63 protein-coding genes and 1 CRISPR repeat array (2 of these 64 running past the window's edge) are annotated in these 54,482 nt (G+C 53.1%); of the genes, 23 read left to right on the top strand and 40 right to left on the bottom strand.

Translation table 11 applies throughout. From position 1 onward, the window contains the following. Positions 1-400: the 5' portion of an AAA family ATPase gene (locus QLH52_RS06280; protein WP_064023816.1), read on the bottom strand. 542 nt of this gene lie to the left of the window's left edge; only the first 400 of its 942 coding nucleotides appear in the window; the start codon lies at positions 398-400; its stop codon lies beyond the left edge, outside the window. A 131-nt stretch (positions 401-531) separates the two neighbouring features. Between QLH52_RS06280 and QLH52_RS06275 the strand changes: the two genes are divergently transcribed. Further along, positions 532-741 (top strand): hypothetical protein, encoded by a 210-nt coding sequence (locus QLH52_RS06275; RefSeq protein WP_157198358.1) that lies wholly within the window; start codon positions 532-534, stop codon positions 739-741. On the opposite strand, the gene QLH52_RS06270 is transcribed toward QLH52_RS06275, so the two are convergent. Beyond that, positions 712-1,002 carry a hypothetical protein gene (locus QLH52_RS06270; protein ID WP_157198359.1) on the bottom strand — a complete coding sequence of 97 codons (291 nt, stop codon included), beginning with the start codon at positions 1,000-1,002 and terminating at the stop codon, positions 712-714. The genes QLH52_RS06275 and QLH52_RS06270 overlap by 30 nt on opposite strands. 110 nt (positions 1,003-1,112) lie before the next feature. On the opposite strand from QLH52_RS06270, the gene QLH52_RS06265 reads away from it, so the two are divergent. Further along, on the top strand, positions 1,113-1,349 hold the full coding sequence (locus QLH52_RS06265) for a hypothetical protein (RefSeq protein ID WP_054758403.1): 237 nt from the start codon (positions 1,113-1,115) through the stop codon (positions 1,347-1,349). A gap of 14 nt (positions 1,350-1,363) precedes the next feature. Here QLH52_RS06265 and QLH52_RS06260 read toward each other — a convergent pair whose 3' ends face one another. From QLH52_RS06260 to QLH52_RS06200, 13 genes are all read right to left on the bottom strand, one after another. Beyond that, positions 1,364-1,594: a hypothetical protein gene (locus QLH52_RS06260; RefSeq protein WP_054758400.1), complete on the bottom strand. Its 231-nt coding sequence runs from the start codon at positions 1,592-1,594 to the stop codon at positions 1,364-1,366. 308 nt (positions 1,595-1,902) lie between these two features. Beyond that, positions 1,903-2,901: a YqaJ viral recombinase family nuclease gene (locus tag QLH52_RS06255; protein WP_064023818.1), complete on the bottom strand. Its 999-nt coding sequence runs from the start codon at positions 2,899-2,901 to the stop codon at positions 1,903-1,905. After that, positions 2,898-3,245, bottom strand: coding sequence for a hypothetical protein (locus tag QLH52_RS06250; RefSeq protein ID WP_082881142.1), 348 nt, complete (start codon positions 3,243-3,245; stop codon positions 2,898-2,900). Before QLH52_RS06250 ends, QLH52_RS06255 begins: the two co-directional genes overlap by 4 nt. Positions 3,246-3,335: 90 nt before the next feature. Next, positions 3,336-4,355 carry a phage recombination protein Bet gene (gene bet, locus QLH52_RS06245; protein ID WP_064023819.1) on the bottom strand — a complete coding sequence of 340 codons (1,020 nt, stop codon included), beginning with the start codon at positions 4,353-4,355 and terminating at the stop codon, positions 3,336-3,338. 393 nt (positions 4,356-4,748) lie between these two features. Beyond that, positions 4,749-5,087 carry an endoribonuclease MazF gene (gene mazF / locus QLH52_RS06240; protein ID WP_064023820.1) on the bottom strand — a complete coding sequence of 113 codons (339 nt, stop codon included), beginning with the start codon at positions 5,085-5,087 and terminating at the stop codon, positions 4,749-4,751. Next, positions 5,087-5,335, bottom strand: coding sequence for an AbrB/MazE/SpoVT family DNA-binding domain-containing protein (locus QLH52_RS06235; protein WP_064023821.1), 249 nt, complete (start codon positions 5,333-5,335; stop codon positions 5,087-5,089). The genes mazF and QLH52_RS06235 overlap by 1 nt, the downstream gene beginning before the upstream one ends. Before the next feature lie 319 nt (positions 5,336-5,654). Beyond that, positions 5,655-5,882 carry a hypothetical protein gene (locus QLH52_RS06230; RefSeq protein ID WP_064023823.1) on the bottom strand — a complete coding sequence of 76 codons (228 nt, stop codon included), beginning with the start codon at positions 5,880-5,882 and terminating at the stop codon, positions 5,655-5,657. 401 nt (positions 5,883-6,283) lie between these two features. Next, on the bottom strand, positions 6,284-6,607 hold the full coding sequence (locus QLH52_RS06225; protein ID WP_319960948.1) for a hypothetical protein: 324 nt from the start codon (positions 6,605-6,607) through the stop codon (positions 6,284-6,286). An 82-nt stretch (positions 6,608-6,689) separates the two neighbouring features. Beyond that, positions 6,690-9,011 (bottom strand): heavy metal translocating P-type ATPase, encoded by a 2,322-nt coding sequence (locus QLH52_RS06220; RefSeq protein WP_319960947.1) that lies wholly within the window; start codon positions 9,009-9,011, stop codon positions 6,690-6,692. A 3-nt stretch (positions 9,012-9,014) separates the two neighbouring features. After that, the gene (locus tag QLH52_RS06215; RefSeq protein WP_319960946.1) at positions 9,015-12,197 is read right to left on the bottom strand and encodes a CusA/CzcA family heavy metal efflux RND transporter; all 3,183 of its coding nucleotides are present in this window, start codon (positions 12,195-12,197) and stop codon (positions 9,015-9,017) included. A gap of 18 nt (positions 12,198-12,215) precedes the next feature. Beyond that, complete coding sequence (locus QLH52_RS06210) at positions 12,216-13,763, bottom strand: efflux RND transporter periplasmic adaptor subunit (protein WP_319960945.1); 1,548 nt, start codon at positions 13,761-13,763, stop codon at positions 12,216-12,218. Beyond that, positions 13,760-15,121, bottom strand: a complete 1,362-nt coding sequence (locus QLH52_RS06205) for a TolC family protein (protein ID WP_319960944.1) — start codon at positions 15,119-15,121, stop codon at positions 13,760-13,762. Before QLH52_RS06205 ends, QLH52_RS06210 begins: the two co-directional genes overlap by 4 nt. Before the next feature lie 90 nt (positions 15,122-15,211). Continuing rightward, positions 15,212-15,667: a hypothetical protein gene (locus tag QLH52_RS06200; RefSeq protein ID WP_319960943.1), complete on the bottom strand. Its 456-nt coding sequence runs from the start codon at positions 15,665-15,667 to the stop codon at positions 15,212-15,214. A 297-nt stretch (positions 15,668-15,964) separates the two neighbouring features. Here QLH52_RS06200 and QLH52_RS06195 point away from each other — a divergent pair, with 297 nt between their 5' ends. Further along, on the top strand, positions 15,965-16,870 hold the full coding sequence (locus QLH52_RS06195) for a DNA-binding protein (protein WP_064023824.1): 906 nt from the start codon (positions 15,965-15,967) through the stop codon (positions 16,868-16,870). 161 nt (positions 16,871-17,031) lie between these two features. Here the strand turns inward: QLH52_RS06195 and QLH52_RS06190 are convergent, their stop codons facing one another. Further along, positions 17,032-17,907, bottom strand: a complete 876-nt coding sequence (locus QLH52_RS06190) for an AraC family transcriptional regulator (RefSeq protein WP_319960942.1) — start codon at positions 17,905-17,907, stop codon at positions 17,032-17,034. Between the two features lie 140 nt (positions 17,908-18,047). Between QLH52_RS06190 and QLH52_RS06185 the strand changes: the two genes are divergently transcribed. Continuing rightward, a complete protein-coding gene (locus QLH52_RS06185; RefSeq protein WP_319960941.1) occupies positions 18,048-18,629 on the top strand; it encodes a carboxymuconolactone decarboxylase family protein in 582 nt (193 codons plus the stop codon). Between the two features lie 110 nt (positions 18,630-18,739). Here the strand turns inward: QLH52_RS06185 and QLH52_RS06180 are convergent, their stop codons facing one another. From QLH52_RS06180 to QLH52_RS06165, 4 genes are read right to left on the bottom strand one after another with little or no spacing between them, the layout of a single operon-like run. Next, the gene (locus QLH52_RS06180; RefSeq protein WP_319960940.1) at positions 18,740-19,366 is read right to left on the bottom strand and encodes a TIGR04282 family arsenosugar biosynthesis glycosyltransferase; all 627 of its coding nucleotides are present in this window, start codon (positions 19,364-19,366) and stop codon (positions 18,740-18,742) included. A 3-nt stretch (positions 19,367-19,369) separates the two neighbouring features. Continuing rightward, positions 19,370-20,161, bottom strand: a complete 792-nt coding sequence (locus tag QLH52_RS06175; protein WP_319960939.1) for a sterol desaturase family protein — start codon at positions 20,159-20,161, stop codon at positions 19,370-19,372. Further along, positions 20,161-20,850: a TIGR04283 family arsenosugar biosynthesis glycosyltransferase gene (locus QLH52_RS06170; RefSeq protein ID WP_319960938.1), complete on the bottom strand. Its 690-nt coding sequence runs from the start codon at positions 20,848-20,850 to the stop codon at positions 20,161-20,163. Before QLH52_RS06170 ends, QLH52_RS06175 begins: the two co-directional genes overlap by 1 nt. A 12-nt stretch (positions 20,851-20,862) precedes the next feature. Further along, on the bottom strand, positions 20,863-23,013 hold the full coding sequence (locus tag QLH52_RS06165) for an FAD-dependent oxidoreductase (protein ID WP_319960937.1): 2,151 nt from the start codon (positions 23,011-23,013) through the stop codon (positions 20,863-20,865). A 281-nt stretch (positions 23,014-23,294) separates the two neighbouring features. Here QLH52_RS06165 and QLH52_RS06160 point away from each other — a divergent pair, with 281 nt between their 5' ends. Beyond that, positions 23,295-23,789 carry a MerR family transcriptional regulator gene (locus QLH52_RS06160; protein ID WP_319960936.1) on the top strand — a complete coding sequence of 165 codons (495 nt, stop codon included), beginning with the start codon at positions 23,295-23,297 and terminating at the stop codon, positions 23,787-23,789. Positions 23,790-23,816: 27 nt separating this feature from the next. On the opposite strand, the gene QLH52_RS06155 is transcribed toward QLH52_RS06160, so the two are convergent. Next, on the bottom strand, positions 23,817-24,725 hold the full coding sequence (locus QLH52_RS06155) for a methylenetetrahydrofolate reductase (protein ID WP_319960935.1): 909 nt from the start codon (positions 24,723-24,725) through the stop codon (positions 23,817-23,819). Between the two features lie 152 nt (positions 24,726-24,877). Between QLH52_RS06155 and QLH52_RS06150 the strand changes: the two genes are divergently transcribed. Next, a complete protein-coding gene (locus QLH52_RS06150; RefSeq protein ID WP_319960934.1) occupies positions 24,878-25,729 on the top strand; it encodes a 3-methyl-2-oxobutanoate hydroxymethyltransferase in 852 nt (283 codons plus the stop codon). A 101-nt stretch (positions 25,730-25,830) separates the two neighbouring features. Here the strand turns inward: QLH52_RS06150 and QLH52_RS06145 are convergent, their stop codons facing one another. The 7 genes from QLH52_RS06145 to QLH52_RS06115 all read right to left on the bottom strand — a co-directional run bounded on the left by QLH52_RS06145 (position 25,831) and on the right by QLH52_RS06115 (position 30,546). After that, positions 25,831-26,148, bottom strand: coding sequence for a hypothetical protein (locus QLH52_RS06145; RefSeq protein ID WP_319960933.1), 318 nt, complete (start codon positions 26,146-26,148; stop codon positions 25,831-25,833). A gap of 230 nt (positions 26,149-26,378) precedes the next feature. Further along, entirely contained in the window at positions 26,379-27,341 is a 963-nt protein-coding gene (gene arsS / locus QLH52_RS06140) for an arsenosugar biosynthesis radical SAM (seleno)protein ArsS (protein ID WP_319960932.1), read from the bottom strand. A gap of 6 nt (positions 27,342-27,347) precedes the next feature. Continuing rightward, on the bottom strand, positions 27,348-27,995 hold the full coding sequence (locus tag QLH52_RS06135) for a DUF3047 domain-containing protein (protein ID WP_425257140.1): 648 nt from the start codon (positions 27,993-27,995) through the stop codon (positions 27,348-27,350). A gap of 11 nt (positions 27,996-28,006) precedes the next feature. Beyond that, positions 28,007-28,564, bottom strand: coding sequence for an HvfX family Cu-binding RiPP maturation protein (locus QLH52_RS06130; RefSeq protein ID WP_319960930.1), 558 nt, complete (start codon positions 28,562-28,564; stop codon positions 28,007-28,009). Between the two features lie 17 nt (positions 28,565-28,581). Further along, positions 28,582-29,343, bottom strand: coding sequence for an HvfC family RiPP maturation protein (locus QLH52_RS06125; RefSeq protein WP_319960929.1), 762 nt, complete (start codon positions 29,341-29,343; stop codon positions 28,582-28,584). Beyond that, positions 29,340-30,218: an HvfB family MNIO-type RiPP peptide maturase gene (locus QLH52_RS06120; protein ID WP_319960928.1), complete on the bottom strand. Its 879-nt coding sequence runs from the start codon at positions 30,216-30,218 to the stop codon at positions 29,340-29,342. The genes QLH52_RS06125 and QLH52_RS06120 overlap by 4 nt, the downstream gene beginning before the upstream one ends. A gap of 19 nt (positions 30,219-30,237) precedes the next feature. Further along, on the bottom strand, positions 30,238-30,546 hold the full coding sequence (locus QLH52_RS06115) for an HvfA family oxazolone/thioamide-modified RiPP metallophore (RefSeq protein ID WP_319960927.1): 309 nt from the start codon (positions 30,544-30,546) through the stop codon (positions 30,238-30,240). Between the two features lie 228 nt (positions 30,547-30,774). On the opposite strand from QLH52_RS06115, the gene QLH52_RS06110 reads away from it, so the two are divergent. Further along, a complete protein-coding gene (locus QLH52_RS06110) occupies positions 30,775-31,686 on the top strand; it encodes an HD-GYP domain-containing protein (protein ID WP_319960926.1) in 912 nt (303 codons plus the stop codon). On the opposite strand, the gene QLH52_RS06105 is transcribed toward QLH52_RS06110, so the two are convergent. From QLH52_RS06105 to QLH52_RS06060, 10 genes are all read right to left on the bottom strand, one after another. Beyond that, positions 31,683-31,907 carry a GDCCVxC domain-containing (seleno)protein gene (locus tag QLH52_RS06105; RefSeq protein ID WP_319960925.1) on the bottom strand — a complete coding sequence of 75 codons (225 nt, stop codon included), beginning with the start codon at positions 31,905-31,907 and terminating at the stop codon, positions 31,683-31,685. The genes QLH52_RS06110 and QLH52_RS06105 overlap by 4 nt on opposite strands. Before the next feature lie 11 nt (positions 31,908-31,918). Then, complete coding sequence (locus QLH52_RS06100; protein ID WP_319960924.1) at positions 31,919-32,119, bottom strand: zf-HC2 domain-containing protein; 201 nt, start codon at positions 32,117-32,119, stop codon at positions 31,919-31,921. Further along, a complete protein-coding gene (locus tag QLH52_RS06095) occupies positions 32,112-32,735 on the bottom strand; it encodes a sigma-70 family RNA polymerase sigma factor (RefSeq protein WP_319960923.1) in 624 nt (207 codons plus the stop codon). Before QLH52_RS06095 ends, QLH52_RS06100 begins: the two co-directional genes overlap by 8 nt. Next, a complete protein-coding gene (locus QLH52_RS06090) occupies positions 32,726-33,769 on the bottom strand; it encodes a methyltransferase domain-containing protein (protein ID WP_319960922.1) in 1,044 nt (347 codons plus the stop codon). Before QLH52_RS06090 ends, QLH52_RS06095 begins: the two co-directional genes overlap by 10 nt. 23 nt (positions 33,770-33,792) lie before the next feature. Further along, on the bottom strand, positions 33,793-34,899 hold the full coding sequence (locus QLH52_RS06085) for an inorganic phosphate transporter (RefSeq protein WP_319960921.1): 1,107 nt from the start codon (positions 34,897-34,899) through the stop codon (positions 33,793-33,795). 323 nt (positions 34,900-35,222) lie between these two features. Continuing rightward, positions 35,223-35,696 carry a nuclear transport factor 2 family protein gene (locus QLH52_RS06080; RefSeq protein ID WP_319960920.1) on the bottom strand — a complete coding sequence of 158 codons (474 nt, stop codon included), beginning with the start codon at positions 35,694-35,696 and terminating at the stop codon, positions 35,223-35,225. A 29-nt stretch (positions 35,697-35,725) separates the two neighbouring features. Beyond that, positions 35,726-36,331 carry a glutathione S-transferase family protein gene (locus tag QLH52_RS06075; protein WP_256603337.1) on the bottom strand — a complete coding sequence of 202 codons (606 nt, stop codon included), beginning with the start codon at positions 36,329-36,331 and terminating at the stop codon, positions 35,726-35,728. 15 nt (positions 36,332-36,346) lie between these two features. Then, positions 36,347-37,009 (bottom strand): ferredoxin reductase, encoded by a 663-nt coding sequence (locus QLH52_RS06070; RefSeq protein ID WP_319960919.1) that lies wholly within the window; start codon positions 37,007-37,009, stop codon positions 36,347-36,349. Then, positions 37,006-37,635 (bottom strand): pyridoxamine 5'-phosphate oxidase family protein, encoded by a 630-nt coding sequence (locus QLH52_RS06065; protein WP_319960918.1) that lies wholly within the window; start codon positions 37,633-37,635, stop codon positions 37,006-37,008. The genes QLH52_RS06070 and QLH52_RS06065 overlap by 4 nt, the downstream gene beginning before the upstream one ends. Positions 37,636-37,781: 146 nt before the next feature. Continuing rightward, the gene (locus QLH52_RS06060; protein ID WP_319960917.1) at positions 37,782-38,327 is read right to left on the bottom strand and encodes a carboxymuconolactone decarboxylase family protein; all 546 of its coding nucleotides are present in this window, start codon (positions 38,325-38,327) and stop codon (positions 37,782-37,784) included. Positions 38,328-38,462: 135 nt separating this feature from the next. Between QLH52_RS06060 and QLH52_RS06055 the strand changes: the two genes are divergently transcribed. Next, positions 38,463-39,362 (top strand): LysR family transcriptional regulator, encoded by a 900-nt coding sequence (locus QLH52_RS06055; protein ID WP_319960916.1) that lies wholly within the window; start codon positions 38,463-38,465, stop codon positions 39,360-39,362. Positions 39,363-39,664: 302 nt separating this feature from the next. On the opposite strand, the gene QLH52_RS06050 is transcribed toward QLH52_RS06055, so the two are convergent. Beyond that, positions 39,665-41,371 (bottom strand): tyrosine-type recombinase/integrase, encoded by a 1,707-nt coding sequence (locus tag QLH52_RS06050; protein ID WP_082881144.1) that lies wholly within the window; start codon positions 41,369-41,371, stop codon positions 39,665-39,667. Next, positions 41,368-42,285 carry a DNA-binding protein gene (locus QLH52_RS06045; protein WP_064023832.1) on the bottom strand — a complete coding sequence of 306 codons (918 nt, stop codon included), beginning with the start codon at positions 42,283-42,285 and terminating at the stop codon, positions 41,368-41,370. The genes QLH52_RS06050 and QLH52_RS06045 overlap by 4 nt, the downstream gene beginning before the upstream one ends. A gap of 230 nt (positions 42,286-42,515) precedes the next feature. On the opposite strand from QLH52_RS06045, the gene QLH52_RS06040 reads away from it, so the two are divergent. From QLH52_RS06040 to QLH52_RS05970, 15 genes are all read left to right on the top strand, one after another. Then, complete coding sequence (locus QLH52_RS06040) at positions 42,516-43,205, top strand: hypothetical protein (protein WP_064023833.1); 690 nt, start codon at positions 42,516-42,518, stop codon at positions 43,203-43,205. Between the two features lie 233 nt (positions 43,206-43,438). Then, positions 43,439-43,747 carry a hypothetical protein gene (locus tag QLH52_RS06035; RefSeq protein ID WP_319960915.1) on the top strand — a complete coding sequence of 103 codons (309 nt, stop codon included), beginning with the start codon at positions 43,439-43,441 and terminating at the stop codon, positions 43,745-43,747. A gap of 276 nt (positions 43,748-44,023) precedes the next feature. Further along, positions 44,024-45,250: a DUF1173 domain-containing protein gene (locus QLH52_RS06030; protein WP_064023656.1), complete on the top strand. Its 1,227-nt coding sequence runs from the start codon at positions 44,024-44,026 to the stop codon at positions 45,248-45,250. Positions 45,251-45,293: 43 nt separating this feature from the next. Further along, positions 45,294-45,653 (top strand): DUF6876 family protein, encoded by a 360-nt coding sequence (locus QLH52_RS06025; RefSeq protein WP_064023657.1) that lies wholly within the window; start codon positions 45,294-45,296, stop codon positions 45,651-45,653. A 277-nt stretch (positions 45,654-45,930) separates the two neighbouring features. Continuing rightward, positions 45,931-47,868: a PRTRC system ParB family protein gene (locus QLH52_RS06020; protein ID WP_082881122.1), complete on the top strand. Its 1,938-nt coding sequence runs from the start codon at positions 45,931-45,933 to the stop codon at positions 47,866-47,868. A gap of 2 nt (positions 47,869-47,870) precedes the next feature. Next, complete coding sequence (locus QLH52_RS06015; protein WP_319960914.1) at positions 47,871-48,308, top strand: hypothetical protein; 438 nt, start codon at positions 47,871-47,873, stop codon at positions 48,306-48,308. Between the two features lie 11 nt (positions 48,309-48,319). Then, positions 48,320-48,535, top strand: a complete 216-nt coding sequence (locus QLH52_RS06010) for a PRTRC system protein C (protein WP_082881123.1) — start codon at positions 48,320-48,322, stop codon at positions 48,533-48,535. Positions 48,536-48,622: 87 nt separating this feature from the next. Further along, complete coding sequence (locus QLH52_RS06005; protein WP_319960913.1) at positions 48,623-49,843, top strand: hypothetical protein; 1,221 nt, start codon at positions 48,623-48,625, stop codon at positions 49,841-49,843. After that, positions 49,836-50,606: a PRTRC system protein B gene (locus QLH52_RS06000; protein WP_319960912.1), complete on the top strand. Its 771-nt coding sequence runs from the start codon at positions 49,836-49,838 to the stop codon at positions 50,604-50,606. The genes QLH52_RS06005 and QLH52_RS06000 overlap by 8 nt, the downstream gene beginning before the upstream one ends. 11 nt (positions 50,607-50,617) lie before the next feature. Next, positions 50,618-51,247 (top strand): PRTRC system protein A, encoded by a 630-nt coding sequence (locus QLH52_RS05995; RefSeq protein ID WP_096876838.1) that lies wholly within the window; start codon positions 50,618-50,620, stop codon positions 51,245-51,247. Positions 51,248-51,282: 35 nt separating this feature from the next. Further along, complete coding sequence (locus tag QLH52_RS05990) at positions 51,283-51,498, top strand: hypothetical protein (protein ID WP_157770366.1); 216 nt, start codon at positions 51,283-51,285, stop codon at positions 51,496-51,498. Between the two features lie 76 nt (positions 51,499-51,574). Further along, the gene (locus QLH52_RS05985; protein ID WP_157770367.1) at positions 51,575-52,300 is read left to right on the top strand and encodes a PRTRC system ThiF family protein; all 726 of its coding nucleotides are present in this window, start codon (positions 51,575-51,577) and stop codon (positions 52,298-52,300) included. Between the two features lie 18 nt (positions 52,301-52,318). Further along, entirely contained in the window at positions 52,319-52,621 is a 303-nt protein-coding gene (locus tag QLH52_RS05980; RefSeq protein WP_306305925.1) for a WGR domain-containing protein, read from the top strand. Positions 52,622-52,651: 30 nt separating this feature from the next. Then, positions 52,652-52,969: an H-NS histone family protein gene (locus tag QLH52_RS05975; protein WP_054758361.1), complete on the top strand. Its 318-nt coding sequence runs from the start codon at positions 52,652-52,654 to the stop codon at positions 52,967-52,969. A 100-nt stretch (positions 52,970-53,069) separates the two neighbouring features. Further along, positions 53,070-53,666 (top strand): hypothetical protein, encoded by a 597-nt coding sequence (locus QLH52_RS05970; RefSeq protein ID WP_319960911.1) that lies wholly within the window; start codon positions 53,070-53,072, stop codon positions 53,664-53,666. Positions 53,667-54,056: 390 nt separating this feature from the next. Next, positions 54,057-54,482: direct repeats of the CRISPR family, unit length 36 nt; unit sequence GTCTCATTAACCAACCCAATGAGCAGGGTTTGTAAC (it continues 185 nt past the right edge of the window).

Here is a 54,482-nt window from a genome sequence, read left to right as displayed (position 1 = left end):
CGATTTCGTTGAGCAAGAGCACGTGGCCGTGGCGCACGGCGCTGGTCAACGGGCCGTCGGTCCATTTCATCGTGCCGTTGCCGGTTAAGACGAATTGGCCCAACAAATCGTTGAACTCAAGCCGGCCATGACCAGCAACGGCATGCACACCCCAGTGTAAGCGCGCGGCTGCTTGCTCAACCAACGAGGTTTTACCGGAGCCCGTGGGACCGGTGATATACAGTCCATCGCCATTCGGATTCCGAAAGAACGCCAGGACGTCGCGCAATGGCTCGCGCCGAAACACATACGGTTTTTGGACCGGCACGAATGGATTATTTGCCGGGACAAAGCCTTCGACGGTCATCGAGGCCGGTGCGGATACGCCGAAGGTATCGGCGACGGAATACTGTTGGTACATACTGCCTCCTGATTTAAGTGTGACTCCCGAAATAGAAGGCGTGCGCCCCCGGTAGGGAAGCGAACCTCCCTTGCGGGGTTGATTAATGAGTCATAGCGGTTACGATGGTCTAAACCATTGAGGGCTCCGATATGATTCGACTAGGGGATAAACTACGTTTAAGCGACCGGGAACAGCACGCCTTTCGGGTGATGACCAATCGCGCCGCGCCGCCGAAGACGGTGTCGGAGTACAATGCGGCCTTGCAAGTCGCGGCCGATGCCGTGCGGGATAAGGACACGAGTGCCGAATCCCGCTTGCTGCAAGCCGTGTTACTCGGCGAATGCCTCCAACAGGAGTAATTCGGCCAGAAGGTGGGCTTTAGCTTCGCCGATCGCCTTGCTCGCCAGCAATTGGCGTAAGGTGTCGGCTTGGCCGCGGTCGACGAGCGATAGCACCAAGGTGGTGGCAATTGACTCGTTGAGATCCCGGAAGATATCGGGATGATTCAATAAGGCGCCTGCGACCGTGGCCGGTTTTAACGCGGCCAGTTCGAGGATCTTATCCGCCGTGGACATGGAGGGTTCGCGGCGTGGCAATTTCGAAACAGAATTGAGGTTCATGGTCGTATCTCCTATAAAAAAGGGAGACACGCCCCCATCGGGAGAGGTCTCCCTGGGTGGGGTGGGTAATCATCAAACGATATCAAACATCAACACCGATCGAGGTTTGCATGATCAAGCATGCGGGTAAAGTCCGATTGACCCGAGCGGAATTTCGCCGCTTACAACGCAACAACGCCAGGCGCGGTTACGCGGTCAATACGATTAAAACGACAGCGGAGTACGATGTCGCCTTGGTTCAGGCGTGCTCCCCGGTGTTCCTGGCCGATTTACTGCAGGCGTTGGAAACGGGTAGCAGTCCTTTAATGCGTGGCGAGGTCACTTTCGATCAGTTGACCGACAGTTAACCTACGGTTGACATTCAACCGACAGACACTGCACGTTCGGCGATCGCGGTCAGCGCAACTGCGTGCAGCTGCTTGAGCAAGTCGACTTCGGGATCGTCACGGTGTTGCCAATTGTCCGGCAACGACGCGATATACGTCGTGACCAGGGTGGGCTCGGTTTTAGCCATCTCGAACAGGCGACGGGTAGTATCCCGGCGGTGCTTAAGATCGGTTAAAAACAGCCAAACAGCTTCTGATTTTGTCATAGTGCACCTCCAACAATCAGGGGGGCACCGATGGCCCGATAGGGCGTGATGCCCCATTCGGGTTATTAAATAGGCCGTTGATAGCAACGGCCGGACGAAGCCGGGTTTGACGCACCCGGTACCACCAAGGATATGCCTTGATCGCCGCCTGAAGACGGAACGCCTGCTCTGCAGGATTTTCAGCGTATCGATGACGATAGCGCTAGAAAAGTCGGTTGAGGGCTTGGCTTACACCTTAAAACAAGCCCTGAATCGACTTAAAGAAACGAACACTACCGAGGTAGTGTTCGTTCGTTGCTAACGTGTTTTCAAAACCAACTGCTTTCCGTCACGGCCAAGGAATCCGGGTCAAACGCTACTTGCGCGTTTTTGCCATTGTCGTCTCGGCACGTCACGCGTACCCGCGAGGTCGGAGCCTTTCGGTACGGGGCCAGCTCCGCCTCAGTCAGTTGCGGGAGCAGGGCCGTTAAAGCCGCCTTGTAATCGATACCCCCCTGGCTGACGCTTCGACAGACACGCACGCCGGAATGTTCGGCGATGACGTAATCGGCCATTTGCTCTACCCATTGGGCTTCGGTCTTGGCTTGCAGTTCGGCCAGTTGGGTGGCTTCGGCTTTCAATGCCTCCAGTTTTTTCTGCCGGGCACGGTATTCGGCCGCCAGTCGATGCCATTGAATTTCGGCGTCGCCTTCAGGCAAATACAAGTCCCGCTTCAGGTCTTTCGGCGGTTCTTTTTTAGTGATGACCCAACCGTAAAACGTGATGGTCGCGTTGATTAAAGTCACCAAAAAGGCGTCATCGCGCGCGATGTCGAACACCTTGACATGCTGGTCGTCGAGATAGAAGCACAGATAGCCTCTTTTGGCATCGGCGACCAACAACTGCTGCTGCATTTGCACCCAATACAATTTATAGGCGGCCGACTGCTCGCCTTCCTGCACCACGTTTTCGTAGGTGCTGGGATGCGGGCATTTGATTTCGACGGGTTCGCCGTTAGCGGGAATGCCGTCGAACGAGGCGCGGATCAACGGGTATTGATCGCACTCGCCGCACAAGGGCAACAACAGTTCGTCACACGTGGCTTCGAACCATTGCGCCGCCTTCGTTTCCAGTTCGCGGCCGCGACGAACCAATGGATGGTTGTCGAGGTTGGCTTCCAGGACGATGCCGACCCGTTCCGCCCACAAGCGCCAAGGCGTTTTGTAAGGCGAGCGGTTCAGAATAATCGCCGCTTCGCTGGCGGTTACGCCTTGCGATCGCCACAGTCGCCACGCATCGCTGCGTTGGGCGATATCGACGATTTTCATTCGAACTCTCCGTCGATCCGGATGTGACAGCCGTGCAGCAAGCCTTCTAATTTGCGTTGTTTCAACACCGCGTGGCAACGCTGTGCGAGACGGACATCGTCGAATAGCAACAAGGTGCAACCCGGCGATAGAGTGCAGATGCCGCCGAAGGTATCGGCGATACTGACCAAGTCGGCGTAGGAATGCCGGCGATGAAATAGCCGGGTTTCCGTGTCCGGATCCAGCGCTTTATCAAGAAATCCCGGCCCATAGCGGCGCAGGACGGTCGGTGAGTCGTAACGGCTCCAGTCGGTAAAGCTGGGTATCCGGTTGAGGGATTGATCGAAGGTAGTGATTTCATTCATGACGGTTCTCCAAGAGAAGAGCGTCACGAATAGCCCACCGGGCGAATCATGACGCCCTGGATGGGTAAATGAGAAAAACCGAAAGTCGGTTTATCTGAGTGCTTGACGAGCCTTGTTAAGCTCGGCGTCTTTCGTAGATAGCGGCGGCATAGTCATGCCTTCGGTATGCGTTAACGCGGGTTTCGGTTTGGCTTTGTCCAATTCCGCACGGGCATAGATCAGGTCAACACCAGTAAATCGGTTGGTGATGAATTCTTCGGCCGCCGCCCATGCGTTTGCATCTTTTGTCCGCTTAATCAGGGTTCCAACTGCCTTAATCAAATTTGGATGGAGCTTAGATGCATCGATCACCTCCGGCTTGGCTTCAGCTTGAGGCTGTTGCTCGGGTGCCGCAGTAGTCAGTTCGGCCGGCGGATCGATATCGATAACATCGGAGCCGTCGATATCGATGATTTTGCCGTCCATTTCCTCGGCGGCATAACCGCATTCTTCCGGAAAGGCCGCGCGCAAAGACGCCGCTTTACCGCATTTGGCCAATTGCCCTTTGGGGCGCTTGATCCACATCGCGGTAGGCACTTGCGAGTTTTTGCCGCCGGCCGTGCTGTAGGCTTCAAGCCAATAGACTTCCTCGGTAAAGGCGCAACGTTGGCCGCCGACGATCCGGTACACGGTAACCGCCACCCATTCGGGAAACGTTACGCTGACATTGACGTCCTGCCATTGGTCGTTGTCGTCTTTGTAGCGCCCGGTAAAGGTCTTGGTGACATCCGGGCCCCACACGGGACGGTCCATTCCAGCCCAAACACCGGTTCGGGACGCGGTGGTCTGAATTTCCGTGATGGAGGGCCAGACGGTTTCGACATTGCGACCTAAAGCGGTACTCCACATCGGGACGATATGGACCGGTTTTTTGAAGATGTCGAGTTTTCGGGTTTTGCAATAATCCAGAGCCATCAAGATGGCTTCTGCGGTTTTGGCTGTGGGAAAGGTGACTTCCGTCAGCACTTTCCAGGATTGCTCCGTCAGGCCATAGGTTTGTTTCGCAGCATCCGGCATTGCCGGGCGAGTAGGCGTATCGGGTTTTTGTTTGCCGGGATTGCTTTGAGCCATAATCGTTCTCCTTAAAAAAAGGGAACGACGGACTCCCATTGGGGAATCGGATCGTTCCCCGTTGGGTGGTATAGGCGTCTTGAATGACGCATGGATTGAAAGCTGAGATTGACGCACTCAGTACGGGAACATCGATTCCCGCCGCCTAAAGACGGAGCGCCTGCTGTTGCAGGATCTTCAGCGTTGATTAACGCTAAATACTAGTGGCCTTTATAACAAAAGAAATTGCGAAGTGGAAGTGGATTTTAGCGGCGACTGGGTACCTGAGCATGTTGCTCGAAGAATCGGTAGAATGGTTAAACGCTTGGCGATATCCCTGAAGCCTTAACAGAAGCAAGCCACTATTGGACTTACCGAAGACAATGCAGGGTAATAGCTGGTCCACGGGCTGAATTATTGAATAAGAGCCTCGATTTTGGCCAAGACTTCGGCCAATACCGCCCCGTCCACCATAGATATCTTTTCGGCCTGACGCGCCGCCCAATCCAGACTCCGAATCTGATCCGCCAATATCACACCACTCACACGGTCGCCGTCCGGTAACGGTACCTCAAACGGATATCCTTTAACCCGACTTGTTACAGGGCAAATCAACGCCAACCCGGCTTTGACGTTATAAGTGCGCGGCGTAACGACCAGGCCGGGGCGGCGCCCCGCTTGTTCGTGGCCTGCTTGAGGATCGAACGCAATCCACACCAAATCCCCGCGCTCAGGTACGTACGATACAGCCATTAATTGTTACCTTCTCGGCCAACATCCGGCCCCCAGTCAATGCAATCATGCCGATTATCGGAAGTCATGCCAGCCAGCAACTCGTCCAACTTGAAAACAGGCTTAGCCGTGGACGGCACAATACGAAACCCGCCATCATCAGCCGTCAGTTCGACCGGCGAACCGATTTCCAGCTTTAGCTGTGCAAGCATCGCCGCCGGCAATCGAACCACGGCGCTATTACCCCATTTTTTAATTTCGGTGTGCATCTAATTGTCACTCACAAATAGCGTATTTACAGATGTTATACCGGTTAATCGCGTTCGGTCCTTACTTGCCATCGAAGTGAAGGCAATGCGTTGATCGCCGTGGCAAAAATACGGCATAACCTCCACTTCTTGGTCATCGCAGGCAACGCAGCTCTTATCATTTTCGATTATCGTGTCCCACGCAGAGAACGCTTCACTGTCCGATATATACAATCTCCGCCTCGCGGTGTCTGTTGTACCGTCAAACACAAAGTACCGAAGCTCGCCGTCACCGAATCTCACCGCGCCTGTGTATCTAGCCATGCATTAATTCCTCCAATCAAACACGCCTAATGCGAATTTTGATGGCCGAGATAGTGCCGCCAATGATGACTAACCCAAGAGCCGCCAAGATCGGCATCATAGCCGGAACCGACATACCGAAAGCATTAACTCCACGCCCAAGGCCGTGACCACTTGTTTCAGCGAAGAACAATGTCCGTACGAAGATAGCTAAGCCCGCGCCTGCCATTAAATTACCAAGAACCGCGTGTACCCGAAATTTCATTATCGCCTCCGAAGCAATTTCAAAACAGTAGCCACATTGTGGCAACGTTCGAGCGATGTTGCAACATGGTAGCTACAATTGTTGCAACTTTGACAAGCTATTCAACCGAAATCGAAGGCAAGCATAAGCAAGTCACTGGTGGCCTGGTTCTTTCATTATTTGTGTCATTCGTTTTTCACTAATTTGACACTCTTTCCACTTTTTGTGGCAACCGACAAATCATGTCGAGCGACATAAAAAGTGAAAAATGGATCATTGATTATTAAGCGATATTTCATTATTTGTGTCACATGTTTGTTGGAGTTTTGGCACAAATAGTGAAAATTTCCGGATTTTGTGCCACTAATATTGAAATATTTCCCGTCTAAAAAATCTGGAAATAGTGGTTAGATTTCGGACGACTAATGATCCGCTTCCCGCAACATTTCTGCCATGTCCCGGTTTGTAGTAACGGCCTGCTGGTAAAGATCAATTACTTCTTGGCTGTGTGCTTTAAGATCGTTCGCATGTCTACCATAAACGTAACGCTGCGACTCAAATTGGCTGAGATATTCTTTATGTTCCTCAATCTTGGTCTGTAATTCGTTGGCCTCGTCTTCGAAGTGTTTGGCTAAGGCCTCATGCTGTATAGCCAGGTCAGTATCCATGGCGTGAGGCTCCATGAAGCTACAAGCAGATAATAAGGATTCAGCTAAAACTAAAACAATCAGTGATTTTAATGTCATGGTTATCTCCAAAGGTATCTTGAAATGGTAATGTCTAGGTGCTTTGACGATGTTAAAGCACCCTTTAATAAATTCAGGCCACTTAAAAGGCCGTATTTTTGGGATGAAGTAGTCTCAATCCGTTAGCTACAACCAATAACGAAGCACCCATGTCGGCCGCTATGGCTTCCCATAAGGTCGCCACTCCGGCAAAGGCTAAAGCGGCAAACGCAGCCTTGATCGCCAATGCAAACGTAATATTTTGTCGAATAATCGCCAGTGTTCTTTTGGAATGCCCAATCAGCCAAGGCAGTTTGGAAAGGTCATCGCCCATCAGGGCAATATCGGCTATTTCGATGGCTGCATCCGATCCTAACACCCCCATGGCAATTCCCAGGTTGGCCCGTCCCAGTGCCGGTGCGTCGTTGACACCATCGCCGATCATCGCTACCTGTCCGTATTTCTCGACCATTTGACTAACGATTTCCACTTTATCGGCCGGCAATAATTCGGCGTGTACCTCATCGATGCCAATTTGGGCCGCGATGTTATTGGCCGTCACCCGATTGTCACCGGTCAACATGACCAGATGTTTGATGCCAGTCTGTCTCAGCGCTTGCAAAATCGATTTGATTTCAGTGCGAGGCTGGTCGGCAACGGCAATGAGGCCGCAAATATGCCGATCATTGCCGATGGCAATCACGGTCTGTCCTGTTTGTTCAAGGGCAATCGCTTTTTCACTGATTTCCGGGATTTCTTGACTACGTTCCAATAAATAACGACGTGATCCCAGCCAGAAATCCGTGCCCTTAAATAGTCCGGTGACACCTTTACCCGGCAGAACCGTTACATTCTCTGCGCTAGCCACGTTGATACCGCGTTGTTCCGTATAGCGTAAAATGGCTTTGGCCAATGGATGATTACTTCGTGCTTCCAGTGCTGCGGCACGGCTTAGAAGTTCTTCTTCGTTGTGACTATTGAATGGATAAACACCGTTGACGATGGGCTCACCAGAGGTCAATGTGCCGGTTTTATCAAAGGCAATCGCAGTAAGATGGGCGGGTGTTTCGATATAGATGCCACCTTTGATCAGAATGCCTTGTCGGGCCGCACATGCCAGTGCCGCGACAATGCTTACCGGTGTCGAAATGACTAATGCACAGGGGCAGGCGATAACTAGCAACACCAAGGCGTGATAAAACCATTCGCTCCAGGCCCCGTCGAAAAATAACGGTGGAATGACGCACATGGCTAACGCTACTAACATCACTGCCGGGGTATAAATTCGTGCAAACTTCTCCACCCATTGCTCGACCTCGGCTCGCTTACCGTGGGCTTCGCCGACCAGCCGGGTAATCTGCGCCAAAGTGGTATCCGAAACCAACTTGGTCGAACGAATTTCCAATGTGCCTTCAACATTAATGCTTCCGGCAAACACCTCGTCACCCACTTGCTTGGCAACCGGTATGCTTTCACCTGTGATCGGCGCCTGATTGACGGAACTGAAACCGGCAATCACGTTGCCATCCAGGGGGATTTTAGCCCCAGGCGCTAATATGAAATGGGTACCTATACTGACTTCTGCCGCTGGTACCACGCATTCCTGGCCGGCTTCATCCTTGATCGTCACCGTCGAGGGGGCTAAATCCAACAAGGCTTCAACGGCATGACGGGCACGGCCAATACTCCAGCTCTCAATCGCCAGAGACAGCGCGAACAGAAAACTGACCGTTGCCGCCTCAAACCATTCATCAATAAACATCGCACCGATAACCGCAATCGTCATCAGCAAGTTCATATCCGCCCGTAAGCGTTTCAAGGCATAAAACGCTTTCACAATCACATGCCGAGCACCGCAAGCCACCGCTAAACCAAAGGCTATTTTTTCAGGCAAGGGCATCGCCTGCTGAGCATGAGCATTTAGTAAGCTATACAGATAGCGAGTGACCACGTCCCATTGCAGGGTTCCGCTTTTTGCCGAACTGAAAACGGGTTGAATATCCACAAAGCCGCCGGCTATGGCGATATGAATCAGCATACCCGCCAGGATAAATACACCGCTAAGTACGGTATAAACGGTCTTCGAACGATGAAGTTGTTTGGCATCGGCATCGACTTGACCGGACTGCCAACGAGCCGCCTGCATGCCCGTTGCAGCTACCGCTTTAATGATGACTTTTTCGGCCACTGGTTGGGCATCAGGCAACAACGTCATGCGACCGTTTAAAACATCAAATGCCAGCTTGTCACTACCGCCCACGAGCGGCCCTATCGCGCTTTTCAAGGTAGCGACCTCTTCGGCACAGTCCAACCCTTCGATCTTGAACGTTATGCCACTCGACAAGTTTGATGGCGTTGTCTGGTGGTTATCCGGTTTCTCGCCAGGACAACAACAGGCTTTTTCTGATGACTTGCAGGTACTCATCGTTTAACCCTCATGGGAATCAATCTGCGGTATTCCCGGTATCATGGGATTTATTGGTTGGTCTTGGCGATGCGCGAACCAGTAGAGAATGGGTAATACCAACAATGTCAGCATCGTTGACGAGAGAATGCCGCCGATCACCACGGTGGCTAGCGGGCGCTGCACCTCTGCGCCGGTTCCGGTGGCAATGGCCATAGGCACAAAACCGAACGAGGCCACCAATGCGGTCATCAGCACTGGCCTGAGACGTGTCAGAGCACCCTCCACAATCGCCTTGTCCAGCGACTTGCCTTCGTCGCGCAAACCACGGATAAAGGCAATCATCACCAGCCCGTTCAGTACCGCCACACCCGATAAAGCGATGAACCCGACTGCCGCCGAAATCGACATCGGAATATCGCGCAACCAAAGTGCGACCAAGCCTCCGGTCAACGCAAAGGGGATGCCGCTGAAGACCAGCAAACCGTCTTTGGCGTTGCCAAACATCATGAACAGGAGTGTGAAAACCAGGATTAACGCCACAGGTACCACAATCTGTAAGCGATGGGCCGCCGATTGCAACTGTTCGAACTGTCCGCCCCAACTTGTCCAATAACCGGATGGAATTTTGACTTTTTGTTGCAATTTTTGTTCGGCCTCAGCCACAAAAGAGCCAATGTCGCGGCCTCGCACGTTGGCACTAATGACGATTCGGCGCTTGCCGTTCTCGCGGCTGATTTGATTCGGGCCGGGAGCCATTTCCAAGCTCGCTACTTCGGCCAGTGGAATATAACTGGTTCGTCCATCTCGGTTTTGCCCGTGCGGCAATGAGATCGGCAAGCGGTTGATGGCGTCCAGATTACTGCGCAGGTTCTCCGGCAGTCGCACGATAATGTCAAAACGGCGGTCGCCCTCGAACAAGGTGCCGGCTTCGGTGCCGCCAATCGCAGTGGCTACCGCATCCTGCACATCGCCCACGTTTAAGCCGTAGCGCGAGGTTTTATCCCGGTCTATATTGACTGTCAGCATCGGCAAACCGGTGGTTTGCTCGACTTTCATTTCGGATGCGCCGGGAATTGCCTCCATGACCGCTGAAATTTCAGTCGCCGTATCATTCAATACATCCATATCATCGCCAAACACTTTGACCGCAACATCGCTACGCACACCTGAAATCAGTTCATTGAAGCGTAACTGGATAGGCTGGGAAAACTCGTAGAGGTTGCCGGGTAGTTTGTTGGCCGCCGCTTGTATTGATGCCAGCAGTTCGTCGCGTGATTTATCAGGATCAGGCCATTGCTCGCGTGGTTTCAGCATGATGTAACCATCCGAGATATTCGGCGGCATCGGGTCGGATGCGATTTCGGCGGTACCGGTTCGTGCAAATATTCGCTCGATTTCGGGAAATTGCTGCTTGAGAGCTTGTTCAATCTGCTGCTGCATGGCAACCGATTGCGACAAACTGGTACCCGGAATACGCATTGCCTGAATGGCGAAATCACCTTCATTCAAGCTCGGCACAAATTCGCTGCCCATCCGCGTCGCCAACAAGCCCGACAGAATCACCGCAACTACCGCAAGCGTGAGTATCACCGGCTTATTGCTCATGACGCTATCCAGTACCGGCGCATAGATACGCTTGGCACTCAGCATCACTACATTTTCTTTTTCGGCGACTTTATCGCCGATAAACAGTGCCACAGCCGCCGGAATAAAGGTCACAGACAATATCATGGCCCCCACCAGAGCAATCACCACCGTGAACGCCATTGGATGAAACATTTTGCCTTCCACCCCGGTCAGCGCGAAGATGGGCAAATACACGACCATGATAATCAGCTGGCCAAATAATAGTGCTCGCCGCGCTTCTTTCGAGGCCGTAAACACTTCTTGAAAACGTTCACTACGTGTTAGCGAACGTCCCTGATGCTCCTGAGCATGGGCCAGCCTCCGCACACAGTTTTCTACAATCACCACCGCACCGTCGATAATCACACCAAAGTCGAGTGCCCCCAGACTCATCAAGTTGGCACTGACCTGGTACGTCACCATGCCGGTGAAGGTGAACAGCATCGACAACGGTATGACCATTGCTGTAATGATGGCTGCACGAATATTGCCCAGGAACAGGAATAGAATCACAATGACTAGAATCGCCCCTTCGGTTAAGTTCTTCTTGACCGTATTGATGGCTTTATCGACCAATACCGTTCGGTCATAGACCGTTACGGCCTGCACTCCTTCGGGTAGCGTGCGGTTGATTTCCGCCATCTTTTTGTCGACCGCTTGCGAGACAGCGCGACTATTCTGGCCGATCAGCATGAAGACCGTACCCAACACCATTTCTCGGCCATTTTCGGTGGCGGCACCGGTGCGTAATTCCCGACCGATTTCGACCTCGCCGACATCGCGAATACGAATGGGCACGCCCTGTACATTACCGAGAATAATGTTGCGAATATCATCTATCGAATGCACTTGGCCCGGCGCACGAATCAGATATTGTTCGCCACGCTTTTCGATGTAACCGGCACCGACATTATTGTTGTTACGATCCAGCGCGGTGACGATGTCTTGCAAGGTCAAGCCATAGGAGGCGAGTTTTTCCGGAATCGGTGCCACCTGATATTGTTTGGCGTAGCCGCCAATAGAATTGATTTCGGTGACCCCCGGCACGTTGCGCAGTTGCGGTTTGATAATCCAGTCCTGGATTTCACGCAGATCGGTCGCGGTGTAAGGCGAACCGTCCGGCTTTTTGGCACCTTCTTTGGCTTCGACTATCCAGAGATAGATTTCCCCGAGACCGGTGGAAATGGGGCCCATCGCCGGCGTAATACCGGCAGGCAGTTTATCCTTGGCTTCTTGAATACGTTGATTCACCAATTGCCGAGCAAAATAAACATCGGTACCATCCTGGAAAATCACCGTGACCTGCGATAAGCCGTAACGCGAAAGCGACCGGGTTTGTTCCAGATGCGGCAAGCCGGCCATAACGGTTTCGATGGGATAAGTAATCCGCTGTTCGGTTTCTAAAGGCGAATAACCCGGTGCCGTGGTATTGATTTGTACCTGAACGTTAGTGATGTCCGGCACGGCGTCAATGGGCAGAATCGAGTAATTAAAGATTCCGAGCCCAGCCATACCGAGGACGGCCAGGATAACCAGCCAGCGATGCTCGATCGCTAAACGAATGAGTCGTTCAAACATGATGCGAACTCCTGGAGATCAATGGGAATGCTCGGCACTACTTTTGCCTTGCTCGGATTTAAGGACGAAGCTGCCATTGGCAGCGTATTCGGTACCGGGCATGAGTCCTGTCACGATCTCGGTGACTTTGCCATCCGTTAGTCCGGTGGTCACCGGTTGAGCAATAAAGCCGCCGGATACACGTATAAATATTGCTGGCTTGTTTTTGATCATCTGGATGGCATCGGCTGCAACCGCGACCGGCACTTCACTTTCCTTGGTAGGCAATTCGACCGTGATAAACAATCCAGGTCGCCAGGCCATTTGCGGATTGTCCAGGGTCACGCGAGCCGTAGCGGTGCGGGTTTGTTCGCCCATCAATGCGCCCACATAAGACAGCGTACCGGTTGCCGAAGAATCGAAAGCCGTGGCCTTGATGTTGACCTGTTTGCCGACCTGCACGACATTGAGATCCTTCGCCGAGACGATAATTTCGGCCCATACGGAGGATAAGTCAGTAATAGTGAAGATACTGGCATCTTCCTTGACCGCTTCTCCCTTGGCGATGTGTTTCTCGACCACCATGCCGTCGAACGGTGCGCGAATTTCGTAGCGGTTAAGTACGCCGCCGCTGGCCGATACAGTAGAGCTTGTGCCAAGTGCAATTAATTTTTGTTGGGCATTATGAACGGCAATTTCCATTTCCTGCATCGCCTGCCGGGCTTGTTGGTAGTCTTGCTCCGCCGAGATTTTGTCTTCCCATAAGTGCTTTTCCCTCGCAAAGGTAGAGCGGGCTAACTCCAGTCGCCTTTGTGCCGACAACAATTCACTACGCTGCTCGGACAACGCCGTACTGGCGATTACGGCGATGACCTGACCTTGCTTGACTTGCTGGCCCAAGTTGGCGGAAATGCTCTCCACCACACCGGCCAAACGCGGTACCACATGAGAAGTCTTGTCTTCATTGAAGCGAATTTCACCCGGCAGGGTGACAGAGCTTGTGATGTGCGCTGCGCGCGCGGTCTGAATCGAGATACCTGTTTCGGCGATTTGCTGATCGGTCAAGGCTACTTTGCCTTCTTGTTTACTGAAAGCAAACTGAAACATTTGACCATCATGCCTTGCCGTCACGTTCGCTTCAAAGACATGGGGCTCGTCGATAGCCTGGATACTCTGCCAATACGCTTTTTCAGGCTCGAACTCGATGCGCTGTTGCTCGCCGCTCGGACGCTTTAGTTGCACGGACAGTTGATCGGCAACTGGCTGAAGCGGTTTATCCTGATTGAACGGATAAACGCGAAAGCGCGGCTCACCACCTTCCTCGCTGAGCAGTATTTCCAGCTTAAAGTCACCGTCGCTGTAAACATCGCCGCCGTGCGGGCCTTGAGCCTGCTTGGCTTCATCGGCATGTTCATGGTCATCCTCGCCTTCGGCGCTATCGACTTTAGCCGCTGCATGGCTTTCTTCGCCGTGTTCCTCACCTTCCGGCATCGATTTGTCGATGCTCAGAATAAATAGGCCGAGCAATAGGCCGACCACAATAATCGCGGCGATAGCGGTCCATTGTTTTTTGTTAATCGTGTTCATGGTGATACCTCGGGTTGGCTGTCCGCCACTGTCTCGTTCATATTGCTGCCGACCAAACGTTCCACGTTGGCCACGGACTTGTGATATTCGGCCAAGGCCAGTAAATACTGATTTTTGGCGCTAAACAGCGTGCGCTGTGCATCCAGTACGTCGAGAAAACCGAACTTGCCCAAACGATAACCTTCACAGGCGGCGTCATAAGCACTTTGGGCGCCCGGCAAAATGTCTTGCTGCAAGGTGATGATTTCGGAGTGAGCGGTATCCAAGGCCTGATAGGCGGTGTTCAATGCCGTGGCGATGCGTACCTCGGTGCTGCGCAATTCGTCTTCCGCCTTGGTCAATCTGTGTTCGGCCTCCTGAATACGCCCTTGATTGCGGTCAAATACCGGCAATGGCACCGAAAAACCAACGACTAAGGCGTAATCATTGGGCATCAGATATTTACTGGCACCCACGGTCGCGGTGACATCCGGGACGGATTTGGATTTTTCCATCGTGATGAGCGCCTGACGTTGGGTGATTTCGGTGGCCCAACGAGCTAAATCCGGATTTTTAGAGAGGCGTTGCGCCAATGAGTCCAGGGAAGCCGGTGCTTGTATGCTTTCTAAATTTCCGCTCACCGTCTCAAAGCGCGGTGTCGTGCTGCCCCAACCAGCGGCTAAACGCTTGCGGGCGGCTTCCAGTTCTTTCTGGGCTCGCATCAGCTCGATTTGTACCGAAGCGCGAGCAACTTTTGCCTTGGTTTCTTCAACGGGCGATACCTTGCCTGCCTGCACTCGCGCAGAGGTCGTAACCGCCGTCTGATTAGCTAATTCATGAATTTGCTGTGCTAGTGTCAAGCGCTGTTGGGCTGCTAGCACGTCAATGAAAGCCTGGGTAACTTGAGTGAGCACATCGGCTCGTTTGGTTTCGTAATCCCAATCGGCTAATTGCTTGGTCAGCGATGCGGCTTCCATGCGGGCGGAGCGCTTACCGCCCAATTCGATTAATTGGCTAAGCTCCAAGGTGACGACATCACCATCGAAGCCCTTGATGACCTGATTGCCAAAGTTTGCCGCATCGGCATTGAAAGTGGGATTGGGAAACAAGCCCGCTTGCAGGGTAGCCGCTTCCTGAGCACGGCTCTCCCAGGAAAAGGCCGATAATTCAGGGTTCTGGGTTAACGCTAAGGCTAGGGCTTGAGACAAAGACAAGGAACCGGTCGGTTCCTCAGTGATTTGCCGACTGGAACCGTTTGCACCCTGATCGCCTGATTGAGTCGGCAATAAAGTGTTGTCTGCCGGACTGGCATCGACCGAGCCGGTAGTTATCAATAAACACAGTGCAACGCCAAGTGGTCGCACATAATTTGAGAGCATGGAAAATTTCTCCGTAGCATAGAAGTAACGTCAGCATAGACACAGGCGAATCTGCGCCTTCGGCTGGTGAGTTGCGGCTAGGAGCGGTGGCTAAATCAGTAAAACGGTGCTGCGTAGGGCGAGCAGTCGGGAATCGGTAAACGGCGGATCGAAAAATGCCGGCTGCCGAATAACGACTTTGGCATAAAGGGCTAGAAGTGAGATCAGGAGAAATACTGGTAAAAGCCCAATATCAATCGCTATTTTTGAAAAATCCGTCAATTGTAGGGGTATGTGATCATCACCATCGATAGGGATGTCAGTGCAAGGCGACGAGCAGGGATCAGTGTCATCGCTGGTAAAAGCATTGGTCTCGTCGTTGAAACGAGTCACAGCATTGACACTTGCAAATAGGTCTTTTCCAGTCTTCTCTACAGCGACATGGCCGTCAGCCCCAAAACACAGCACAAAGGCCGATACATCTCGATGGCCCAAGCCAAAATGACCGAGCACAGCGAGTATCAGCACAATAGAAAGCCAAGTTTTAAAGCGGAGTAGGGTGACCATTCCTTATAAAGGATACTCGCCATCCAAAATAATTCAAGCATTTAGGAACAAACACCAGCGAGCATGACCCTGAAAGGCTGCTTGATTGTTTTAGCCGGACAGTTCTGTCGGGTTATTTCATTATTTATGGCATTAGTTTTTCACTAATTTGGCACACTTTTCATTTTTTATGTCACCCGACAAATCAGGATGGTGTGAGATGTGAAGCGTGGGAATTAACTTTCTTTCTTACTTTCTTTATTTCTTTTAATATGTCAAACTCCTGCCGTCGCAGTTGATTCCGAATGGGAGTTCGCCATGCAAGCAGAAGACTTTGAATCCAGTTTGGGTCGCCCCGCCGATATTACCGACGACCAAATTATCGAAGCCGGCAAGGCGTTGACGAAGGCGAATCGGAATGTCACCGGATTTGCGTTACGCAAGCTAACCGGCGGCGGCGATCCGAAGCGGCTCAAAGAGGTTTGGGACAGGCACAATGCCACTCAAGCGGTGACAAATTCGGAGCCCGTCGTCGAGTTGCCGCTGGAAGTGGCCGAAAGCTTGGCGGTGTTGACCAAGGGGTTGGTCGACAAAATTAACGTGTTAGCGCTGGAACTGAATGACAGAGCGGTCAAAACCCAAGAGCGGCGGGTAGCTGATGTGTTGCGAGCGGCGCGCGAACAGCAAGTCCAATCAGAGCGCGAGCTGGCTGATGCCTCGCAGGCGGTCGATGAATTGGAGACCATGCTGACGGATGAGAAGGCCAGGGTGGGGGAGTTGACCAAACGCTTGACCGACGCGCAGGCCGCGAACCAGTTACAGGCGGTTGAGCTAGCTACCTTGCGCGAACGATTGGAGGCGGTCGAGAAGAACGCGCAGGCAGCAACCGAACAGCATGAAGCAGAGCAAGCCAGGCTGCGGCAACAGGTGACGGCTCAGAAACAAGCCGCCGAATCTATCGCAGCCGAGCGAGACCAATTGAAAACGGAGTTGACCAAACTGCAGACCAAAGTGGAAACCGCGGAGGAACAGCGAAAGGAGGAACGACAAAGAGCCGCTGCGGAACTTCAACGTATGGGCGAAAAGCTGATTAAGCTCGAAGCTGAAACAGATCGCGCTAAAACAGAGGCTGGCAACGCGCGAGAACAGGTTGCGCTTCTAACAGGCCAATTAACGGCCACGAAAACACAGGTCGAACAGTTAATGAAAGCTATTGGTAATTAGTTAATTGCGCTGAACCGGGGGCCTGAAAAGTCGCCGTTGACGATCTCAACCAACCGGCCAAAACCAGACATCCAGAATAATGAAGAATCAATCTGTTGAATGGCCGCTTGTGATCTAAGTTCGGACTTTCAAGAATTTACCCTCCCATATCAGACAAATTTCTAAACGCGTCTAAAGGCACCAGGTGCTACGCCAATATGGCGTTTGAAGGCTTTGCTGAACGCAGGCACCGACTCGTAGCCGCTCCTTTCCGCTACGCGCTCTACGGTCATGTTCGGCTCCATTAACCAATGCGCAGCGATTTGCAAGCGCCATATCGTTAGATATTCGATGGGCGAATGGCCAATCAAGGCGGCAAATTTCTCCGACAACACTGATTTGGAAACACCAGCCTGGGTGCATAATGTGTTGAGCGTCCATGCTTGCCAAGGCTGCTCGTGAATCAAGCTCAGCGCTTTGGCTAGGCGCTTGTCCTGCATGGCGGCAAACACACCCTCGCGCACCCAGTCTTGCTCGATACAATGCCGAATTGCCAAGACGAACAAACTATCACATAAGCGCTCCACGACCGAATCGCTGCCAAACCGCGGTGTTGACGCTTCAGCTATTACTAGTTCGAGCAATCGCGTCAGGATCGCTCCAGCTTGGCTTTGCCGTATGACTATTTCGGCCGGCAGCGCCTGCCACAACAGGGATTTTGGCGCGGCCAGTTGAATTTCGCCGCAGACGAAACCCACCTCTCCCTCTGCCCAAGGCGTCATGCGGGTGTCGCATTCGTCATCCGGTAAATCCTCGGCGCTATACGACAAAAAATGCCGGGCCGCATGCGGCAAAAACAGAATCAAATCGCCGGCTTCCAGCTCCAAAGGTGTAGTCCAACGTGGCGAATGGACAAAGCCGCGTCCCTTGCTGACCAAGTGAAACCAGACCGAGGTTTCCGAGTTGTGGTCCATCAACCAACGCCCGCAGACACCGCCCGAGTAGACCAATTTGGCGTGCAGATTCAAACCATTGATCAACGGGGTCAAGGCATCCATCGGTTACTCCCGGAATATCGGACAAGGTCGCCGGAAGCGCGCACATGGGATGAGGAATCCACTTTTCTTAAGCTATGTCCGTCGAAACGATTTCGCATCGGCATTACACCTCATATTTTCACTATTAAAGGAGAGACCGCATGTCCCAATTTACTATTCATTCCATCCAGAGCGCCGACGCGGCAGTGAAACCCGTATTGGAAGGCTCGCTAAAAAAATACGGCTTCGTGCCCAATTTGCATGGCGGTCTGGCCGAAGCGCCGACGGCTCTCAAAGCCTACATCGAATTGACTTCCTTGTTCGATCAAACGTCATTTAGCCCCACCGAACGGCAAGTCATCCTTTTGGTTATCAGCGTCGAAAATCATTGCACCTACTGCGTCGCCGCGCATTCGATGATCGCCAAACAGATGGCCAAGGCCGATCCGGCGATTGTCGATGCCCTGCGCAACGGTAAACCACTGCCTGACAGTGAATTGGATGCCTTGGCCAGCTTTGCCCGTGCGGTGGTGAAAAATCGCGGCGTAGTCTGCGGCCAAACCTTGGACAAATTCATCACGGCGGGCTACAGCCGGGCGCAGGTATTGGAAGTCGTGTTGGGGGTGGCATTCAAAACCTTAAGCAACTATACCAACCATATTATCGATACCCCGCTGGACACCGCATTCCAGGCCGAAGCCTGGGACGCACCGGCGCAATGCAGCAGCCAGAAATGCGCTTGAGGGTTTGATTGTTTTCACCGTAGCCCATGCGCCTATTCCTTGTAATGGGCGCATCTGGGCTTTTTTTGTATGCATAAACAGTTAAAGAAACCTTTGGGCTTCCTTTTCCCTCAGCCATTTGCCAACGCTAAATAACGCCGCCAGTCCTGATAGTTATCTACGTCCCATTGACTATCCAGTTCGTAAATCTTCAAGCCTAAGTCCTTGGCCCGGCGGCGGGTGGCGGCCATCACTTGGTCGTGGCCCCAGCTCATGTCGCTAAACAGGCTTGGTTGTGCCTGGTTCAGGCCGATCATGACGTAACCGCCATCGTCGGCAGGTGCGATGACTGCATCGTGCCCCTCATGTAAATTCATCCATGCTTGTTGCAAATCGTCGATGGTAAGACTGGGGCAGTCACAACCCATCAGCACGGCATGCCGGTATCGGCTCAAGGCATCGGCGAAGGCGTGCTGCATGCGTTCGCCCAAATCGGCGCCGCGCTGCGTCTTGAGTGTCAGCGGATAGCGGCGTATACAATCCTGAAAGAAATCATCGTGGCTATCCGGCGCGCAGTGAAGCTCGACCGGGCACAACGCTTGCTGAAAAGCCCGTTGCAAGGTCATGTGGGTCAATCGCCGGTGGGCCTCAGCGGCCTGTTCGGCGTTCAAAGTCGGTTGCAGCCGGGTTTTGACCTGGCCGGGAATTGGTGCTTTGCAAAATATCAGCAGTACGCTATCGGGAAAGGTATAAGCCATGGATCAACGCTTGCGTAACGCTCGAAACGGCATGGCCAATAACGGCAAGAAACCCAGCGCTTGCGGCTCGCGAAACCCGTGCAAACCAATCGTCATTTCGGTTTGCGCTTGCTGTGATCGATGACAATAAGTCTTGAACAGACGGTCCCAGCACGACAGCGAAAAGCCATAATTGCTGTCGGTTTCCTGTTGCCGGGCGGAATGATGAATCCGGTGCATGTCCGGTGTGACCAATAGATAACGGAGTATCTGCTCGGCCGGCGGCGGCAGGCTGACATTGCCGTGATTGAACAGCGCGCAGCCATTCAGGATGATTTCGAAGGTGATGACCGCCAGCGGCTCGGCGCCCAGCGTAATCACCAGCAGCACTTTGTAAGCCATGGACAGCATGATCTCCAAGGGATGAAAGCGCACGGCGGTGGTGGCGTCGAAATCCAGGTCGCTGTGATGCACTTGATGCAGACGCCAGAACCATTGCCAACGATGGGCCGCGACGTGTTGCGCGTAAATCGCCAGATCCAGCAATAGCAGGCTTAGCAAGATGTTGAGCCAAACCGGTACGGGCAAGTTGTTGAACAGCCCAAGCTGTTGTTCGATAGCCCAGTTCGCCGCCAGCCAGGCCGCCGCGCCGATGCTGAGACGCATCACACCAGCATTCAACGCCGCCAAACCGAGATTGATGCTCCAGCGCTGGCGGCGTGGGCTGCTCAAATGCCGGGCAGGACTTAGCGCTTCCCAAATCGCCATCAACGACAACATGCCGATAAACACGCCGAAGCGCAGCAGGGCTTCCATCAGCTTCTCCCATAATACTGTTTGGCCAGATCGTCGGGATCGGCACCGCAAAAGTACGCCCAGCGTAGCCGCCACATCAATAGAATGGTTTTGAAAACGCCGTGTTGTTGCCAGCGCCGCGCCGAGGTGACGACTTTACAGGGCAAGCAAGCCGGTTTGCCGACGGCTTTTAAACGCTTGCTGATGGCGATGTCTTCCATCAAGGCGATTTCCGGAAAGCCGCCGCTGGCTAAAAAAACCTCGCGAGTGACGAACAGCGCCTGATCGCCGGTCATGATGCCGGTCAGCCGTGAACGATGGTTCATCATGAAAGCAATCAGTTTGAAAATGGGTTTGGCCGAATCGAACGCGACGTCAAAACGCCCCCAGACATGGCCTTGGGCGACGGCGTTTTCAATCGCGTCGAGCGCATCGGCAGGCAAGCGGGTATCGGCATGCAAAAACAACAGCACCGGCGCCACGGCCTGCGCGGCACCGACATTCATTTGCCGGGCCCGGCCGCGCGGACTGGTCAACACCTGATCCACCCAAGCCGCTGCGACGGCGGCGCTGTCATCGCTACTGCCACCGTCCACCAACAGCAATTGGCAGCGCTGGCGCAAGGGCTGCAAGGCTTGTAGCCTGTCCGCTAGTTGCCCGGCTTCGTTAAGCACCGGGATGATGATGCTGAGGTCGACATTCATGCTCATCGTTTTATCGTATCAATTTCCCAGCCGCCAGGCATGATAACGGCAGACCCATTCCAGCAGCGTCTTGGGCGTGTGGTTGCGCTTCCACACCCCGGCGGCGTATTTGTTGGCTTCGGCCAGGGTGGGATAGGTGTGAATGGTGCCGAGGATTTTGTTTAAGCCCAGGCCGTGTTTCATCGCCAGCACGAATTCCGCCAGCAAGTCGCCGGCATGTTCGCCGACGATGGTGACGCCGAGGATTTTGTCCTTGCCGGGTACGGTCAATACCTTGACGAAGCCGTGCGCCTCGCCGTCGGCGATGGCGCGGTCCAGGTCGTCTATACCGTAGGTCGAAACTTCGTACGCGATGCCCTGGGCTTGCGCGTCCTGTTCGTTGAGGCCGACGCGGGCCACTTCCGGATCGACGAAGGTCGACCAGGGGATCACCGAATAATCGGTACGGAATTTTTTGAACTGGCCGAACAAGGCGTTGACCGCCGCGTACCAGGCCTGATGCGCGGCGGTGTGGGTGAACTGATAGGGCCCCGCCACATCGCCGACCGCGTAGATGTTGGGATAATTGGTTTGCTGAAATGGGTTGGTGTCGAGGGTTTTGCGCGGCGATAGTGCGATGCCCAGTTCTTCCACGCCATACCCCTGCACGTTGGCGGCGCGGCCTATCGCCACCAGCACCTGGTCGAAGGCAATTTTGACCGTCTGGCCGTCGTGTTCGGCCAGCAGTATTTTTTCGCCGTTTTCGATGACAAACTGTTTGGCGGTGTGATTGACTTTGACATCCACGCCTTCCTGAATAAACCGCGCTTGTACCAACTCGGATACCTCAACATCTTCCCGCGCCATGATGCGCGGCGCCATTTCCACTTGGGTAACCTGCCAACCCAGACGGTTGAAGGTTTGCGTCAGTTCGCAGCCGATTGGGCCGCCGCCCAGCACCAGCAAGCGCGCCGGTTTTTCCCGCTGATTCCAGACTGTGTCGGAGGTCAGATAGTCGATGTCGGCCAGCCCCGGAATCGGCGGCACGAACGGACGGGCGCCAGCGGCAATGACGATGGCCCGGCTGGTTAGGGTTTTCAGGCCGTCAGCCGTGGTCACTTCCACCGCCCAGGGTGAAACGATTTTGGCCGTGCCTTGAATCACCTCGACGCCCAGCTCGGTATAGCGTTCCACCGAGTCGTGCGGTTCGACGGCCTTGATCACGCTTTGCACCCGTTCCATCACCTCGGCAAAGTCAAATTCGGCTTTGGCCTTGGCGATGCCGAACTCCTTGGCGCGGCGGATATGCGACAACAGTTTGGCCGAGCGGATCAGCGCCTTGGACGGCACGCACCCGGTATTCAAACAGTCGCCGCCCATTTTATGCTTTTCGATCAAAGTGACCTTGGCCTTGACGGCGGCGGCTATGTAGGCCGACACCAAGCCACCAGCGCCCGCGCCAATTACGATCAGGTTATTGTCGAAACGTTTGGGCTTGTGCCAGCCAGCATAGATTTTGCGGGCTTGCCAAGCCGCCAGGATTTTCTTGGTCAACAGCGGAAACAGTCCCAACAAGGCAAACGACGCCAGCAGGGCCGGTGACAGAATGCCGGACAACGAATCGATTTTCGCCAACTGGGTACCGGCGTTGACGTACACCACGGTACCCGCCAGCATGCCGATTTGGCTGACCCAGTAAAAGGTCCAGGCCCGCATTGGCGTTAGCCCCATGGCCAGATTAATCAGAAAAAACGGAAACACCGGCACCAGCCGCAGGGTGAATAAATAATAAGCGCCGTCCTTTTCCAGCCCGACCTCGATGGTTTTGAGGCGCGCGCCGAATTTGGCCCGTACCCAGTCGCGTAGCAAAAAGCGCGCGGCCAAAAATGCCAATGTCGCGCCGATACTGGAGGCGAACGACACCAGCAGCGTACTCCAGAACAAACCGAAAATCGCTCCGCCCGCCAGGGTCAATATCGTCGCCCCCGGTAACGACAACGCAGTGACCGCGATATACAACGCGGCATACAATGCCGTCGCCAGCAATGGGTGAACCTGGCGGTAATAAGCGATGCCGGTCTGCTGCACTTTTAAATTTTCCAGTGTCAGATAATGCTGCAAATCCAGGGCAAAAAACGTTGCCACCAATGCGGCAATACCCAGCAATAACAAGATTCTGGACGTTTTCATGCCGACCTACCGATTCCGAGTGGGCAAGGCTGCAATGGGTGTTTGCATGTTGTCTGGCTAAACATCTGCGTTCCTTAAAAAACTATTGGGTTTGCCTGTTAGTCGTGTTTGCCGGTCATTCCTGACAACAATCTCAGAAAATCTAATTTCTCAGGCTGAATAAACATCGTCGCCCGTTAGAAGATAAGGTATCGGCTAGGTAGCGTTGGAAGGCAGAATTTGTATTCGGTTATTGCAATACCTACACTATGTGACGTCTAACTTATATTTTGTAACTCATTATGCGCCTTCCGCCTAAACACCAGCGCGATGTTCTTAAAATCGGTGAATTGGCCGACGAACTCGGCACTACGCCGAGAACCATTCGCCTGTACGAGGAACTCGGACTGATCGCCCCCGACCGTACCGAGGGCGGCACGCGTCTTTATGCCCGGAAAGACTTGAAACGCATGGCTATCGCTTTGCAGCTTGGCCGTGTCGGCATCGAATTGGAATCGGTGCAAAAACTCGCCCAAACGCGGCAGCAATGTGCTTCCGGCAGCGAAGCATCAACCGCGGTGCAGCCGCTCCTGCAAGATTTGCGCACCAGGATACGGGGATTGCTGGAGGATTTGGAGGAGCTGGATCGTGACCTGGAGCGGGCGGATATGTTGATTCGCCAATGCGGCAATTGTCAAAATCGCCCCAATCGCAAGGATTGCCCGGATTGTCCAATTAACAAGAATGTGGATTTGACCAATATTGTTCGTCTGGTTTGGGATCCAAGTTGTCCCTGACCTCGTTACCGGGCTTCTTCAAATCTTTTAGCAAAGTGCTATATCGCCGCCCACTATCGCGGACACCCATTCGGCCGTCTTCTCAAAGTTGCCTAATGGGAAAAAATGGCAGCCAGCGAAAAGTGTTTTTTCGGATGCTAGAGAGTGTTTTGCCAAGGAATGGATTAGCCGCTCTGGACTACGTGACGAAGCGGTTCTAAGCATTTTTGAAGGTTGTTTTACCAAAACTTCGATAGAAGCCCCGACGCCACAATAGCGCGCTTGTCGAATTAGACTCGATAGGCTGGCAATACCATGAAATCCAACACGAATTGGCATGTGGACGCCGGATCGTATCAATAGCCTCTCCCATTCGCACACGGCGGCAAAATCGAAGAAGAACTGTGTGACCAGGGAAGTGGTAAACCGTTTTTGTGCGCAGTAGCTTTGTTTCTCCAACAAAACATTCATGAGCCGAGGATTATCAACTACCGGATGCCCTTCAGGATGACCGGCAAAACGTAAATCTGCGATCCCATTGCCTTCCAAAACACCGCTCTTAACAAGATCCATGGACGAAGCCAAGGAACCCACCGGATTGTCGTAATTTCCGCCGGCAATGATTAACGCAGCAGTGACATTGGCCTCCAAACTTAATCTCCGCAGCCACCGATCCAGTATTTCAATGCTGGGAATTGCGCGTGCGGCGACGTGAGGAACCGGAATCATTTCTTCGTCACGTAAGCGCTTGGCGAGATCAACGACATCATTAGGTTTGGTGCTTGGGGTCGCGACGATGTAGACCTCCGTGCCAATAGGCAAAAAGTCGCCAAAGTTGTCGATCCTCGTGGCTTCCTTGGTGGTGATCTCGATACTGAATCCGGATAGCAGCGCTTGAAGTTGTGTCTTTTCATCGATTTTATGGATATCAGCGGCGGTATGAATAGTGTCGGACATCGTCATTTCCCAGTGCTTGTGCATGTTGTATCGATTAGAAGCAGCAAGGAAGAGGTGTGGTCATTACTTGCATAAACTAACGTCAACGTAATATTATTATTGCCGCGTTCAGAACGCAATAACAACAATTACAACTTGCAGAGGATTCCGCTATGAAGGCACAACGAAAAAAAGTCACTATCAAGACACTGGGCGAAAAAATTGCCAGAGGTGAAAAAATCATTGGCATGGAATGCCATGACACGCCGAGCGCGATGATGGGAGAGGAATTAGGCATGGATTTGTTGTGCGTCGGGAGCCCAGGACCGATGGCCTTATTCGGACATAAAAGCATGAATACCGTGAAATTCCAGGAACAGCTCTATTTTCTGGAAGCTGTGCTTCGTGGTGCCAGTACCCCGTTCATTTGCTGCAACATGCCCAACACCACGGCCTGTGTTTCCAAAGCCGATGCAGTCCGCAATGCCTCGGAAATCCAGCGTCGCGGTGCAGATGGTGTGCATATTGAGCCTCACCATAAAACCGTAAAAATGGTTGAAGCGATTGTCGCCGCCGGAATTCCTGTCGTTGGGCACTTTGGGGTTCAAGGCGAACGCTGGTCGCAAGTGGGCAGCTATCTACCCAGAGGACGGACGGCAAAAGACGCCGCCGATATTGTCAAACTTATCAAGAGTTGCATCGATGCCGGCATCAGCACGGTTTTACTCGAACACGCGTCGGAAGAGTTGACGAAGTGGTGTTATGAAAACCTGTCGGTTCCGGTCGCCAGTTTAGGCTCCGGGCCTCATGCGCATGGGATTTTCCATGTCTCGTCTGACATCATCGGCTGCTCGGTTTTTCCCACGCCGCCGAAACGCATTCCATTCGGTAACGTTTGGCAAAACATGATGGATGCCTACACCGCTTATTACCGAGCCGCGCAATCCGGAGCATATCCGCGTGCAGAAGAATCTCATCATATGCACGATGGGGAGTTTGAGAAGTTTCTGGATTTGGTTGGCTAGACTTAAGCCGGGCTTGCTTTCAGTCATCTTCGATTCAGAGACTGGCTGGAAGCTGGCTTTCTCAATCGCAACACAATGCTGGCCTTTCGTAAAGGCTAAGGTCAAGGGAATGGCTGGCCTTGTGAGTCCGTCTGATTATGAACAACCGCGGTTAAAGCGCCGTAAGAAGCCACCAGAAAAGGCACGCTATAGGTTAATAGTGCCTTGACGACATCAAGTCTCTGTATTGCCGGGTAATCCAAAGACAGCAAGCCGAGCACTGCTTGTGGTTGATTGATCAAATTCAACAGGCTGCCGACGACTAAGGCAGTCTTGCCGGAGCGGCTGTATATGCCAAGTCGGATGGCGGTGCAATGCAGATCAAGTACTTTTGCAAAGCAATTACCAGTGGCGGCTTTGAAGCCAATCGATTTACACATCCAGGATAACCTCTAACAAAAATACAGATTTGGAGCGCGCTGTATGGCAAAAATAAATGTAGATAAATCCATGTAATTAAGCGCTACGTTAAAAAGGATAAGTCACGCTCTTTGTTCAAAATATATCATTAAGGTTATATTTAGTAAAATTCGCACGTTTCATTCAATGCATGAAACCCTCCAAGCAAGTGCTTTCACATTGCTTGCTTAAGCGCGGATAAGGGACAAAGTTAGGTCAAAGCGCCGCCGCAACTGCTGCCTTGGCCGGCTGTGCAACCGTAACAATGGGCGGCGGTGGCAATCGGTGCGTCTTGCAGTTGTTCCAGGAGCAGCTCGCTGATATGGTGTTTGGGCTTGGCTACGGCGCCCAATGGCAAATCCAGCATCTGATTGAAATCGCAGTCGTAGACATAGCCTTGCCAGTCGATGCTCAGCGTGTTCAGGCACATCAGGTTGTCCAGGTTACTGGCGCGAAAACTGTGTTTCAGCAGGTTCAGATATTCATCGAAGCGGCTCTGGCTGACCAGGGTGCTGCCGAAGCGTTGAATGGGCATATTGGCAATGGCAAACAGCCGGTTGAAGACGATGCCGTAATGTTGCTGCAAGTGCTGTTTGTAAGCCAGTTCCAGTTGCTGTTGATTGGGCGGTAACACCGCGTCTTGCGGGTTGAACACCAAATTCAACTCCAGTCCGCTGTCCGGTTGACCATAACCCAAGCGGTTCAGTCGCTGCAAGGCCGACAAGCTGTCTTTGAACACGCCTTTGCCGCGTTGTTTGTCGACATTTTCTTCCAGATAACACGGCAGGGAGGCGACGATGTTGACCTGCTGCGCGGCCAGAAACTCCGCAAGATCGGCGTATTCCCGTTCTTCCAAGATAGTCAGATTGCAACGGTCGATCACTTCGATACCACGATCGCGTGCGGCTCGTACCAGATAACGAAAATCGGCATGCATTTCCGGCGCGCCGCCGGTTAAGTCCAGCGTATTAATGTTCGCGGCGTCGGCCAACGCCAGTACCTGAGCGATAGTCTCGCGGCTCATCATCTCGGTGCGTTTGGGGCCGGCGTTGACATGGCAATGCACACAACTCAAGTTGCACAGATAGCCTAAGTTGATTTGCAAAATCTCTAATGGCTTGCGAAATATCGCCGGAAAATCGCTGTCGATCAGCAGAGGTTTGGTGTCGCGCATGTTTGATTAATCCTTGGAAAACCAGATGTCGCCATAAGCGGCAGCGGCATTGCCGCCACTATTATCGGTATCGGTCATGATGGCGACGGCGTCTATAGCGGTAATGTTTTCACCGAAGAGTGTCTTGAAATCGGCCCTGATATTACGCTTTTCGGTTTGCCAAACATTTAGCGACGCTTCCGGCCCGCGCAAGGCCATCATCATCGCACGATCGCCGGCAAATGCATTCGGCCAGACACTGTCCTTTTTGGTGTTACTGGCCCAGACATAATTGATGGCCTTGGTTTGCCAGAACGCCAAACCGCCTTTTACCACCACGTAAACCCGCGCCGCGTAATCGTCTCCTGCCTTGCTTTGTTCGTTCAAGCCGGTCAAGCGGTTGCCGATGCGCCACGACCAGTTCAGAAACGGGGTTTGTTCCAAATCGATGCGCTGTTCCTTAAATAGGCCGGAACCGGCGGCATGGCTATCGGCCGTCAACACCGTCATGCCATCAATTGGTTGCAGACGGTATTGGGTTTCGCCTTTGAAGCTTTTATGTTCCCAGCCCTCCAGGCGATTTTGGCTGAACTCGCCAATGGCCAGTTTAGTATCGGCGACTGCTACGTGACACAGGGGGAATATCGTTAGTAGAACCGACCAGAAAGTTTTCATCATTCACCCGTTTAGACTGAGGACATGCGTGGTTTTAGCCAGGCATCAATGGCCAAGCGTCCACTACCACTCAATAGCAAAGAACCGAGCATGAACAAATAAACCAACGGCAGCTTGTAATTACCATAACCTTGATCGGTAATGGCATAGCCTTTCCATAATTCGGCCAGTGTGTGCCATTCGGCTGGCCAATGTACGGCGGCGACCGCCACCACAGTTAAAATCATCAACGCCGCACTAAAAAAGCGGGTCATGAACCCCAATATCAACGCAATCGGGGCGATGATTTCCAATCCGGTTGCCAGTGCCCAACTCAAGTCGGCGGGTAATAAGCTGAACGGAAACGGAAAACTCAAGTCGGCAAACCAGTTGTCACCGTGGAGTTTTTCCAGACCGGCTTCGCCGAACTCGTAAGCCAGCAACAGACGTAAAAAAATGGGCGCCAACCCATGCAGGTTATGGTCGAACCAGCGAGAAAGCTGGCTGGGCATCGTACATAGCCGCTCGATGCAGGATGGAATCAGGCAGACTGTACAAGCGTTTTGGGTGGATTTAGCAAGGTTGTTCATCAGTGAAGCTCCGAAGTTCATGCCGGGCGAATGTCGATAATCGCGCCCTGGCTATGTAGATCGGCCAGAATGTGCTGGCCGAATTGGGTGAATTCTAAAAATTGCGCGTCCGTGAGATTGGCGCTTCTCATCGCCTGCAAGGCCTGTTGTCCGGTCAGGCCATTATTTAACAGCAGGATCAGCTTTGCCGTGGCAGGGTTCAGGGATATGAATTGCACCTGATCGTCACTATCGCGAAAACCCAGGATATGAGTTGCGACGGCCTGTGGTTCGCCAGGCAAAAAATTTGGACCGATGTCCTGCACCGGCCAGTGGTAATGCAGCAATTGGATGACCGGTGCAAACACAGGCACATGGTTGAGTAATTCGGCATCGGACAACGGCTTTCGCGTCACCGGTCCGGACTCGGCAATCGACAATTGCAATTCAATCCATTCGAAATGCGCCAGTTCGGCCAGAAACGGCCAATCGCCGGGATGCTGGCGTTCCTGTCGCAGATACTGCACAAACTCATCGGGAATCTGCCGGTAATAAGGGGTCAGGCAGCGATGTTTTGCGATGAAGTCCAGCAACAATGTTCGCCAGTCATCTTTGGATAATAGGCCGTGGATCACCGGAAAGCAGGCCGTCAGGCTTTCGTCGAATTTGTTGTAGAGCAGATCGACGTAGACTGCCAGTCGTTCAGGCGCGAATCCCTCGGGTAATGGGTCCGCTTGCGGTTGACGCAGGTAATTCAGAAACTGCCGTTGCTGTTGTTGAAAAGCCGGTGTCGGGTTCATGCCGCCACCTCGCTGATGCCATGTGTGCTTCGGCAGACCGGATAACGTTTTTGCACAGTACGAATTCGCTCCACTTCGGCGATTAACTCCGATAACGGGGGAATGTTGCTGTCGCGTTCCACCAGGGTGGGGAACACGCCAAAACTTCGATAGGCCTCGGCCAGCAAGTCCCAAACCGGTTCGATAGTATTCTGGCCGTGGGTGTCGATGATCAAGCCGGAAGGTTCCAGGTCGTGACCGGCCACATGCCCATAAACGATGCGCTCGCCGGGCAAGCCGCGCAAAAACGCCACTGGGTCGTAGCCGTGATTGACGCTGTTGACGTAGATATTGTTGACGTCCAGATGCAGGTAGCAATCGGCTTCTGTGAGCACCGCGTTGATGAAACTCAGTTCGTCCATCTCGCCGCCCGGCGGCGTCACATAATACGAGGCGTTTTCGATGGCGATGCGCTGTTCCAGTATGTCTTCGGTTTGGCGAATGCGGGCCGCAACATGTTTGACTGCCGCTTCGGTGAACAGCAGCGGGTACAAATCGTACAGATGGCCTTCGTCGCCGCAAAAACTCAGGTGTTCGGTGTACAGCGCGAAATCGTGGTGATCGAGAAACTGTTTCAGTTCCAATAAAAAGGCAGTTTCCAGCACAGCCGGGCCGCCCAACGACAAGGCCAAACCGTGCGCCACGAAACGGTGGCGCTCGGTCAGACTGCGAAACTGCTTGCCGAGATGACCGCCGACGCCGACCCAGTTTTCCGGTGACACTTCGAAAAAGTCTATGCTGTCCGCTACGCCGGTTTGCAACGCGGGCAACAGAGCACGCCGCAAACCAAGTCCTGCACCGGAAAGTCCGAAAATATTAGAATTGGATAGGTACATCGGCGGTAGTCCCAAGCTTTTATTTGCCGGCGGGCGCGTCTTTAGCGCCATCGGTTTTGTTAGCGCCGCAACTACCTTCTTTGGCTTTATCCGCGCCGCATTTGCCTTCAGCCGCCTTATCGCCTGAAGCGGCCTTAGCCTTATCGGCCCCACATTTGCCTTCACCGCATTTACCTTCCTTGGCTTTATCATCTGCAGCCGCCAGCTGAACAGGAGTGATGCTGGACATCGCAAACGGATTCTCGCCGGCTTGAATCGCGGGAGCTGCACTCAGTAAGGTCGAAGCCAATGCGCTGCTTAAAGTCAAAGATAAGGTTTTTTTGTTCATGGTGTTCTCTCCAGTGTTTTGATGAATGATCAGGACAAGCAACAGTGCCTTCCTGCCTCATCAGTCGGAGTCCGTTTGAATTCCTTACAATTTTTTTTCGATCCGTCGACACATGAAGTCCGCGTAAAAAAACCTCAAAGCGTACTGTAAGGAAAGGCGGTTAAGTTGCGACTTAAGCAGTGGTCAAGTCCCATCCATTCACATTGATTCATCCAACCAGGGCAAGCTATGAAAAATACCCATACTCAGGATTTACTGCATACGCTCTACAGCATGGCCTTTCTGGTCGAGGCACGCGATCCTTATACCGGCGGCCACTTGTGGCGGGTATCGCAATATGCCACGCGCCTAGCATTGGCCAGCGGGCTATCCAAACAGAACGCGGTGGTTGCGGGGTTGGGCGGATTTTTGCACGACTTGGGCAAAGTCGGCGTACCGGACAGCATTTTGAACCACACCGGCAAACTCAGCGATGAGCAATATGCGGTGATGAAGACGCACCCGGCTTTGGGCGCGCAGGTGTTGCAAGGCCACCCGATGGCCCCACTGGCCGTGGATGCGGTGTTGGGCCATCACGAACGTATCGATGGCAGGGGTTACCCGAACGGCTTGTCCGGTAGAAAAATCCCTGAAGCCGCGCGTATCGTCGGCATTGCCGATGCCTTTGACGCGATGACCAGTTCCCGGCCTTATCGCCAGGGTATGCCGGTGGTCGCGGCCATCGAACAGATTGAGGTGAATCTGGAAAAGCAATTCGATCTGCAATTCGGTCGCCGTTTCATCGAGTTGGCACAATCCAGTGAGCTGGATGGCATCATCGGACATAGTGATACCGGTATTCCGATGCACGAATGCCCGATGTGCGGCCCGGTCGTCGTCGTGCATAGACACCAGAAAGTCGGCGACAAAGTGTTTTGCCGGGTATGTGGTAACGGCTTTGCTCTGGAAAAGCAGCAAGGCAAACTGGCATTAAAGCCAACCATGCAAAAAGGTAACGCTACCGATTTACAAGCACTGATCGATCACGACTTGCTGGCAAGATTGCTGGAGGAATCGCTACCGTATTTGCCGGCGGATAGTGGCGGCGGCAAAAGTTGGCTGCGACGGCTGCGCGATGGGTTGTGGACTAGGCTGGATTAGCCGCAACACCCTGCCTGTTTGCCGTGCAACTGTATCGGTGGACAAGGGACGCTGCCGTAGGAACAGAACACGCAACAATCGCCGGGCTTGGGTTTTAACAGGGTATGGCAGTTTTGACATTCGTAAAACCACTGACAGGCATCGGTGAGCATGCCCTCGGTTTTGCGGTGTCCGCATTCCGGGCAGGTTAATGTGGACTCAAAAATGACCTCGTTGAGCATCGTTACTTGACCTAAGATTTTTTATCTAAACGATCCTGCAATTGCTCTGTATAGCGGTGCGCAGCTTTTCGAATGAATTGGGTCTGGCTCTGGAAGTTACGGCAACGCGAGCACATCATCACATGCAGTTTGATCGATAGGCGTTCGCCGATGCCCAGAGGCGTGTCCAGGCCTTTGGACACCAGTTCGGTAATTTCACGGCAATTACGCATGATGCGACTCCTTGTTGAATTGGGATGAATTGAACCAACGGATTTCCAGACATTCGCGCAGCCGCAGGCGGGCACGGTGCATGGTGACCCAGTAATTGGCGTCGCTGATGCCGGTTTCCCGGCAGACTTCCTCGGCCTCCAGGCCGACCAGTTCCCGCAGCATGAACACCTGGGCCATTTTGGCGGGTAGATTGTTTTGGCAGGTTTCGTAAATGGCCCAGAACTCCTGTTGTTTCAAGGCGGCTTCCGGGTCTTGCCAGGTGTTGGGGCCGCCGTTCCAATGGCCGTTGCCGAGGAAAAAATCGTCATCCTCGTTTTCCAGCGTATCGATTTCGCCCAGTTCGAAGGTATCGGTCACGACTTCTCGCTCCATGCGCCGCCAATGATCGGCAATTTTGTGTTTCAAAATCCCGATCAACCAGGTTCGAAGACCGGCCTTGCCTTGAAATGCGGCGGCCGACTGCCAGGCGGCCAGCAGGGTTTCCTGCACCGCGTCGTCGGCCCATTCGGCATTACGCAGTTTGATCAAGGCATAACGAAACAGCACCGGCCGCTGTTCGGCCAGCACGGCCTCGTTCAGTGTGGGCGCCATATCGGCAGCGCTTTTCAACAACATGCGCCGTCCGCCTTGGTGACCGTGGTTTGCGGGCCCGCTATGCAATCGAACAAACCGAAATGGCGGGTTTTATCGCCCAGTACCTGAAAATGCTGGCCGAAGCGGCTGCTGGCTAGCATGTCGGCGGTGTTGCCGCAAACCCTAAGTGGGCGGCCGGTTTCGAAATGATGATGATCGTCCAGTTCGAAACTGTGTGGGTGCTGGTCGATAGTACCCAGATAAACGGCGATTTGGCCAAAGTCTTCGCAGCGGTCTTCCAGCGGCATTTTGAAGGCGCGCACCGTCACCGAGTCGAACCTGACCATGCCGATTTTGGCGAACACCTCGGGGTCGTCGATGCTGATCGGGTTTTGCTTGACCTTGCGCACGTCCGGGCAACCCAGATCATGCAAGATGCGCCGAAAATCTTCCCAGTACAAAGCACCGCCCAGGCATTCACCCAGCAGCACCGGGTCCTGGCGCAATTCGGCGGGAATGCGGCGATCGGCGAATACGTCGGAAAAATACAGCTCGCCGCCCGGCTTCAACACCCGGAAGATTTCCGCCAGCACCTTGGGTTTTTCCGGCGACAGGTTGATCACGCAGTTGGACACCACCACGTCGATGCTGTTATCCGCGATACCGACTGTGTGCAGATTTTCGATATGGCCGTGCAGAAACTCAACGTTGGCGAAGCCGAAACGCTCGGCGTGCCAATCGCGATGGCGAACGGCAACTTCCAGTTGCTCAGGCGTCATGTCCACCCCGATCACCCGGCCATGAGGGCCAACCAGTTTCGATAGCAGATAACAATCGCGACCCGTGCCGCAGCCCAAATCCAGTACCGTCATGCCTGCCAACGCCGGCGGCAACGGCGAGCCGCAGCCGTAGAAGCGTTCCAATACTTCCGGATGCAGCCCGGCCAGTAAAGCCTTCAAATAGCTGGGCATGGCGTCGATGCTGCAACAGGCGCTGGTTTTCAGATCCTGGCTGGATTGCAGCACTTGGCCGTAGTAATGCTGAACCGATTCGGTGATCTCAAGGGTGGTGGTCATGGACTGTCCTGAATAGCGATTGATCAAAGGTTGATGGCTGTTTCATAAATTAAGGCCGCGCAAATCGCCGCGCAAGGCAGCGTCAATAGCCACGATAACGCAATCGAGGCAATGACGTCGCTATGAGCTTTACCGCCGACCCAGCCGATGCCGAATAACGAACCGACCGACACATGGGTAGTGGACACCGGCATGCCCAGTTTACTGGCAAATATGACCAGTAGCGCGGTCACCAGATTGGCCGATAAACCCTGGTCGTGGGTGAGGCTAGTGATTTTCTGGCTCATAGTTTCCGCGACCCGGCGCGCATTGAACACCCCGCCCAACAGCATAGCGGTGGCCACGGCGATGATGATCCACTGCAATTCGAAACCCGGCGCCAGCAACAGCAGCGCGGCAATTTTGGGCGTGTCGTTCAGGCCGCGGGCAAAGCAGACCGCACCGGCGCTGCAGAAATGCAGCCCGTCGCGCAGGCGATCGGCGTGAAAGCCGAAAACCAGGCTGGCTTGCCGCTCGGCACAAGCGGCTTGAACATCAACGCTTAACGCCGGAACGAGGGGCATACGCATATGGGCGTTACCGGCCAAGGCAAGCTGTTTCGGGCTTTCCACGCACATGCATAAGTCGTTGTCGCTTGCCCGGCGGCTAATCCACGTGTTTAGACCTCGATAAAACAAAGCCGCCAGCAACAAGGCCACGACCGGGCTCAACAGCAATGGCAGTACGAAGTTATTCAGTAACGGTACCAGATTGAGGTTACCGGAAGTCGCCAATAGCGTGCTGCCCGCCATGGCGCCCAGCAAGGCATGGGTGGTGGAAATCGGAAAGCCGTAACGGGTGGCCAGAATCACCGTCATCCCGGCGCCGCCGGCAACCGCAATCATGAACGGCAGCGTGTGTATCAGCTCGTCTGGCGCCAGGCCTTTACCGGAAAATTTGACCAATAAGGTCTGGGCTAAAAACAGTGCCGCCAACGAACCGGCCAAGGTCGCTAGCGTGGCCCAAACCAAGGCTTGGCGAAAATTGGCGGTGCCGCTGCCGAACAAACTGGCCACACCCTTGAAGTTGTCGTTGGCGCCGTTGGCATAGGCTAGAAAGCAAACGCTAATAAATAATATGCTGGTGAGCATGAGAAATCTCCTGGATGGCGTCGACTAGTCCCTCTAAGTCGTCAGGAGAGGATCAAACCTTACAAAAAATATTCTGTAATCGAGAAATCAATGATAAATCCTTATGATCAATAACATTGTTGGTTAAACGATAGGTTGGCATTTTCGGAAATTGGCTGGACTTCGCCAATGAACGGCGTTACAGATCTACTGGTAATAATGCCCCCAACTGTCCGGTTTCAAGCCCCTAAGCACGTTAAAGCTTAGTTTCGCCCGCGAGCATTCTGGTTATGAATGCCGCGGGCAATCTCGTCGGGATTTTTACAAGGATGCTAAACTGTTGGTCACAACCCTAAATCGCTCAAACCGGCATGGTCGTCAGGTCGGCGGCCCAGCGGCCAATGAAACAAGCGCTGTTCTTCCTTGATCGGCAAATCGTTGATGCTGGCAAAACGCCGCTGCATGAAGCCTTGCGGGTTGAATTCCCAGTTCTCGTTGCCGTAACTGCGGAACCACTGGCCGGAATCGTCACGCCATTCGTAGGCAAAGCGCACCGCGATGCGGTGGTCGGTAAACGCCCATAATTCCTTGATCAAGCGATAATCCAGTTCCTTGGCCCATTTGCGCTGCAAAAACTGGCGGACTTGTTCGCGACCCTGCGGAAACTCGGCGCGGTTGCGCCAGAGCGTGTCATCGGTATAGACCAGAGCGACACGGTCCGGATCGCGCGAGTTCCAGGCGTCTTCGGCCATGCGTACTTTTTGCGCGGCGGTTTCAGCGGTAAAGGGTGGGACGGGAGCTTTGATTTCTTGGGTCATAGTATTTCTCCGTGATAAGGGTGATTGATTTACGCCTGCCACATACCGGGCATGGTCACATAACCGGGCAAGGCGCGAATGCGTTGGAACCAGGCGATGATGTTAGGGTAGGCAGCGATGTCTAACCCGCCTTCCGGCGCCAGCGCCAGATAGGGGTAGACGGCAATGTCGGCAATAGATACCGAATCGCCGACCAGCCAATCTTGGCTTTGCAGATGGCGGTCGATAATACCTAGCACTTTATCGGCAGTTTGCCCTGCCGATGCCGTATCGATAGGACTACCGAATTTATGGTGTACCCGCAGTTTGGCAGGGCCGTGGAAGATTTCATTGGCGGCGGTTGATAGCCAGGCGGCGATTTGCGACAGTTGATAGGCATCGTCCGGCCACCATTTTTCTCCTCCATAGCGTTTGGCCAGATACACCAAAATGGCTTGACTGTCGCGAATAATCAGGCCATTGTCATCCAGAACCGGCACTTGGCCGAACGGGTTGCGTTGCAAATGGTTTGGGCCGCGCTGCTCTCCGCCGCGCAAATCTACCGGCTGGGTTTGATAGGGCAAGCCCAGTAAACGGAGCAATAAGCGCACTTTGTGGCAGTTGCCGGATAGCGCCATGTCGTAGAGTGTGATCATGCTGGACTCCTTCGGTTAGCTGAAACTTTCAAATTGCACCCGTTCGTCGGCAATGCCGAGCCGGCGGGCTGTCTGACGCACGCTGTCGATCAGGCGGGTTGGGCCACAAACGTAGATGACGGTATCGGCGGTTGCGTTGCGGAGTATGTCCGGTATGTCTAGCCGGGTCGGATTTTGCGCCTGGCTGAAATAAAACCGGCATCGCTCGGAAAACCATCGTTGCAAGTCTTTGATGAATGCCATTTCCTGCGGCGCTCGACCGGTGTAATGCAGTTGAAATGGCGTACCCCGTGCGGCCAAAGTTTCGGCCATGGCTTTGATCGGCGTGATGCCGATGCCGCCGGCAATCAACAACGCCGGACGGTCATCATCGTGCAATGGAAAATAGTTTTCCGGTGCTTCGACGTTGATGCGGGTGCCAATTTCCCAACCGTCGTGCAATGCCGACGAGCCGCCTTCGCCGTCGTCGACACGCAAAACGGCAATGTGATAGCAATCCGGATCGTCCGACGCGTCGGTCAGAGAATAGGTGCGAGAGGTGACGCTACCGTCCGCTAGTCCGATCGGCACGCGAATATGCGCCCCAGCCCGATAGGTGGGCAGCGACTCGCCGTTAGCATGGCGCAGTTCATAAGCACGGATGCGCGGCGTCAATTGGCGAATCCCGCTGATAGTCAAGGGTAACCCCCATTCCCCAGCACCACAGGTGTTTGCGGTGCTACCGAATTGGTGTGTTGTTGCGTCCGAGTCTGCTCCAATAGCGCTTCGACTTCGCGTTGGCTGTAACGCGGGGTAATGTATTTCGGGCAATTCCAATCGAAGGCTTCGACTTGGATCACGATGCCGCGCTCGACCGGGGCGCGAAAGTCGGCCAGTTCCAGCTTGGACAGCAGTTCCGGCTCGCTGCGTTCGTCCACTACCCGCGCCCGTCCCCAGATTTTCAGGCGTTGCCGTCCGGGGTAGTCCATCAATATCAAGCTGACTCTTTCGTCGCCGCGTAAATTGCCGACCGAAATATACTGACGATTGCCGCTGAAATCGGCGTAACCGATGGTTTGTGCATCCAATACTTTCAAGAATCCCGCCGGGCCCCCACGGTGCTGAACGTAGGGCCAACCGCTCTGACTCACGGTGGCTTGATAAAAGCTGTCGCGTTCGGCGATGAAGACCTGTTCGAACTCGTTCAACGCCACCGTTTCGGTGTCGCCCAGTTCGGCGGTCCGATACGCCATGCGGCTGCCCATTTCGGCTTGCACCGCTTGAACGTCGGGCGTAAAACTGATTTTGGCAAACGCACGGGCCATAGCCTTTACTCCGGATGGGGTGAAACGTTTAGGTTACTCTGACATATTCATTAGTCGAGTTGAATAGTCAACATTTGCAATACCTTATTCCAGTTAGCGCAATAAACCGGGCCAAATGCGATGCCTGCGCTTGGCCCGGTTAAGGCTTAGGCGGCTTGTTTTAATGCGACTTTCGGAAAATCAATGTCCACCCGGCTGGCCTTGCCCAAGATATTGGTCAGGATATTCATGCCGACATGGGTGATGACCTCGACGATGTCGGCCTCACTGAAGCCGGCGTCACGCATGGTTTGCAACTCGGTATTGGTGATCTCGCCCTTGTGCTCGACCAGGGCTCGGGCGAATTTAACCGCGACCGCCGCCTTGGCGTCCTGGCTGGTGCCGGCGCGGTTGGCTTCAATTTCCGCCCCATTCAAACCGGCTTTGCGGCCGATGGCGGTATGGGCGGACAGGCAATACTCGCATTGGTTCTGTTGTGCCAACGCCAATGCGATACGTTCACGGGTGGTGGCGTCCAGCGAGCCGTGACCCGCGATATGATGCAAGCCGAGGAAGGCTTTCAAGGCGTCCGGCGAGTGGGCGAACACGCGTAGAAAGTTCGGCACCATGCCCAGTTGCCCCTGGATGGCTTCAAACAGGGCGCGTTGTTCGATATTGGCGGTTTCGTTGCTAACGGTGGTGATACGGCTCATGAGAGTTCTCCGAAAAATGAATGAGTTGTCGGATGCCTGGGTGAAATTCAGCAGGCGGGTACAGTGTGGTCTATTGCGAAAAAATAAAGAATACCTAAAATATTCAATTAACTATTCCGATCAGTGGAATTAAAAATGGACAGACTGCATTTAATGAGTGTTTATGTCGCCGTGGTCGAAGCCGAGGGCTTTGCCGGCGGCGCGCGCAAGCTGCACATGTCGCCGCCCGCCGTAACCCGTGCGGTGGCCGCGTTGGAAGAGCGCTTGGGCGTCAAGTTGCTGAATCGCACCACCCGCTATGTACGGATGACCGAGGCCGGCCAGAAGTATTACGAAGACGCCAAGCGCATTATCGCCTTGGCCGACGAAGCCGACGATGCGGTACTGGGCATCAACGCCGAACCGCGCGGCCAACTGACGGTAACCGCCTCGGTATTGTTCGGCCGCTTGTTCATCATGCCAGGCATCGTCGACTATTTGCGCCGTTATCCGGCGGTGGAAGTCAATGCGCTGTTCGTCGATCGGGTAGTCAACATGTTGGAAGAAGGCGTGGATGTTGCGATTCGCATCGCCGATTTGCCTGATTCGTCGTACCGGGCGCTACGAGTCGGCTCGGTCAGGCGGGTATTGTGCGCCTCGCCGGAATATCTGGCTGAACACGGCATACCGCAGACACCGGATGATTTGCCCAAACATCGCATCATTCTGGCGCGCGGCCTGAATCCGAACAATGAGCTGCGCTTTCAGTACGATGGACAGGCCCAGACGGTCAAATTGCAACCGCTTTTGAGTGTCAGCGATAACGACTCGGCGGCCAGCGCCGCCATTGCGGGACTGGGTATCACCCGACTTTTGAACTATCAAATCGCCGAGCCGTTGCGTAGTGGCCAACTGAAAATCGTCCTGGGTGACTACGAAAGCCCGCCGGTTCCGGTGCATATCCTGAATCGCGAAGGCCGCCACTCATCGGCGAAAATTCGTTCGTTCGTCGATCTGATGGCTACCCGTTTAAGGGCCGAATTGTCGCTGAATTAATCAACATAATCATTAACATATCATGATACCTGAGCAGGTAAAGCAGGATGATCCCGTTAATGGGTTTGATCGAAAAGCTGGGCTTGTAGCCAGAGCTACTGAGTTTAATCGGCGATGGCAATACCGCTGGGACTAATTAGCCATTTGCAAAATTCCCAGAATGTCAGCTTTGGCAAGTTCTTGAGACATTCGCCTCGGTGCAGAGCTTCTGACGGCTTAGGGTCGTAAAGAGCCGGCCAGACCTTCTGTTTCATCGCCCGAAAGCGGTCGCTTCCACAATACAACACCCACTAAGCAATGCCTTAATCACCTGACATTCCCAATATGGCTTTGTACCGCGAGTCTTTATCGGAATGTACATAAATCGAGGTAGTAGCGATGTTTTTGTGGCCGAGATTGTCCCGCACGATTTCCAGCGGAACCCCTTTGTAAACGGCGTGGCTACCATGCGTATGGCGTAGCCAATGGGTACTGGCTCGGCGGATTTTGTCCGCCGCGACAGGGTCGGTTGGACCGATATCGTCCGCGGCGGCTTCAAAAAAGGCCTTGAGCTTTTGGTACAGCGCCGATTCGCTGAGGAAAACGGCGCTTTGCGCGTCGTCAGGCGCATCCCTTAAGCGATTGCGTAATTTGCCGACAATCGGGGTGTTCGGCGCAGCATAACCAATTGGTTTGAGTTGCCGGTCTCGCAAATGAGCATTGATTTCGTCAATCAGCTGCGGAGCAATCGGGACCTGGCGATGCACCTTACCTTTACCGACGACGTTTAACCACCATTGGTCGCCGTCGTAACCGGTGAGGCGTTCCAGATCGCCAATTCTCGCTTTGGTCAATTCGTGAAGACGTAAACCGGTCAAGTAAGCGAAGCGCAGAATGAACAAGGTTCGCCGGTGATCGGCCCGCTTATTGTCCGGGGTAGCGGAGTTGTTGGCTTGCCGTTCGGCAAAGCCAATCAAATAGTCCCAGAGTGGGGGAGACAGTAATCGATCGGTGCCCTGGCGCCGCCCGTAGCCGCGCTTGCTTAAGCCGGCGAAGGGGTTGCTGTCCAAATAGCGCTGGCCTACCAGCCAGTCGCAGCAGGCACTCAGAATGATTTCGGCTTGGCGAGCACTACTAGGTTTCAGCGGACCTTTGAACGGTTTCCATTGCGGTGACCAACGTTGTCCAGAGGGACCGATCCAACGCTCGGCCGGCTGCGGGTCTTCGAGGAAACGGCGAAATTCGGCGCAATCCGGCGTGGTCAGCGACGATATCGCCTTGCCGCGCTCAAAGATCGCCCACAACAAAAACCGCTCTATTTCCTTCCGGTAGGTGCGATGGGTCGGGGTTCCAGCGTCGTATAAGGACAACCAGGCCAAAATCGCCTCGAAATCGTTGCCGGCGTCCAATAGACACCTAGCGACCGGAGCGCGGTTTGAGCCGGATTGCCCGCTCAGATGCTCGGGTGGCCGGAATCGTTCGATGGGGGCGATATCGGACGAACCCACTGTTACCGGGGGGCGTGCCGGGGGTTTTCTAGCCAAATCCAGACTGAGGCCCAATACCTCCGCATAATCGGCAAAAAAAGCCTGAATCTCGGTGGCGGATGTTTGGCCCAAGCGCGGGATTTGCGACCACCAGCGCTGGCCATGTCGGTTGATGAAATCCGCCAACTGGCTCAGGCTGTGAATGTTTTCGGTTTGCGCTAAGCGCGCCGCGGCCGCGGCTGGCAGCCAACGGCTACAGGCTTCATTCGGTTGTGGCAATGGCGCCGGTTTGCTTTTCAGGCGATCCAAAGACTTCAAGGCTTTGTCAATCCACTCGGCACTGCCGGTGCACGGCTGTTGCCAAATGGCTGCATCGGCCGTCAAATTCAACAGCTCGGCTTTGTGCGCTAGGGTGCGGGACAGGGCCATGACGGTGCGACGGGTCTCAGCGGTACCGGCGTCATCCAAGTACGCCTCACCGAGCACTGGCCAGGATAAGCCTTGTATCCATCCCCGTAGTAATCCGAGTTCGTTGGGGGTCATCCGGCCGCCTTATCGGGGGTATTCTGGGCCGGCCGGCGTTGCTTTCTGACCAATTCGTGCAATCGGCGGCATTTGTCCTTCTCGGCCTGAAGCTCCACTTCCCGAGCAGCTAATTGCGCGCGTAAGGTGGCCAGATCGGCTTCCCACTTGAGTTGGTGTTCATGTCGATCGCTGAGTTGTTGCATCAATTGGGTAATCCGCGCCTGAGCCGTGGCCAGTTCGAGTCTAAAATCCTCCAGCTCGCGTCCCAGTGCGGTAATGGTCCGTGCATGTTCCTGACGCGCAGCGTTCTTTTCTTCCTCAATGCGAGCCAAATGCCAATCGTGTTGCTGATCGAAGCGATGCGACCAGGCTGATTCCTGTGCCTGCAGTGCCGCTTTGGATGTCGATAAACTGCCTTCCGCTCTGGACAACGCTTCTCGGGTGCTCGCCAATTCGGCGTTGGTGTGGCTGAGCGATTGGCGTGCCTCTGCCAGCGCAGTCGCCAATTCGGCATTCGTGTGCCGAAGTTCCTCGTTGTGTTGGCTCAGTTGCGATCGCTCGGTGTCCCATTGGGTTTGTTGGTCTACTAGCTGCTGTTGCAATTGGACAATCAGCGCTTGGTCGTTACGGGCGTTTTCTTCGAGTTGTTGTCGCTGTTCGTCAAACTGTTTACTGGCTTCCTTCAGGGCCAGTTGCCAGAGCGAAACGGCTGTATCCAACATTACGGCCGGCATATCCGGCCTCTCGAAGGTTTCTTTGTGCTTGTTGGCGAAATGCAGTGTCCAGTCTTTGATGGCTCGGCTGATCACGGTCGGACTATTCACACCGATTCGATCCCGAATAGCGTCGATGGTCGGAAAGCGGCCGTCTTCCCTTAACACGGTATCGCAGCATTCGTAAGCGAGGGCATAGGTATCGGTTCTATTAGACATGGATGAAATCATAATTCACAGATGATTCATCTTCGCACGAAATTCACGGCATGCAACAGGGACCGGCACGCCAATCTAACCTTTTCGTTGGTCCGTTTCAGATGGAGGGGTGGCAATATGCAGAAGCTGACCCGCTGGCAAAGTGCATTTCAGAGGCATTTAGCCAGCGGGTTTGAATTTTCAAATACGCTAGCATGGCAGCCTTTCAATTTAGTAAAGGAAGGTGAGCCATGGCCGAAACCCAATCCGGATCCGGAACAGACCTCTATAGTCGCCCCAGCTTTACGCAGTCGCTGGTGCTCAACAGCGAATATAGCAAACGCGTCCATCAACGCTACTTCAAATCCGTCGTGTCCGCGCTGTACATGATCGACACGATTTTATACATCATCGGCGAAAAGGACCATATCGATCAGGTACAAGAGGCGGTGTCCGGGTTGATCGATGCGTGTACTCAAGATCTGCTGAGAGAAATCGAGCGGCTGGAGAAATTGAGAGACGATAACGGTGTTTCCGGAACGCCCAAATACAGTAATCCCGGTCGGTACGATATCGAAATTGTCTCGCCTCAGGTGTCGCAGTTCGTCTCGTTGATGCTGAAAATGGACGACGCCATGAAATTGGTCGACACCCTTTGGCTAAGCAACATCATCCCGAACGACAAGCGCGCGGACACCGAGCGTCAATGGCAACTGCGGATTCAGAAACTGGCCCGCCGGATCATTAGCCTCCGCGGTAGTGCTTACCGAGAAGCACGTGCCCGCGGCAAGACGACCGAAGTCGAAACCGCTACACAAGCCTTGATTGACAAAGGTGTCGACCTCGATACCGACGATGGGAAAGATCTAGCGGATATCGAGACAGATGGCGAGGAAGAGACCGAGGCTGTGGCACCGAAATCCACGCGGCGGTACGGCTAACTTTTAAGCTTTCGTGGCAGGGATGCCGTGCAGGTGAATTTCAGATGCATTTAGCCAGCGGGTTTGAATTCCGGTTTTTGATATAACGGTTCGCGCTAACGTTCAAGGAAGTAGCTGGCTTCCCTAAATAATCAGCATATCTAACGACTCCCGGCGACGGGCAGTCAATTTAAACCCTAAACGGGGGAATTCTCCGTTTAGGGGGAGTCCTCCGTCTAATTTAGGAGGATCTCATGAAAATACGCAAAGACACAGCGGTGCAGGTTCATCCCAGCGTCGAACAGTTCGATATCTTCGTGATCGATTGGGACGTACTGCCTCAATTCACGGAATCGGAATTCGACGAGCTGCGTTACCGTTTGTTGCTGGCGATGTTGAGTTCGCTGAAAGACTTCCGGGTCTGCGACGAACAAAAGACGGATGCCTTGGAATGGTTGAAAAGTGACGACACGTCGCCGTTTTCGTTTCGAGTCTGCTGCGAATCGGAAGGTGTCGATTTCGAAGTAATGCGTGATCTGATTTTGGATCACTTGAGAATGTAATTTACCGAATCGCATCCCATGTTTCATGGGATGCACCTTATTCCTGGCGGCCTCTGGGGTGGGTTTTATGAGTCAAGCGGAACGTGGCGGGCATTCTCCTTCATTGGAAGGGATTGAATCCAACCGTACCGGCGCGCAGAGGCCGTTCGCGATCATCCATGTCAAACCCCACATTTGCAATCCCGGTTCCCATCATCCGGATATGTCGTGCCGCGCCTGTGGTACCGGCAGCTATGCCGAAGACGCTGCTTCACCCTCTGACAAAACAGACAAACCATGAGCCATTATCGATTAGACGGTATCGAATTCACCGAAGCTCACGAGGAGTTTCAAATCATATTGGCCCGAGCGTACGCCAATAAGCAACGGCCGTTGTGCTTGTGCATGGCGGACGGCGTCGAACTGTATATTGCCTATGCCCATGAACGATATTGGCTGAAACGGATGCCCAATTGCGGCGGCCGCCATCATCCGGGCTGCGAATCCTACGAACCGCCGGCCGAATTGTCCGGCTTGGGTCAGGTGTACGGATCGGCCATCAAAGAAAATCTCGATACCGGCGTTACCCAATTGAAGTTCGACTTTCGTCTGGCTCCGGGGAAAAGCCGAACGCCGGCCCCAGCATCCGAAACCGATGAAGCGGCCAAGCCGACCAGCATTAAAGCGTCCGAAGCCAAACTCGGCCTGCGCGGTTTGCTGCATTATCTCTGGGAGCAAAGCGGTTGGCAGCGCTGGGCGCCAGCGACCGAGTCACGGCGCAATTGGCATGGGTTGCGCAAAGCCCTGTTGGGGGCCTGCGCCGGAAAAGTCGCCAAAGCCATGCCACTGGATGAAATCGTGTTCATTCCGGAAACGTTCATCCTCGAAAGAAAGGATGAAATCAGCGCCAGAACGGCGAAGTCCTTGGCTTGCTCGGACAACCAAAATCGCTTTCGGATGTTGATTGGCGAACTCAAGGAGATCAAGCCGGCTCGTTTCGGACATAAGCTGGTTATCAAGCATCTGCCGGAGCACCCGTTTTATCTAAACGACCAGACCTATAAGCGCATGGTTAAGCAGTTCGATGCGGAATTACTTTTGTGGCGAGGGATCGAATCCAGCCACTTGATTGTTATCGCGACTTTTTCGATTAACCAAGCCGGCTACGCGGAGTTGGACAACCTGAGCTTGATGAATGTCTCGTCGCAATGGATTCCGTTCGAAACGGCCGACGAATTGGCGCTAATCGAGTATTTGGTGGCGGAGGGCCGCTCGTTCAGCAAATGTTTGCGCTACAACCTGGCCAGAACGAAACCGTTAGCGTCGGCGGTACTGGTCGATATCAGAATCCCCTTGGCACTTTATATTGCCCGAGAAGGCGGCGGGGATGAATCAGCGGATGGAATCGATGGTTTGATCGCCGACAGTCAGACGGCGTCGTACATCTGGGATCCAAAACAACCGGGTTTACCGTTCGAACCACAACAGGGGAAACCTCAAATCGCCTATGCCGCAACTGTATAACCTTCAATCCACAACGACTTTAGGAATTGAGGCCTAATTGGTCATGAACACAGTCAATTTAATCGCGATTCTCACGCTTTATCGTCTAGCCGAAGACGGTCTATGGTATGGCTACGGTGCGCACAGCTCGATTCGGATTACCAAAGGCGTGAAAGAGTTTGTCGAGGCCGCCGGACAGACTGAACTATTGGCTTGGGCGGTGTCGGTTTTGCCGCCGCTTTCAAATTGTTATCCGTGGCTCAGGATCGAATTAACTCGCAGCGCCGGACAGGCGTTGTTATCGGTGACCGACGAAAAGGGTAAGCGTGTGACCGAGGATTCCTTGTCGTGGCCCGACCAACAGGTCGGACGTTGGATATTCTACTGGACGGATAGGGTATTACTGTTGTCCGGCGAATATTGAATAAATCCATCAGTCATTAAAAGACAAGCCATCGGCGTTTGCTGAGGCATTTAGATCTTACTCTCTTTATCTAATCTCGGTCGCTTTCATCTTATTCGGAAATCAGGTTGCGAGTGTTGTGATCTGAATACTATTCGCCGGCCCCGCTTTCACAGTGCATATCCGTTCATTTTTGGTGTTGCATATTCAAAAAGCCATGTAACAGTTATTTCGTGATTCGAATATTGCCTATTCGAATAAACCATACCAATAATCCAAATAATGATGGAGCTTATCGATGGCCGCGAATAAAAAAAGTACCATTCAATTTATAAGTTTGCCGATCAGTTTAATATCAATCAAAGAGGGGTTTAATCCCAGGGGTTATTTTAGCGATAGTGAAATGCAGGAATTAAGCGCATCCATTAAAGCTGAAGGGGTCTTGCAACCCATTATCGTCCGACCGCAACCCGACGGAGGAGCTTATTGGGTCGTGGTCGGCGAGCGCCGCTATCGCGCCGCGGTTGCGGCAGGACTGTCCGAAATTCCGGCCGCGGTGCGTCACCTGGACGACAAACAGGCGCGGCTGGTGGCTACCATTGAAAACACCCAGCGAGCCGATATGAGTCCAGGCGAAGAAGCGATCGCGGCCCGAAACGTACTCAGCGACTGCGACGGTGATAGAGCGGAAGCATTACGGTTACTAGGGTGGTCTGCCAAGAAGTTCGAGGCGAGGCTGCTGTTGTTACATGCCTCGACAGAGGTCTTGAATGCCCTGACAGCGAGAGCTATTCGGCTGGGTCACGCTGAATTGCTATGCCAGCTACCGTCCGATTTTCAAAATGCCACGCTGGAGAAATTAATCGAGCACCAGTATTCGGTTCCCGAATTGAAAGCGCGATTGAGTCGATTTGCCAGACCGTTGGAAAGCGCGATTTTCGATCGGACCGAGTGTGCGTCCTGCCATCACAATTCGTATTTGCAAGCGAACTTGTTCGACGAGCATGTTGAAAGCGGCCTATGCGCCAACCCCGATTGTTTCAACCAAAAAACCCAGGATGCCGTCGAAGCCCGGAAGCGCGATTTGCACGACCGGTACGCGGCGGTGTTTCTCGATACCGAAAAGCCGCCGCAGAGCTTTGTGGTCGTGATACAAACGGGGCAAAACGGCGTGGGCAAAACGCAATTCGAAAAGGGGTGTAGTCAGTGTCGACATTTTGGAGCCCTTCTTTCGACCAATCCCAATTCGCCGGGGAAAGTCAGCGAAGACTGTTGTTTTGACCTGGATTGCCACGGCCAAAAAGTGCGGGGTTATCAAGCAAGCTTATCGAATCCGGGTTCATCCACGATGACCGGGAATACAGCCGCAGCGACGGGTGCCGATGCGAAGAAGGGCGCCAACCCCGGCCGAGCCGATTCGGCTCAAAAGCCATCGGACGGAACCAGCGGCGCCACACCGGGTAAAGTGCTCGAACACATCGAAGGCTTTTTCCGAGATACCGGCGCCAAATACATTGTCCAACATCGGCACGGTAAACTGTTGGTCAACAGTTATGCATTATACCGGCTAGTGCAAACTACCTTTCCCAAAGAGGCCTTACCGATTGCCGCCGGAACGAAACAAGCGAGCTGGCCGATGTTCGGCACCCTGCGCGACTTTGTCGACGCATTCGGCTATCTCAGTATTGAAGAAATGATGGCCTTCAACGAGAGGATACTGACGCATTTGCTGGGACAGCATGAACGTATCAACACCACCATTAGCAAAGCTTGGGCGATGGGTTCCGCCGGGGTTTGCAAGTTCATGAATATTGCGCTCCAGGACGAGTTTATCGTAACCCGCGAGTTTCTGAGCGCTTTCACCAAATCGGGGATGGAGGGTTTGTTACGGGAAGCGATCAATGGAAAAGGGGTGGCTTTTGTCACCTATTACGAGGGTATCAACAAGAAAAACACCTTCGCCAACCTGATGAAAAAGAAAAATGGCGAAATTTTGGACGAGGTCTTTGGCTGTGGCTATGACTTTGCCGGATTCGTCCCGGCTTGCGTTATCCAATTCATGGGAGAGGATAAACCCGTCTCCGATCCGAACTCAACGCACACAGCCGCTACGACCAGCAGCGCGTTAGCTTTGTCGGCGACCAACAGCATCCCTGAGTCGGGTTGGTTCGATGTCGATGACGACGAGCGCATCGCCAACCAAGACTACACACTAGACCCTGAATTAGAGGTTTAACCATGTTTGCACAGTTCGAAACAATTTTAGGCGATGGCGAAAGAATCGATTTTTCCATCTGCCGCCAAGGCAATCGTTTAACAGTGTTGATTCAACCCTGCTTCAACGGGCCTGCCTCCGGCATTGACGACCCGCAATTGCAACAGGTCAGAGCGGCCATATCTATGCCGCTTTGCGTCACCGATATGGCCGCGAATCTGGACCGGGATTTTCCGGCCTGTTTAATGCAGTACGTGAACGGGGTGTCGGATGGCAAGAGTGAGTTTGCTCAGGCGATGTCTCGCATTAGAGAGGCCGCAAAAATAGCCAATAGTCTCACAACGGCATCGACCGCGAACGAGAAGGCAGCGCAAACGCCAAAAAAAGCCGAGGACGACGACAACGACACGGCGCCGGTCGGCGCCAATCTTCCCACCGATAGCAAAAGCTTATTTTTTTGAGGTCAGCCAATATGTCCGACGCCATTGTGACAAGACCCACACGTGTATTCAAAATGGGTGCGATCAGGCTGGCCGATCCGGCCCCGAATTTGCCGCCCATCGATGCCGTCAAACTCTACGAAAAAGCCTATCCGCATTTAGCGAATGCGGTGCTGGGCGAGCCGCAACTGATCGGCGATGAATTGCACTTTCCGATTAAAACCCATGAAGTCAAAACCAAAGGATAGTGCGGGTAATCTTGCCCTATTACAGCAGTGGGCGAGTGGTTTGCCCACTACCGATGACAGCGACAACGGCCTAATGGATTCTAACGTATGTGTTCTGTTCCTGCTTTCGAGAACGATCAAATTGAAGCGAACGGCGTTAACCCATGTCCCCGCGCAAACCTTGCCCTTGATTTGAATGTATTGTTTAAGGAAGTGCGCCTGGACTTCGACCTGCGGTTGTTGGTTGGCGGGATTGTCGAACAGCAAGCGATCCAGTTATTCCGGCAGAACAGAGCAGTGTTCAGCACCGCGATACTGTTAGCTTATGAAATGGGCTTGGTAACGCCAGCCGAAATTGACGAGCACTTCGCCGGCGGATCACAGGCGCTTACCGGGCTGTACCGGGAAAGTTTAAAGCGGATTGACGCCAAGTTGAATGCGGTCGCGCAAGCGATCGTCGGCGAGGATGACGACGATTTTGAAGTGATCGCCTTCGAGTTCCGAGTCAGGGAAGAATACGGCCGTAACGAGGCCGGCCCACAGCCTGTGGATTTGGTGATGGCCCTGAATCCGCGATTCACGCAGTTGGATTTAATCGAAGTCGATCGGGAGTTGGCGAAGGTGGTTATTGGCTGTATTCGCTATATCCAAGATTTCGGCGAAATCGGCATCTGTGCCTGCGATATCCAGCGGACGGGGATTGGCTTTTTCCTTGAAGACGAGTTGAGCGAATTGAAAGCCGAAATCAATGGCGGCAATAACGCCAGCGATCGGGAACTCGCCGAGTTGTTTCTAGAACGAGGCCAGTATCCCTTCAGCGAATTCACCGATGATGCGGATTATCTGGAAGAGCGCATCGAATTACTGCGGCGAATCATTAGCAATGACCCGGAGAAACTCTTCGGCGACATTCCGGATTTGAAAGGTATTCGAGCGTTTCATCGCTTACACAAGCAGCAGGACGCTTATGTCGCCAGCCCCTGGTGGCCGTTTATCGAAGAAAGCCTCGCGTTTATTCGGTTCGTTGAAAAAATAAAAAAGAACCATCACCCCGAATTCACGATATTTGACTCCACCGGGTCATTTTATAGCGATTGCGGCATTGGGGTGGGCCATGCCATCGGCTTTGGCTTTGACTGGGAAGAAACACTCGCTGCCGAACTGTACGAAGACATTGCCAATGCCGGTGAAACGCCCATGAGTTCAGTCGCGTTAAACCCTATTGCGTTAAACCAGACCGCTGACAAACTGATGATACTGGCTAAAGCGAGAGGGTTAATTCGGTTGGCCGAAATGATTCAAATAAACCAGCAAGGTGACAATGACTGAATTTTTTGCACACTGTGCCGAACCGACGGCCAGCATTAGCCCGATGACCGCCATTCTCGTTCACGAACTGAAACATATAGGGACTGGGGCGAACGGCGTTAGCGGTAGCAGACTGATTTCATCCGCGCATGAGTTTTTCGAGGGCGATGACGGTAAGCTGGTCGTGGGCGCCGGAAAGTTAATGGGGCGTGACGATCTGGAAAACTTACTCCGGGAAATCCTGAATAGATCGCTGCGAAAAGCGACGCTATTGCCAACGGCGGTGGTCTCGATCAGCAGCACGCATATCGCATGGACGACCCCGGCCGCAGTTCGCCCCATGATATTCAAGCCGGTAGGATTGAAGCCGCAAACGCTGACGGTGCCTTGGCCGCGTTTACTGATGGTGGCTAACAGCAACAGTCATTTCTCGGTTGCGGCATTAGCGAGCAACCGGAGGATTACGGCGCATACGAAGCTCTACCACGCGCCCTTGATGAACGTTAATCAGGTTGGCAGAGTGTGTACTGGCAGTGCGCCATTGCCGGATTATTGCGATGCCGAGCAATTAACGGCCTGGGAAGCGGTAATGTTCGAAAGCGCATTCACCCATGTCAATCATCCGCATAGCCTGAAAGTCGGCCATCAAGCAGACGCCGTCGAAACCAAAGACTGTTTCAAATTCTGGGCCGATCTGGCCACGCAAAACACAGTGCGATTTCCAAACAGCGCATTAAACCCGTTAAAAATGTCCGTTACAGACTTTATCAGCAGACACGCATAGGCAGACTGAAGATGATGATGAATGCCTATCTAAACGACCCGCGCGACCGGATTTTGTTTGGTGAAACACCCACCTATATGCAGCCGCTGTTTGGCGAAAAGCTGCCGGCGCCGGAACTCGGCAAACACCGCTTTGTGATTGGCCAAGAAGGCGTGGTGTTAGAGGCCATCAATGAAGTGTTCGAAGTCAGGCTCCCAGTGGCCCAGTCGATCATCAAATTGCCCTATGGGGTTCTTGGGGCGCAAGGCGTTCGGCTTCGACATGGGGCGATGCCGGTTCGGTTATTGGAAATCATTGAGCAAAAGGCCACGTCGGCCTGCCCCGACGAGTGGGCCGGATGGGTGGTTTGGGATGTTTTGCACCAGGGCTACGCATTGATCGAACCCGAGATTCTGAGCGTCGGGCCTGGGCATGTGTCCTACCGCAACGAATTGCCTGAAGGTAGTGCGATCGTCCTAGATGTGCATACCCACGGCCGGATGCCCGCGTTTTTCTCAGGAATGGACGATGTTTCCGATCGGCACGGTTTTTATGTCGCCGGAGTGATCGGGCATTGCCACGATCATAAAAATTACGCTACTCGAATGAATGTAAACGGCCATTTTTTCGATTGCGAGGATTTCAGGTTGTTTTTTGATTAAGTTCTAGATCGGATTCAGATCGGGAGTATTCGGACATGATTATTATGTTGGAGCAAGACAAAAGAGGCGGCTTTTCAAAAAGACCGTACATTGAGGCAATAGGGCCAATGACACGAATTATTTGGGGCTGGTGGTCTGTTGCTGTATTTGAAAATTGCGGCATTAACGATGTCAGCCGAGTGTTCAGAGCGCACGAACGCGACTTGTTGGTCAGCCAAGGGCGCCTTGAAAATAATAGGCCAGCAAGCTAATGGCCGATTCGAATTGCATCAGTGATGAACCGGGTAGTATTTAACACTACGTTTGAAATTGAATATGAAACCGACTATGTTTAAATTCTATACCCCCGCAAACTGGCTTGAAAATCGCGTTAAGATTGCGCTGATTGGCGTTGGTGGCACTGGATCGGAAGTATTGACCAGTTTGGCGAGAATCGATTATGCGATCCGCGAATTGGGACATGCCGGTTTTCATGTGACGGCATGGGATGGCGATCAGGTCGAAAGGCCTAATATTGGCCGGCAGGCCTTCTATCCGAGCGATTTAGGCCACAATAAAGCCGTACTCACCATTCAGCGTATTAATTATCTCTATGGTCAGGATTGGATCGGAATTCCTGAAATGTTTTCTATTGAATGCAATAAGCCGGAATATTTCGATCTGGTGATTACGTGTGTGGACGTGGCGCAATTTAGAGCCGATTTAAGCCAGTGTTGCCGTTCTAAACACTGCAGAACGCTGTGGTTGGATACCGGCAATGGCGCACATACCGGTCAAGTGATTTTAGGGCGGTTGTCGCATCACGATGATTGCCAGATTACCTTGCCGTCCGTATATGATTTTCACCCCGAATTGGATGGAATGGTCGATTCGAATACACCGTCTTGCAGCATGGAGGAAGCATTAGCCAGCCAAGAGTTACCCATTAATCGCGCGATCGCAAATGTGGCGATGCAACTGATTTGGGGTTTATTGCGCAATGGCGGCTTAAATTGGCAAGGTGCCTATCTTGATATTACAAAAGGCTCGCAAATACCGATTAACATCGCTTAGTCTTTTTCAGAAATACGGATGACGATTCTTCATTTTTATCGTATATTAATAATGTCGTTTCTTTCTAACGTTATTCTTATGTGCGGTATTTACCTGGAACGCCATGATGCGGATTCGAATATTCATCGATTCTATGCGCTGACGATATCACCCGGTATTTTTAGCGACTGGTCTTTAGTAAGGGAGTGGGGCCGGGTTGGATCGCCCGGAACCGTGCGCTCTAATTGGTATGAATCGGAAGAAGAGGCGATAAAGGCTCAAAATGACATACTGCGAACAAAACAGCGCAGAGGCTATACGTTAGCCGCGATAACGTGTTAATACTTTAGTTTCTCTATTAAGGAATAAATAATGCTTGAATTTGATGGTAAATCCGAAGGCGAATTGCTCGATATTATCAATAGCGCAAAAAGTCAGCTCAGTGCGAGAATCAGCGAAAAGCGAGAACAGGTGATCGCTCAAATTAAAGAATTAGCGGCTTCGATTAATGTGTCGGTGGAGATTATTGATGCCACCGTGAAAACAAAAGCCTCTCGCAACCCCCAAGTTGCACCGAAATATCGCAACCCGGCTAATGCAACCCAAACCTGGACAGGTCGTGGTGTTGCGCCAAAATGGATGAAGGAATTATTAGGGGCCGGGCGGAGCAAAGAGGAATTTTTAATATGAGTTCTCCGGCTCATTCCAGGCAGGCTTTGTACGGCCGTAGCTAGATCCGCCCAGGACTATGCGTTCTAAAGCTTGCGTTCTATTCGGTTTGTTGGCCAGTATGGGTCTAAACGGCTGCGCGACTCACATTGCGCTAAAACCTGACGCCGACGATCGGGCAAAAAAATATGCGGCCTGCCGGGAGGAAGCCGACAGTCTGTATGCCGTTACGCCAAGGTACCCAACGCATAGTCGTTATCCTTGGCGGGCATATTCGCCGAACACGCCGGCTTTTCGGTTCAATATGGGCGATACCTTGGACGACGGCGATCTGGATGTCGCGGCCGTCGGAAAGCTTCCTTGTTTCAGACAATCTCCGCCGCCCGGTGTCGAGCTTGACGAGCGGATCTGGGGGCAAATTCTCAGAGAACGCGAGTTCTTAACGGCTGGTGAGTATTTCCAGATGTGGAAGTTATGCGGGGGTGGTAAAAAATACCAGTTTCTCGATGAATGTCCGCAATACCAAATCCGGGCCGACTTGTGCCAAGACCAAGGTCGAAATTGCAAACTCGATATGACCGATTTAACGGATGAAAATCGAAAAATAGCAATGAATGCGTACTTGCGCAGCTTGCTCGTTAAAACGTTGCGCAAGGAGGGTCGCATTGATGACAAGGGTCACATCATTCGTGGTAATAGACCAAATTATCTTCAATGAAACATGTACATTATATGGGTGATAATAGCGACCGATGACGTAATTAAATATTACAGTCCTAACAGGTTGGTGAAAAACTATATTTGAGACGCTAATTTTGCTCAATCGAACCAGCATTTAGTAGGAAATCGGCTTCATCGTCACTAAATATAGAGTCATTCAAAGCCAAAAAAGAGTTTTTCACCAACCTGCTAAGTGTAATATTACAGCGAATGGTGTCTTATTGGCGTTTTATGCCTAACACACACATTAGCATTAACCATAGTCGCTATATGTGCATCACTTTTCGGGATTCCGATCTATGTAATTGCCAATGCGTCTTTCGTTGGTCGATGAATCTTATTGCCTTCCTACAGCGACTTTACTGTACTGAAAGGAGCACGGGGATTTGTCTCATTAACCAGCCCAATGAGCAGGGTTTGAACTTTAAACATTCAGATTTCGCTAATTGCGGGGCTACTGTCTCATTAACCAAGCCAACGAGCAGGCTTTGTAACATCAGAGCCATCATTCCCAGTACATGACCTAGTAGAGTCTCATTAACCAACCCAATGAGCAGGGTTTGTAACGATATGCGGTTTTACCGGTTTTACGAGGCTGACCTTGTCTCATTAACCAACCCAATGAGCAGGGTTTGTAACAATAGCGAAGGCCATGAAGGAAAACTTTAAACGAGATGTCTCATTAACCAACCCAATGAGCAGGGTTTGTAACGGAGAGGCTGTGGCGTGGGCTACCCGGATCGAGGCGGTCTCATTAACCAACCCAATGAGCAGGGTTTGTAACTCACTTTGTTAACAGGATCAAATGCAAGAC

It is taken from the genome of Methylomonas defluvii, assembly GCF_033949435.1.
Classification (GTDB): Bacteria; Pseudomonadota; Gammaproteobacteria; order Methylococcales; family Methylomonadaceae; genus Methylomonas; species Methylomonas defluvii.
Note: the sequence above shows the minus strand (reverse complement) of the source record. Positions and strands in the feature narration are given on the sequence as shown.

Excerpts from the sequence above, each read along its gene's own strand:
- QLH52_RS06275 (WP_157198358.1), top strand. The coding sequence starts at position 532 with ATGATTCGACTAGGGGATAAACTACGTTTAAGCGACCGGGAACAGCAC.
- QLH52_RS06270 (WP_157198359.1), bottom strand. The coding sequence starts at position 1,002 with ATGAACCTCAATTCTGTTTCGAAATTGCCACGCCGCGAACCCTCCATG.
- QLH52_RS06265 (WP_054758403.1), top strand. The coding sequence starts at position 1,113 with ATGATCAAGCATGCGGGTAAAGTCCGATTGACCCGAGCGGAATTTCGC.
- QLH52_RS06260 (WP_054758400.1), bottom strand. The coding sequence starts at position 1,594 with ATGACAAAATCAGAAGCTGTTTGGCTGTTTTTAACCGATCTTAAGCAC.
- QLH52_RS06255 (WP_064023818.1), bottom strand. The coding sequence starts at position 2,901 with ATGAAAATCGTCGATATCGCCCAACGCAGCGATGCGTGGCGACTGTGG.
- QLH52_RS06250 (WP_082881142.1), bottom strand. The coding sequence starts at position 3,245 with ATGAATGAAATCACTACCTTCGATCAATCCCTCAACCGGATACCCAGC.
- bet (WP_064023819.1), bottom strand. The coding sequence starts at position 4,355 with ATGGCTCAAAGCAATCCCGGCAAACAAAAACCCGATACGCCTACTCGC.
- mazF (WP_064023820.1), bottom strand. The coding sequence starts at position 5,087 with ATGGCTGTATCGTACGTACCTGAGCGCGGGGATTTGGTGTGGATTGCG.
- QLH52_RS06235 (WP_064023821.1), bottom strand. The coding sequence starts at position 5,335 with ATGCACACCGAAATTAAAAAATGGGGTAATAGCGCCGTGGTTCGATTG.
- QLH52_RS06230 (WP_064023823.1), bottom strand. The coding sequence starts at position 5,882 with ATGAAATTTCGGGTACACGCGGTTCTTGGTAATTTAATGGCAGGCGCG.
- QLH52_RS06225 (WP_319960948.1), bottom strand. The coding sequence starts at position 6,607 with ATGACATTAAAATCACTGATTGTTTTAGTTTTAGCTGAATCCTTATTA.
- QLH52_RS06220 (WP_319960947.1), bottom strand. The coding sequence starts at position 9,011 with ATGAGTACCTGCAAGTCATCAGAAAAAGCCTGTTGTTGTCCTGGCGAG.
- QLH52_RS06215 (WP_319960946.1), bottom strand. The coding sequence starts at position 12,197 with ATGTTTGAACGACTCATTCGTTTAGCGATCGAGCATCGCTGGCTGGTT.
- QLH52_RS06210 (WP_319960945.1), bottom strand. The coding sequence starts at position 13,763 with ATGAACACGATTAACAAAAAACAATGGACCGCTATCGCCGCGATTATT.
- QLH52_RS06205 (WP_319960944.1), bottom strand. The coding sequence starts at position 15,121 with ATGCTCTCAAATTATGTGCGACCACTTGGCGTTGCACTGTGTTTATTG.
- QLH52_RS06200 (WP_319960943.1), bottom strand. The coding sequence starts at position 15,667 with ATGGTCACCCTACTCCGCTTTAAAACTTGGCTTTCTATTGTGCTGATA.
- QLH52_RS06195 (WP_064023824.1), top strand. The coding sequence starts at position 15,965 with ATGCAAGCAGAAGACTTTGAATCCAGTTTGGGTCGCCCCGCCGATATT.
- QLH52_RS06190 (WP_319960942.1), bottom strand. The coding sequence starts at position 17,907 with ATGGATGCCTTGACCCCGTTGATCAATGGTTTGAATCTGCACGCCAAA.
- QLH52_RS06185 (WP_319960941.1), top strand. The coding sequence starts at position 18,048 with ATGTCCCAATTTACTATTCATTCCATCCAGAGCGCCGACGCGGCAGTG.
- QLH52_RS06180 (WP_319960940.1), bottom strand. The coding sequence starts at position 19,366 with ATGGCTTATACCTTTCCCGATAGCGTACTGCTGATATTTTGCAAAGCA.
- QLH52_RS06175 (WP_319960939.1), bottom strand. The coding sequence starts at position 20,161 with ATGGAAGCCCTGCTGCGCTTCGGCGTGTTTATCGGCATGTTGTCGTTG.
- QLH52_RS06170 (WP_319960938.1), bottom strand. The coding sequence starts at position 20,850 with ATGAGCATGAATGTCGACCTCAGCATCATCATCCCGGTGCTTAACGAA.
- QLH52_RS06165 (WP_319960937.1), bottom strand. The coding sequence starts at position 23,013 with ATGAAAACGTCCAGAATCTTGTTATTGCTGGGTATTGCCGCATTGGTG.
- QLH52_RS06160 (WP_319960936.1), top strand. The coding sequence starts at position 23,295 with ATGCGCCTTCCGCCTAAACACCAGCGCGATGTTCTTAAAATCGGTGAA.
- QLH52_RS06155 (WP_319960935.1), bottom strand. The coding sequence starts at position 24,725 with ATGTCCGACACTATTCATACCGCCGCTGATATCCATAAAATCGATGAA.
- QLH52_RS06150 (WP_319960934.1), top strand. The coding sequence starts at position 24,878 with ATGAAGGCACAACGAAAAAAAGTCACTATCAAGACACTGGGCGAAAAA.
- QLH52_RS06145 (WP_319960933.1), bottom strand. The coding sequence starts at position 26,148 with ATGTGTAAATCGATTGGCTTCAAAGCCGCCACTGGTAATTGCTTTGCA.
- arsS (WP_319960932.1), bottom strand. The coding sequence starts at position 27,341 with ATGCGCGACACCAAACCTCTGCTGATCGACAGCGATTTTCCGGCGATA.
- QLH52_RS06135 (WP_425257140.1), bottom strand. The coding sequence starts at position 27,995 with ATGAAAACTTTCTGGTCGGTTCTACTAACGATATTCCCCCTGTGTCAC.
- QLH52_RS06130 (WP_319960930.1), bottom strand. The coding sequence starts at position 28,564 with ATGAACAACCTTGCTAAATCCACCCAAAACGCTTGTACAGTCTGCCTG.
- QLH52_RS06125 (WP_319960929.1), bottom strand. The coding sequence starts at position 29,343 with ATGAACCCGACACCGGCTTTTCAACAACAGCAACGGCAGTTTCTGAAT.
- QLH52_RS06120 (WP_319960928.1), bottom strand. The coding sequence starts at position 30,218 with ATGTACCTATCCAATTCTAATATTTTCGGACTTTCCGGTGCAGGACTT.
- QLH52_RS06115 (WP_319960927.1), bottom strand. The coding sequence starts at position 30,546 with ATGAACAAAAAAACCTTATCTTTGACTTTAAGCAGCGCATTGGCTTCG.
- QLH52_RS06110 (WP_319960926.1), top strand. The coding sequence starts at position 30,775 with ATGAAAAATACCCATACTCAGGATTTACTGCATACGCTCTACAGCATG.
- QLH52_RS06105 (WP_319960925.1), bottom strand. The coding sequence starts at position 31,907 with ATGCTCAACGAGGTCATTTTTGAGTCCACATTAACCTGCCCGGAATGC.
- QLH52_RS06100 (WP_319960924.1), bottom strand. The coding sequence starts at position 32,119 with ATGCGTAATTGCCGTGAAATTACCGAACTGGTGTCCAAAGGCCTGGAC.
- QLH52_RS06095 (WP_319960923.1), bottom strand. The coding sequence starts at position 32,735 with ATGTTGTTGAAAAGCGCTGCCGATATGGCGCCCACACTGAACGAGGCC.
- QLH52_RS06090 (WP_319960922.1), bottom strand. The coding sequence starts at position 33,769 with ATGACCACCACCCTTGAGATCACCGAATCGGTTCAGCATTACTACGGC.
- QLH52_RS06085 (WP_319960921.1), bottom strand. The coding sequence starts at position 34,899 with ATGCTCACCAGCATATTATTTATTAGCGTTTGCTTTCTAGCCTATGCC.
- QLH52_RS06080 (WP_319960920.1), bottom strand. The coding sequence starts at position 35,696 with ATGACCCAAGAAATCAAAGCTCCCGTCCCACCCTTTACCGCTGAAACC.
- QLH52_RS06075 (WP_256603337.1), bottom strand. The coding sequence starts at position 36,331 with ATGATCACACTCTACGACATGGCGCTATCCGGCAACTGCCACAAAGTG.
- QLH52_RS06065 (WP_319960918.1), bottom strand. The coding sequence starts at position 37,635 with ATGGCCCGTGCGTTTGCCAAAATCAGTTTTACGCCCGACGTTCAAGCG.
- QLH52_RS06060 (WP_319960917.1), bottom strand. The coding sequence starts at position 38,327 with ATGAGCCGTATCACCACCGTTAGCAACGAAACCGCCAATATCGAACAA.
- QLH52_RS06055 (WP_319960916.1), top strand. The coding sequence starts at position 38,463 with ATGGACAGACTGCATTTAATGAGTGTTTATGTCGCCGTGGTCGAAGCC.
- QLH52_RS06050 (WP_082881144.1), bottom strand. The coding sequence starts at position 41,371 with ATGACCCCCAACGAACTCGGATTACTACGGGGATGGATACAAGGCTTA.
- QLH52_RS06045 (WP_064023832.1), bottom strand. The coding sequence starts at position 42,285 with ATGTCTAATAGAACCGATACCTATGCCCTCGCTTACGAATGCTGCGAT.
- QLH52_RS06040 (WP_064023833.1), top strand. The coding sequence starts at position 42,516 with ATGGCCGAAACCCAATCCGGATCCGGAACAGACCTCTATAGTCGCCCC.
- QLH52_RS06035 (WP_319960915.1), top strand. The coding sequence starts at position 43,439 with ATGAAAATACGCAAAGACACAGCGGTGCAGGTTCATCCCAGCGTCGAA.
- QLH52_RS06030 (WP_064023656.1), top strand. The coding sequence starts at position 44,024 with ATGAGCCATTATCGATTAGACGGTATCGAATTCACCGAAGCTCACGAG.
- QLH52_RS06025 (WP_064023657.1), top strand. The coding sequence starts at position 45,294 with ATGAACACAGTCAATTTAATCGCGATTCTCACGCTTTATCGTCTAGCC.
- QLH52_RS06020 (WP_082881122.1), top strand. The coding sequence starts at position 45,931 with ATGGCCGCGAATAAAAAAAGTACCATTCAATTTATAAGTTTGCCGATC.
- QLH52_RS06015 (WP_319960914.1), top strand. The coding sequence starts at position 47,871 with ATGTTTGCACAGTTCGAAACAATTTTAGGCGATGGCGAAAGAATCGAT.
- QLH52_RS06010 (WP_082881123.1), top strand. The coding sequence starts at position 48,320 with ATGTCCGACGCCATTGTGACAAGACCCACACGTGTATTCAAAATGGGT.
- QLH52_RS06005 (WP_319960913.1), top strand. The coding sequence starts at position 48,623 with ATGTGTTCTGTTCCTGCTTTCGAGAACGATCAAATTGAAGCGAACGGC.
- QLH52_RS06000 (WP_319960912.1), top strand. The coding sequence starts at position 49,836 with ATGACTGAATTTTTTGCACACTGTGCCGAACCGACGGCCAGCATTAGC.
- QLH52_RS05995 (WP_096876838.1), top strand. The coding sequence starts at position 50,618 with ATGATGATGAATGCCTATCTAAACGACCCGCGCGACCGGATTTTGTTT.
- QLH52_RS05990 (WP_157770366.1), top strand. The coding sequence starts at position 51,283 with ATGATTATTATGTTGGAGCAAGACAAAAGAGGCGGCTTTTCAAAAAGA.
- QLH52_RS05985 (WP_157770367.1), top strand. The coding sequence starts at position 51,575 with ATGTTTAAATTCTATACCCCCGCAAACTGGCTTGAAAATCGCGTTAAG.
- QLH52_RS05980 (WP_306305925.1), top strand. The coding sequence starts at position 52,319 with ATGACGATTCTTCATTTTTATCGTATATTAATAATGTCGTTTCTTTCT.
- QLH52_RS05975 (WP_054758361.1), top strand. The coding sequence starts at position 52,652 with ATGCTTGAATTTGATGGTAAATCCGAAGGCGAATTGCTCGATATTATC.
- QLH52_RS05970 (WP_319960911.1), top strand. The coding sequence starts at position 53,070 with ATGGGTCTAAACGGCTGCGCGACTCACATTGCGCTAAAACCTGACGCC.